We start from the raw sequence: 42,172 nt of genomic DNA, 5'->3' as shown, positions 1-42,172 counted from the left end.
CAGGAGCTGCCGAAGGCTGCGATCTTTTGATCTTCAGGAGCAGGCGACTTTGCGCGGCGGCAGAACAAAACGCTCGCGAAACGCCAGGTAATGCTTGAGCACCTGCACTGGCGCCTCGGTCTGCGGATAGTGGCCGATATCCGGCAACATCACGGTGTCTGCGTCCGGAATCAATTCCCGATAGCGCTCGACCATGTGAGCACCGGAAATCGGATCAACTTCACCGTCAATCAACCGCAGCGGAATTTCGCCACGCTGCATGGCCGCCACCCAGCGATCACGCTGGACCCGGCGCTCAGGAATGTAGTTGATCAACTTGTGCATGATGCGTGGCCCACGATTGGTATCGACCAGGCTCCAGAAATCATCCAGTTCGCTTTCTGTAGGCCGAGTGTTCGGCCCAAATATCTGCCGAAAACTTTTCACCAGTGCATCGCGGGTAAACGCGCGACCGATCATCCACCCCAGTGGGCTCAGCAACAGTTTTTGCATCAGCACCGGGCGATGAGTTTCTGGAAACAGTCCACCGTTAAGAAACACACAACTGGCGATTTCAATGCGGTCTTCGTAATGCCGGGCCAGTAGTTCCTGCGCGACGCTGTCGCCGTAATCGTGCGCCAACACATGCACCGGCTGCTCGATCTGCAGATGCGCGAGCAACGCCTGCTGCAAATCCGCCTGCTCCAGCAAGCTGTAGGTGTGGTTGATCGGCTTGGCTGAATCGCCGAAACCGAGCATGTCGCAGGCGATCACCCGATAACGCTGGGCCAAGGGCTGCCACAGGTAATGCCAATCCCAACTGGCGGTCGGGAAGCCGTGGATCAGCAGCAACGGCTCACCCTGCCCCGCCGCCCAATAACGGATCGGCTGACCACGAAAGACAAACGTCTGGCTGCGTTTACGCCAGACACACAGAGGAATCTCGGCAAGAGGCATTAGAGTTTATATCCGGAGTCTTGTTTATCGAGTTTGCGCAGCAACGCTGGCCAGGCCAGCGCGCCACCCATGCCTTGAGCACTTTTGGTGACGCCGGCGATCATCGCTTTGGCGCCCGCCAGAATCTGCGGTTCGATGGCGATGAGTTCAGCGCCACCGGTTTGCGCCATGACCTGAATGTCGCAAGCGCGCTGGAAGGTGAACATCATCAGAAAGGTGTCGGCGATGGTGCCGCCACAAGTCAGCAGCCCGTGGTTGTGCAGCATCAGGAAATTGTTGTCGCCCAAGTCGGCCTGCAAGCGCGCCTTCTCTTCGTGGTTCAGCGCGACACCTTCATAGCCGTGATAGGCCAGGCTCGACAGCACAAACAGCGACTGCTGGCTGATCGGCAACACGCCTTGCTTTTGCGCCGACACCGCGACGCCGGATGCGGTGTGGGTATGCAGCACGCAAACCACATCGTGCCGCACTTCGTGCACCGCGCTGTGGATGGTGTAGCCAGCGGGATTGATCTCGTAAGGGCTGTCCATGAGCTTGTTGCCGGCCTGATCGACTTTAACCAGGCTCGACGCGGTGATCTCATGGAACATCAAGCCGAACGGGTTGATGAGAAAGTCTTCGGTGCCCGGCACCTTGGCGGAAATGTGGGTGAAGATCAGATCGTCCCAGCCATGCAACGCGACCAGACGATAACAAGCGGCGAGATCGACACGGGTCTGCCACTCGGCGGCGCTGACCTGATCTTTGACATTAAGGGACGATTGGACGGGGGCTACGCTCACTGTATGCACCTCTGCGTTCTTATTGTTCTGCACGTGACAGCAGTCTAGTCAGGTGCAGGCAATCGCGTAGTTGCATTGGCAGCCAGCTTGATGACTGACCGGGTCAGCCGTGCAATCAACCTGGATCCATGTCAAAGCTTCGGCGCCAGCAAAGGTGCAGCAAGCGCCGCCAACGAGCAGGCTTGTCCGATCAGCCCTTGAGCGCGTCGATCAACTGCGCCAGCCAAGGCTCGGCGTCGGTCTCCGGGGTAACGCTTTCGCTGGCATCAATGCGCAGCATGTCCTGCACTTCAATCACACCCAGTTCACCGAACAACTCACGCATCTGCTCGCCGCCGCCGCAGAACGTGTCGCCATAACTGGCATCGCCCAACGCAATCACCGCGCCGGGCAAACCGCGCCAGGCTGCCGGCAACTGATCGCGAATGGTCGAATACAACGGTTGCAGGTTATCCGGCAACTCGCCCATGCCGGTGGTCGAGGTCACGGCGAGCAATGCTTCAGGACCGAACCCTTGAAGATCCGCCAGGCTGGCGCGCGAGTTGTAGAAGGTTTCAAAGCCAGCGGCTTTCAACAGGTTCTGGGCGTGGCGGGCGACTTCTTCGGCGGTGCCGTAGACCGAACCGGAGAGGATGGCGACTTTCATCAATCTGATCCTGAAACTGAAAAAATGAGCGGCGATAGTAGCAGCCTGAGCTGCAAAGTCGCGATTGGATCTCATCTGCCGATCATGGCCAGTAGACAGCGCCGATGGTTCTTCTAGAATGCCTGCCGTCGACCACTCTGCCCGGATTCACAGATGATCAATGCCAGTCTCCTGCAAATGGTGATCAACGCGTCTAACGATGGCATCGTCGTAGCGGAAAAGGAGGGCGAGCAGGACACCATCCTGATTTACGTCAACCCGGCTTTCGAGCGTCTGACCGGTTACAGCAGTGAAGAGATTCTGTATCAGGACTGCCGCTTTCTGCAGGCCGGAGACCGCGACCAGCCAGCACTGGCGAAAATTCGTGAGGTGCTGCGCAGTAATGGGTCGTGTCGGGAAACCCTGCGCAACTATCGCAAGGACGGCACGCCGTTCTGGAATGAACTGTCGCTTTCAACGGTAAAGAATGCTGATGACGGGCTGACGTATATCGTCGGTGTGCAGAAAGACGTGACAGTTCAGGTCAAGGCTCAGCAGCGTGTAGTGCAACTCGAAGCTGAGGTCGCGGCGCTGCGTGCAGAGCTGGCGGAACTGAAAGCGACGAACGGTTCAAACAAAACAGCGAACTAATTGTCATTAACTACAATCACCAATGACTTTGTAACTATTCCTTTCGAGTTAGCCATGCAGCGTGACGCCCTACTCACTCAGGATGAGCTGGATTTCATCCAGACCATGCAGCACAACCCGCAATTGAACGTGCGGGATGCGACGTCGAGTCTGCTGGTCAATGGCGGTTCGCAAATCCGCGATTTGCTCACGCGCCTCGCCGCTCACGAGCAGGTGACCATCCAGGCCAACTTCGAAAACCAGCAAATGACCTTTCCGCTGCACTTGGTCGAAGATGAGTTTCATGCGCTGCACTTGCGCCTCGGCGTTCCAAGCATTTACGAAGACGGCCCGATGGTGCGCCCATGGCGGCTGGTGCTCGAAGAACCGGTAGCGCTGGAAAATGCCAAAGGCCAGCCAGGCATGATGTGGGTGCACGAGGTGTCGCACAAAGGTGTGTTGCTGGAAATGCGCAACAAGACCAAACCTCCCAAGCATTTCGCCTTGTGGTTCAGCCCTTCGGGGTACGAGCGGATTTCATTGCGCGGCAATTTCGAGCGGGAAACCGATAGCGGTTTCTACGCCTACGAACTGAGCCAGACCGACGCAGATGAAACCGAGCGCCTGCGTCAGTTCATCCTGCAACAGCATCGCTTGACTCACCCTGCGCTGCACACCTGATTCAGCTATCCAGCTTCCCCGCCAGAAATTGCACCATGCGCTGACGCATGGTCGAACCTTCGTTGCCCAGACAAGCGACGGATGATCCCGCCAGGCTGTCCCGGGCCAGATCTGACGCATCGCCCGCCAGCATCAACTGACAATCCAGACTCATCGCCAGCCGGTTCAGGCGCCGAGGCAGTTCGGCACTCGGTGCATGGTTGGAAAACAGTACCAGTGCGTCCGGTCGGGTCTTTTCGCAAACCAGGGTCAGCTCATCGAATGGCTGCCCGGTGGTCAACACGCGAACCCCCGAGTCATTGCCGCTGAGGAACAGCGCTGCCACCAGCAATTCCAATTCCCGACATTGCCCCGACAGCGCACTGACGATCACCCGACGCGGTTGGGCGCCGCGCAGCATGATGATTCGCTGCAGGACTCGCGCCCTGAGAAAACCATCGAAGAACAGCCACTCGCTGGTTTGTCCGAACGCTTCCTGGCATTGCAGCAACTGCAGCCAGAGCGGCATGAGGATGTCCTGGAACACCACCGGCAGCGAGTAAGAAGAAAAGATCTGCGAACAGACGCGATCCAGCGCCTGGTCATCGAACGAACTTACGGCCTGCTGGATCTGTGTCTGCCATTGCAGGTAATCACTCTGCACCCGATCGTCAGGAATGAAATTGGCCAGTACTTTCAGCGGTTCGGTCTTGGCCAGGATCTTGCCGACCTTGCTCACGGCCACGCCACGATCAATCCAGTCGAGAATGCTGCGCACGCGCTCGATATCGTTCATCGAGTACAGACGATGCCCACTTTCGGTGCGGGTCGGTTCGATCAAACCGTAGCGGCGCTCCCAAGCGCGCAGGGTCACTGGGTTGATGCCGGTCAACCGTGCGACTTCGCGGATGGGGAACAAGTCCTCGCGCTCAAGTGAGGCTACGGCCTGCGAAACAGGTGGAAGGTCAGTCAGGACAGGCATTGCGCGTTCAACTTCCTTGTCAGGATTATTGGATCCATTCTAACCCTGATGGCCCTTTCATGTTCAAGAGGGATCTTGCGACGAAAACCTCTGGTTAATTCACGAAAATCAGGAATAATCCTTGCTTGTTGAAAAGCGCAGGCCTCTACCCCGGCCCTGCGTCAGGCGAAATTCCTACCCGGAATGACGCATTCGTAATGCGGAGATACACAATGTCTACTTCCCCCGTCACGCTGATGGTCGCTCGTCGTGTTGCTGAAGGTCGCTATCAGGATCTGATCGCCTGGTTGCGCGAAGGCGAACAACTGGCCACCGACTTTCCCGGTTATCTCGGCTCAGGCGTACTTGCTCCGCCGCCCGGCGATAACGAATTCCAGATTATTTTCCGCTTCGTCGATGAACAGACTTTGCATGCGTGGGAACACTCGGTGTCGCGCACGGCTTGGCTGGATCGTGGCAGCGACCTGTTTGCCCATCCGAAGGAACATCGGGTCAGTGGCATCGAAGGCTGGTTCGGCGCGGCCGGTCAGCGCCCACCACGCTGGAAGCAGGCGGTCGCGATCTGGCTGGCGTTCTTTCCGGTTTCACTGTTGTTCAACTTTGTCCTCGGCCCGCTGCTCGCGGAGATGAGTTTGTTGCCGCGTGTGTTGATCAGCACCGCGTGCCTGACGCCGTTGATGGTGTATTTCTTTATTCCGTTGTCGACGCGGTTGCTGGCCAATTGGCTGAACAGCGTGCCGGCACGACGTGTGCCTGCCAAAACATCTTCGCAGAACGTTTAGACGATCGCAGCCTCGTTGCCCTCGACAGCTCCTGCCCAAATCTCTGTGGGAGCTGCCGCAGGCTGCGATCTTTTCCGGCGTGTCGCTGTTATAGTTTTTGCTCCACCCGCGATGCGAGCCGTTCATGTCCAATTCCGCAGCCCCGATCCTCATCACCGGCGCCGGCCAGCGTGTCGGCCTGCATTGCGCGCAGCGTTTGCTGGAAAACCGTCAGCGCGTCATCTTCACTTACCGCAGCGAACGTCCCGGCGTACAGACACTGCGTGATCGCGGCGCGATTGGCCTGTTCGCCGACTTCTCCAGCGAGGCCGGGATTCTCGCCTTCATCACTGAACTGAAAACCCATACCGACAGCCTGCGCGCCATCGTGCACAACGCCTCTGAGTGGCTGGCAGAGACGCCGGAACATGAAGCCGATGAGTTCACCCGCCTGTTCAGTATTCATATGCTCGCGCCCTATCTGATCAACCTGCATTGCGCCGATTTGCTGCAACGCTCGACGCCCGCCGACATCATCCACATCAGCGACGACGTCACGCGCAAGGGCAGCAGCAAGCACATCGGTTATTGCGCGACCAAGGCCGGGCTCGACAGCCTGACGCTGTCCTTCGCCGCCCGCTACGCGCCAGCAATCAAGGTCAACGGCATTGCGCCGGCCCTGCTATTGTTCAATCCCGACGACGACGCCGCGTACCGCGCCAAGGCCCTGGCCAAATCCGCGCTGGGCATCGAACCCGGCAGCGAGGTGATCTATCAGAGCCTGCGCTATCTGCTCGACAACCCATATGTCACCGGTACGACCCTGACCGTCAACGGCGGAAGGCACGTCAAATAACACCCGCCTGCGAGGCTGCCCATGACCCGCTCTCTGCCTGAAAACTACCGCGACATCCTCGTCCGCCTCGGTGAAGACCCCGACCGCGAAGGACTGCGCGACACCCCGGTACGTGCGGCCAAAGCCATGCAATACCTGTGTCACGGTTACGACCAGAGCGTTGAGCAGATCGTCAACGGCGCGCTGTTTGCTTCGGACAGCGATGAGATGATCATCGTCGCCGACATCGAGCTGTATTCTTTGTGCGAACATCACCTGCTGCCCTTCATCGGCAAGGCCCATGTGGCTTATATTCCGACGGGCAAGGTGCTGGGGTTATCGAAGATCGCGCGGCTGGTGGACATGTTCGCCCGACGCCTGCAGATCCAGGAAAACCTCACCCGGCAAATCGCCGACGCGGTGCAACAGGTCACCGATGCCGCCGGTGTCGCCGTGGTCATCGAAGCCAGACACATGTGCATGATGATGCGCGGCGTGGAAAAACAGAATTCGACGATGAACACCTCGGTCATGCTCGGCGCCTTCCGCGAGTCGAGCAACACCCGCCAGGAGTTCCTGCAATTGATTGGACGGAGCAAGTAAATGCCACAACTTCAACCGGGAATGGCGCGCATCCGGGTCAAGGATCTGCGCTTGCGCACCTTTATCGGGATCAACGAGGACGAAATCCTCAACAAGCAGGATGTGCTGATCAACCTGACCATTCTGTACGCGGCGCAGGACGCGGTGCGTGACAACGACATCGATCACGCGCTGAACTACCGCACCATCACCAAGGCAATCATCGCCCACGTCGAGGGCAACCGTTTCGCGCTGCTCGAACGTTTGACGCAGGAATTGCTTGATCTGGTGATGAGCAACGGTTCGGTGCTGTACGCCGAAGTCGAAGTCGACAAGCCCCATGCGCTGCGGTTTGCCGAGTCGGTATCGATCACGCTCGCGGCAAGCCGCTGAGCTTCAAGCTTCGAGCTGCAAGCGTTAAGCTACCGCCACCCACAATCCAAACTTGCAGCTTGAAGCTCGCCGCTTGAAGCTGTCTCGAAGAGACCTCCATGAACGAGCAACAACGCCTCGAACTCGAAGCCGCCGCCTTCCGCCGGCTGGTCGCCCACCTGGACAGCCGCAAGGATGTGCAGAACATCGACCTGATGAACCTCGCCGGGTTCTGCCGCAACTGCCTGTCGAAGTGGTACAAGGCCGAAGCGGACGAGCGCCAGATCGAGGTCAGCCTCGACGACGCCCGCGAAGTGGTTTACGGCATGCCGTACGCCGAGTGGAAAGCCCAATTTCAGCAAGAAGCCAGCGCCGATCAACAAGCGGCGTTCGCCAAAGGAAAAACCCATGAGTGATCTGAACACCCTGCGCGCCAGCCTGAAGAGCGGCGAACACGCTTTCGCCGACACCCTGGCCTTCATCGCCGCCGGCTACGATTATCAGCCGCAGGCCTTCAACAACGGTGGCGTGGAAAACGCCGCCGGGCAGAACGAAGGCTCGTGCAAGACGCTGGGTCTGGCGCTGCTGGAAGGTCTGAGCGATGAAGAAGCGCTGCTGGCGTTCGGCGAGCATTACCGCTCGGTAGTGGCCACGCCTGAGGGCAATGATCACGGCAACATCCGCGGGTTGATCAAGCACGGTCTGGCCGGCGTGAAATTCACCGCCCAGCCGCTGACCCGCCGCTGATTAAAGATCAAAAGATCGCAGCCTTCGGCAGCTCCTACACCCTGATCATTCCCACGCTCTGCGTGGGAACGATCATCACGTAGCTGAAACTGCGGGCACAAAAAAACCGGCCAATCTGGCCGGTTTTTTTTATGCCTGCGATCTTAGAACGAAGCGTTCTGCAGACCGTCCAGGTAACGTTCGGTGTCGAGTGCCGCCATGCAGCCGGCGCCGGCCGAGGTGATGGCCTGACGGTAAACGTGGTCAGCCACGTCACCGGCGGCGAAGATGCCTTCGACGCTGGTTGCAGTCGCATTGCCTTCACGGCCGCCGTGCACCACCAGATAACCATCTTTCAGGGTCAGCTGGCCTTCGAACAGCGAGGTATTCGGGGTGTGGCCGATGGCGATGAACACGCCGTCGACGGTGATTTCGTCAAAGCTGCCGTCGTTGTTCTTCAGACGCGCGCCGGTCACGCCCATGTTGTCGCCGAGGACTTCGTCGAGAGTGGCGTTCAACTTGAGGATGATCTTGCCTTCAGCCACGCGAGCGTTGAGCTTGTCGATCAGGATTTTCTCGGCGCGGAAGGTTTCGCGACGGTGGATCAGGGTCACAGTGCTGGCGATGTTGGCCAGGTACAGCGCCTCTTCCACAGCAGTGTTGCCGCCGCCGACCACAGCCACTGGCTTGTTGCGGTAGAAGAAACCGTCGCAGGTGGCGCAGGCCGAAACGCCTTTACCCATGAACGCTTCTTCCGACGGCAGGCCCAGGTAACGCGCGCTGGCGCCGGTGGCGATGATCAGGGCGTCGCAGGTGTAGGTCGCGCTGTCGCCGGTCAGGGTGTACGGCTTGGCAGCAAAGTCGACGGCGTTGATGTGATCGAAAACGATCTCGGTTTCAAAACGCTCGGCGTGCTCGCGCATGCGCTCCATCAGGGCTGGACCGGTCAGGCCATGGACGTCGCCAGGCCAGTTGTCGACTTCGGTCGTAGTGGTCAGTTGACCGCCAGCCTGCATGCCGGTGATCAGCAGTGGCTTGAGGTTGGCGCGGGCCGCGTATACCGCAGCGCTGTAACCGGCAGGGCCGGAACCGAGAATAATCACTCGCGAATGACGGACTTCAGACATGACCTGCTCCTGTTGACCGAGCCGAAAAAAAGGCCCGGATCGCCGGACTGCCGGCGGGAATAAAAAAGGACTGTGGATAACCTTGGGGAAGGCGTGAGCTCGACAGTCCTGTAAAAAGTTGGGTGCAGCGTATCGAGGGGGGCAAGATTAAGGAAATACGGTTTAACAATCCAGCTCATAGGTGGTCTCTATGCCCACACACTGATGAGATGGACGTCTTTGTTACAGTGAATGTCGATCGCTCTACCGCGCTTTCACAGCCGTGGCAAAGTCGGTAAGGTCGGCGCGTTTTCCCTTGCTCGGAGCACCTTATGCCCGCCCCTGTTCTGTCCGGACCGCAATACCTGCGCGAAGGCCTCAAACTGGTCTTGAGCCCAGGCTTGCGCCTGTTCGTGTTGTTGCCACTGCTGATCAACCTCGTGCTGTTCGTCGGATTGATCTATCTGGCCGGCCACCAGTTCAGCCTCTGGGTCGACACGTTGATGCCATCGCTACCGGAATGGCTGAGTTTCCTCAGTTACATCCTCTGGCCGCTGTTCGTGGTGCTGGTGGCGCTGATGGTGTTTTTCACCTTTACCATGCTGGCCAACGTGATCGCCGCACCGTTCAACGGGTTCCTCGCGGAAAAAGTCGAAGTGGTGGTGCGTGGCACCGACGATTTCCCGGCCTTCAGTTGGGGCGAACTGATCGCGATGATCCCGCGCACCCTCGCCCGCGAGATGCGCAAACTCGGCTATTTCCTGCCCCGTGCCATCGGCCTGTTCATCCTCTCGTTCATCCCGGTGGTGAACATCATCGCCGCGCCGCTGTGGCTGCTGTTCGGTGTGTGGATGATGGCGATCCAGTACATCGACTACCCGGCGGACAACCACAAACTGGGCTGGAACGAGATGCTCGCCTGGCTGCGGCAGAAACGCTGGCAGAGCATGAGTTTCGGCGGGATTGTCTATCTGGTGCTACTGATTCCGGTGGTCAACATCCTGATGATGCCGGCCGCCGTGGCTGGCGCGACGTTGTTCTGGGTACGCGAGCGCGGTGCCGAGAATCTCGTGACGCAGCGCTAAGGCGGCGTCACAAATCCATCATCCGAACGTCATAACGACGACATGGCCTCAGTCGACACTGAGGCCATGACGACAGCTCTACACATCGCCCTCATCAGCGAAACCTTCCCTCCTGAAATCAACGGCGTGGCCAATACCCTTGGCCGCTTGTGCGATGGCCTGCGCGCACGCGGGCACCGTGTCGATCTGGTGCGCCCGCGTCAGGCCAGTGATCCGCAGCGCAGTGAAGATGACGCGCTGCTGCTTTGCCGAGGCTGGCCGCTGCCGGGGTATCCGGGGCTGCAATGGGGTCAGTCGTCGATGCACAAACTGCTGCGTCGCTGGAAGCGTCAGCGCCCGGACGTGTTGTACATCGCCACCGAAGGGCCGCTGGGGTTGTCGGCGCTGCGTGCGGCACGGCGTTTGGGCATTGCCGTGGTCAGCGGTTTTCACACCAACTTTCAGCAATACACCAGTCAGTATGGCCTCGGCTTGCTGACGCGAATGCTCACGCATTATTTGCGCTGGTTCCACAATCGCTCGGCCACGACGCTGGTGCCCAGTATCAGTCAACGCCTGGAACTGGAGCGGCGGCATTTCGAGCGTTTGGCATTGTTATCGCGCGGTGTCGACAGCCAGTTGTTTCATCCGAGCAAACGCCTGAATGCCCTGCGTGAAAAATGGGGTCTGGGCGAGCGCGATATCGCCGTGATTCACGTAGGACGCCTCGCCCCGGAGAAAAATCTGCGCTTGCTCAAGCGTACTTTCGACACCCTGCGCAGCAGTTATCCACAACGCAATCTGAAACTGATCGTGGTTGGCGACGGGCCGCAACGGCTAGCGCTGGAAAAGGAACTGCCCGAGGCGATTTTCTGCGGGGCTCAGCGCGGTGAAGCGTTGGCGGCGCACTATGCATCCGGGGATCTGTTTGTGTTTCCGAGCCTGACTGAGACTTTCGGCAATGTGGTGCTCGAGGCGCTGGCTTCAGGATTAGGCGTGGTGGCTTACGATCAGGCTGCGGCGGCGCAGCATATTCGCCATGGCTACAACGGCGTGCTGGCGATGCCGGGTGATGAGCAGGCGTTTTGTGAGGCGGCGGCGTGGTTGCTGGAGGAAGATGAGACGTTGCGCTGTGTGCGGCTGAATGCGCGGCAGCATGCGAGTCGTCAGGGATGGGCGGCGATTATCGAGCAGTTTGAGGGGCACTTGCGCGGGGCTTGTCTGGGGGAGTTGGTGGTGCCTGGGGCTCAGACACTGCCCTGAATCTTTACTGAGTTTGAAGCCGCCATCGCTGGCAAGCCAGCTCCCACAGGTTCACTGGTGTCCACAACAACTGTGATCACCTCAAACCCTGTGGGAGCTGGCTTGCCAGCGATAGCGTCAGTGAGAGCGCTGGTTAAACCAGCGACATCAACGCCTCACGGCTGAATGGCAAGATGTCCTGCTCACGCCCTTCGCGGACTTTCAGCGCCCAATCCGGATCGACCAGCAGCGCACGGCCGACTGCCACCAGATCGAATTCCTCATTGTTCAGACGCTCTAGCAGGTTCTCCAGACTGGCCGGTTGCGCGACCTTGTCGGTATTGACCATGAACTGCAGGAACTCGCCATCGAGGCCGACGCTGCCGACGGTGATGGTCGGTTTGCCGGTCAGCTTGCGGGTCCAGCCCGCCAGGTTCAGGTCAGAGCCGTCGAACTCAGGCTCCCAGAAACGTCGCGTCGAGCAATGGAAAATGTCCACGCCAGCGTCGGACAACGGCTTGAGGAAATCGCCCAGCGCTTCCGGGGTTTGCACCAGACGCGCGGTGTAATCCTGCTGCTTCCACTGCGAGAAACGGAAGATGATCGGGAAACCTTCGCCGACCGCAGCGCGTACGGCTTGAATCAACTCGATGGCAAAGCGCGAACGGTTGGCGAGGCTGCCGCCGTATTCGTCGGTGCGCTGGTTGCTGCCTTCCCAGAAGAACTGGTCGACCAGATAACCGTGGGCACCATGGATTTCCACACCGTCCATGCCGATGCTTTTTGCATCCTTGGCCGCTTGGGCGAAGGCAGCAATCACGTCCTGGATGTCTTGCTGGGTCATGCCGTGCACCACGACCTGACCGTCCTTGAGTTTTTCCGACGGACCGTAACCCGGCACGCTGGCGTCCGGCTCGGTGCCAATGCGGCGCACACTGCCGACGTGCCACAGTTGCGGAACGATCTTGCCGCCTTCAGCGTGAACCGCGTCGACGACTTTTTTCCAGCCGGCCAATGGCGCTTCACCGAAGAACTGCGGCACGTTCGGGTAGCCATTGGAGGCAATGTGACCGACGGTGGTGCCTTCAGTGATGATCAGGCCAACACCGGCCGCCGCGCGACGACGGTAGTACTCGATGACTTTCGAATTAGGCACGCCGCCCGGAGAGAACGAGCGTGTCATTGGCGCCATGACCACACGGGTCGGCAGTTCGAGGGCACCGAGTTGGAACGGTTTGAACAAGGCTTGAACGGGCATCGAAGGGCTCCACGAAAACGTTATCGACAGGGCATAAAACCATATGACGGCGATAATATGCGTCATGACGCCAACACGAAAGCATTATTGATCTGAATGATTAAGGGTCAAAAGGCAGGCAAAAAAAATCGCAGCCCGATGGCTGCGATTTTTGCGGTTCAGCCCAGGGCTTTTTCGATCGCCTGAACAACCGTTGGATCATCCGGCGCCGTGCGTGGCGAGAATCGCGCCAGCACCCGACCGTCCTTGCCGAGCAGGAATTTCTCGAAATTCCAGGTGATGTCACCGGGAAACTCCGCGCCCTCGCCCGCCAGCAAGCGGTACAACTGATGACGATCGTGGCCGTTGACTTCGAGCTTGCTCGACAACGGAAACGTCACGCCATAGTTGAGGCTGCAGAAGTCCTGAATTTCCTGTTCAGTGCCTGGTTCCTGGCCGGCAAACTGGTTGCACGGCAGGCCCAAGACACTGAAGCCCTTGCCTTTGAACTGCTGATAGAGGTTTTCCAGCGCCGCGTACTGAGGGGTCAAGCCGCATTTGGAGGCGACGTTGACCACCAGCACGACTTGGCCCTTGAACGGTGCCAGCGGTAGCTCCTGACCATCCAGGGCTGTCAACTTAAGGTCGTGAAAAGCACTCATGACGTACTCCAGGATTCCCGTGTTCTTCTCGAAACAGCCACTTGGCGAGGCTACCAAGGACAGCCGCGGACTAAAAAGGCGCCCGCAGGCGCCTCTCCAGTTCTCGAAAGCTTAGCGCAGAAAATCAGTGGTGATGGCCACCTTCGCCATGGACGTGGCCATGAGCGATTTCTTCTTCGCTGGCGTCACGGATAGCAACGATCTTCACTTTGAAGTTCAGGCGCTGACCGGCCAGTGGGTGGTTACCGTCGACGGTTACGTCGTCGCCGTCGAGGTCACGGATGGTGACAATTTGCATCTGGCCGTCCGGCGCCGAAGCGTGGAACTGCATGCCGACTTCCAGCTCGTCAACGCCTTCGAACATGCTGCGGCTCAGGGTGCTGACCAGTTCAGCAGCGTATTCGCCGTAAGCGTCTTCCGGTTCAACGGAAACTTCCAGCTCATCACCAACGGCTTTGCCTTCCAGAGCTTTTTCCAGGCCCGGGATGATGTTGCCTGCGCCTTGCAGGTAGACCAGCGGAGCGCCGCCGGCGGAGCTGTCGATGACCTCACCAGCGTCGTTGGTCAGGGTATAGTCGATGGAGACAGCCTTATTGGCGGCGATCAGCATGGGGCGAGACCTTTTGCAGAAGAATATAGAAAGGCCAAGTTTAGCGAAGCAATCGCGCGAAAGCGAACACAACCCGGACAAACGGGTTTCGACGATCACAGGCTTCCATCAAGACGAAGACGGCCATTGGGTGGCCGAGCTTTCCTGTGGCCACACCCAGCACCTGCGCCATCAGCCGCCCTGGCAATCCCGCGCTTGGGTGCTCGACCCGGCGCAACGTATTGAAAAAATAGGCCAACCCTTTGCCTGCGGTTGGTGCGCACAAGGCTCGGTTAGCGCTAACCTTGGCGACTGAATTTCGGCAGATCGTCAGAGATAGATGATCGCCATTGCCATGCAACTTTAGAGAATTCGCATGCAAACTTTTTTTATCGCCCCCACCGATTTTGGTGTGGGTCTGACCTCCATCAGCCTTGGGCTGGTGCGTACGCTTGAGCGAGCGGGTCTGAAAGTCGGTTTCTTCAAACCGATTGCCCAGCCCCACCCAGGCGACACCGGCCCGGAGCGTTCCACCGAACTGGTGGCACGCACCCACGGCCTGAAACCGCCGCAACCGTTGGGCCTGGCCCACGTCGAGCGGATGCTCGGCGACGGTCAGCTTGATGAGCTGCTCGAAGAAATCATCACCCTCTATCAACAAGCCGCCATCGGCAAAGACGTGCTGGTCGTCGAAGGCATGGTGCCGACTCGCAGTGCCAGTTACGCCGCGCGGGTCAATCTGCACTTGGCCAAGAGCCTCGATGCCGAGGTGATTCTGGTCTCGGCACCGGAAAACGAAGTACTCGCCGAACTCTCCGGCCGCGTCGAACTGCAGGCGCAAATGTTTGGCGGTCCGAAAGATCCGAAAGTCCTCGGCGTGATTCTTAACAAGGTCAAAACCGAGGAAAGCATGGACGCCTTCGCCGCGCGTCTTAAAGAACATTCGCCATTGCTGCGCAGCGGGGATTTCCGCTTGCTTGGCTGCATTCCATATCAACCGGAACTCAACGCTCCGCGCACCCGCGACGTCGCCGACCTGATGGGCGCGCAAGTGCTCAACGCCGGTGATTACGAAACCCGCCGGATGACCAAAATCATCATTTGTGCGCGGACCATGCGCAACACTGTCGAGCTGCTCAAGCCCGGCGTGCTGGTGGTGACGCCGGGGGATCGCGACGACATCATCCTCGCCGTCAGCCTCGCGGCAATCAACGGCGTGCCGCTGGCCGGGCTGTTGCTGACCAGCGACACCCTGCCCGATCCGCGCATCATGGACCTGTGCCGTGGCGCTCTTCAGGCCGGTCTGCCGGTGCTGTCGGTGAGCACCGGCTCCTACGACACCGCCAACCTGCTCAACGGTTTGAACAAGGAAATCCCCATCGATGACCGCGAGCGTGCGGAGATCATCACCGATTTCGTCGCCAGCCATCTCGACGCCAAGTGGCTGCACCAGCGCTGCGGCACGCCACGGGAAATGCGCCTGTCGCCGGCGGTGTTCCGCTATCAGTTGATCCAGCGCGCGCAAGCGGCGAACAAGCGCATCGTCCTGCCTGAAGGCAGCGAGCCGTTCACCGTGCAAGCGGCGGCGATCTGTCAGGAACGCGGGATTGCTCGTTGCGTGTTGCTGGCAAAACCAGAAGACGTCGAAGCCGTGGCCCGCGCGCAAGGCATTGTGTTGCCGCCGGGGCTGGAGATTCTCGATCCGGATCTGATCCGCGAACGCTACGTCGAGCCGATGGTAGCCCTGCGCAAAACCAAAAGCCTGAATGCGCCGATGGCCGAGCAACAGTTGGAAGACACTGTGGTGATCGGCACCATGATGCTCGCACTGGATGAGGTCGACGGCTTGGTTTCCGGCGTGATCAACACCACCGCCAACACCATCCGCCCGGCTCTGCAACTGATCAAGACCGCACCGGGCTGCACGCTGGTGTCGTCGGTGTTTTTCATGCTGTTCCCGGAAGAGGTGCTGGTGTACGGCGACTGCGTGATGAACCCGCACCCAAGCGCCACCGAACTGGCCGAGATTGCGTTGCAAAGCGCCGACTCGGCCGCGGCGTTCGGCATCACACCGCGCGTGGCGATGATCAGTTACTCCAGCGGCGAATCGGCGACCGGCGAAGAAGTCGAGAAAGTCCGCGAAGCCACCCTGCTCGCCCACGAACAACAGCACTCGCTGCTGATCGACGGCCCGTTGCAATACGATGCTGCCGCCAACGCAGAAGTCGCCCGGCAACTGGCGCCGAACAGTCAGGTTGCCGGTCGCGCTACGGTGTTCGTCTTCCCCGATCTGAACACCGGCAACACCACGCACAAAGCCGTGCAACGCAGCGCCGATTGCGTCAGCCTCGGGCCGATGCTGCAAGGCCTGCGCAAACCGGTGAATGATTTGCCACGCGGCGCACAAGTCGACGACATCGTCTACACCATCGCCCTCACCGCGATTCAAGCCGCCAACCGACCTATGGATGTGTAAATGCTGGATTTTCTACCTGCACCCGTGCGCGGCGTGATCGCCTCGCTGCTGTTGGCGCTCAACACGATTCTGCTGTGCTCGTTTCTGTTCTGCGTGGCGCTGGTCAAGGCTTTGCCGTTCGCCTTTACTCAGCGCATCGCTGGTTGGCTGATGAGCCACACCCATGAAGCGTGGATCAGCAACAACAAAGGCTGGATGAACCTGGTGCGCCGCACCCGCTGGCACGTCAGTGGCCTGCAAGGTCTGGACTACAAGCACTCGTACCTGATCACCAGCAACCACCAGAGCTGGGTCGATATTCTGGTGCTGCAATACGTGCTCAACCGCCGGATTCAGCCGCTGAAATTCTTCCTCAAGCAGGAGCTGATCTGGGTGCCAGTGATTGGTCTGGCCTGGTGGGCGCTGGGCTTTCCGTTCATGAAGCGCTACTCCAAAGCGTACCTCGCCAAGCACCCGGAGAAGAAAGGCAAAGACCTCGAAACCACCCGCAAAACCTGCGCGAAGTTTCGCCATAACCCGGTGGGGATTTTCAACTTCGTCGAGGGCACGCGCTTCACCGAAGCCAAGCATGCGCAGCAGCAATCGCCGTTCAAATACCTGCTCAAACCGAAGGCTGGCGGGATTGCCTTTGTGCTGGATGCGATGGGCGAGCAACTGGAGTCGATCGTCAACGTGACGATTCACTACCCGGCCGGGCGTCCGGGGTTCTGGGATTTGCTCTGCGGCAATGTGCGCGACGTGGTGGTGCACTTTGAAGAGCTGAAAATTCCGCAGCAATTCATCGGCAAGAACTACGATCAGGACGGCGAGTATCGTTTGCAGTTTCAGGGCTGGATCAATCAGCTGTGGCTGGACAAGGATGCACTGCTCGAACAGATGCACCGCGAATATCCAGCAAAGTCTTGAGGCGTCTGTTCTGCCCTCATCGCTGGCAAGCCAGCTCCCACAGGGTTTTCTGCCTTACACAATATCTGTGTGCGCTGAAAATCACTGTGGGAGCTGGCTTGCCAGCGATAGCAATCTTGAAGCAACAAAAAACCCGCAGACAATCACTCGTCTGCGGGTTTCTTTTTTCAGGCTAAACGCTTAGATCGCACCACGCTCACGCAGCAGATCCAGCACTTGCTTGACGCTGTCTTCCAGACTCAGCGTCTGCGTGTCAATCACCAGATCGGCATTCAGCGGCACGTCGTACGGGAAGGATTCGCCCGGGATGTTGTCGCCAGCGGCGGCATACAGACCTTGCGGATCACGCTCGGCGCACACGGCCGGCGAGGCCTGCACGTAGACCGTCAGCAGACGATCCTTGCCGATCAGATCCTTGGCTTGCTCGCGACCTTCAGCACTCGGCGCGACGAACGCGGCCAGGGTCAGCAGACCGGCTTCGTTGAACTGACGCGCGACGTGCGCGGCACGACGCCAGTTCTCGGTACGACCGGCGCGATCCTGTGGCAGACCTTTGTTGAGGTCGTGACGCAGGTTCTGGCCATCCAGCACAAACACCGCACGGCCCATGTCGAACAGCTTGCGCTCGACCGCATAAGCCAGCGTGCTCTTGCCCGCGCCCGACAGGCCGCTGAACAGCACGGTGGCCGGTTGCTGGCCGAAACGCTGAGCGCGTTCTTCGGTGGCAACGTGGGCCAGTTTGCCGTGGTGCGTGGCGGTGCCGTGAGTCACTGGTTGCGCGACGATCATGCCGGCGCCGACAGTGCCGTTGGTCAAACGGTCGATGATGATGAACGCGCCGGTGGTGCGGTTGCTTTCGTAACCGTCGAGGGCGATCGGCGCGTCGAGCGCGATCTTCACCTTGCCGATTTCGTTGAGCTGCAACGCGCTCGCCGGGCCTTCTTCCAACGTGTTGACGTCGACCTTGTTGACGATGCTGGCGATGGAACCCGGCACGTAACTGGTGGCGCGTTTGATGTCGTATTTCTTGCCCGGCAGCATCGGCTCTTCAGCCATCCACACCAGCATCGCTTCGAAGCTGTCGGTGACCGGCGGCACGTTGTCGGCATGCACCAACAGGTCGCCACGGGAGATGTCGATTTCGTCTTCCATGGTCAGCGTGACGGCCTGACCTGGACCGGCGTGTTCCAGTTCACCTTCGAAGGTGACGATGGATTTCACGCGGCTGCTCTTGCCCGACGGCAGCACCACGACTTCGTCACCCTTGTGCACGATGCCGCTGGCCAGCGTGCCGGCGAAACCACGGAAGTTCAGGTTCGGACGGTTGACGTACTGCACCGGGAAACGCAGATCGGTGAAGTTGCGATCGCCCGCGACTTCCACGGTCTCGAGAATTTCCATCAGCGACTGGCCTTTGTACCAAGGCGAGCGCTCGGACTTGTTCACCACGTTGTCGCCTTTGAGGGCAGACATCGGCACGAAATGCATGCTGGTCGGCTTCATCTTCAAGCCTTCGGCGAACTTCAGGTAGTCTGCCTTGATCGACTCGAACACGCCTTCATCGAAGCCTTTCAAATCCATCTTGTTGATGGCGACGACGATGTGTTTGATCCCCAGCAACGAGGCGATGAAGCTGTGGCGACGGGTCTGGGTCTGCACGCCGTAACGGGCGTCGACCAGAATGATCGCCAGGTCACAGGTGGACGCACCGGTGGCCATGTTGCGGGTGTACTGCTCATGGCCGGGGGTGTCGGCGATGATGAATTTGCGTTTGGCGGTGGAGAAATAGCGGTAGGCGACATCGATGGTGATGCCCTGCTCGCGCTCGGCCTGCAGACCGTCGACCAGCAATGCCAGGTCGATGTCGTCACCGGTGGTGCCGACTTTCTTCGAGTCGCGGGTGATCGCTTCGAGGTGATCTTCGTAGATCATTTTCGAGTCGTGCAGCAGGCGCCCGATCAGGGTGCTCTTGCCGTCATCGACGTTACCGCAAGTCAAAAAGCGCAGCAGCTCTTTACGTTCGTGCTGGCCCAGGTAGGCGAGGATGTCCTCGCTGATCAAATCAGATACGTGCGACATGACAACCCCTTAGAAATAGCCTTGACGTTTTTTGTCTTCCATTGAGCCTGCGCCATCGTGGTCGATGACTCGGCCCTGGCGCTCGGAAGTTCGCGTCAGGAGCATTTCTTGAATGATGTCCGTGAGGCTTTCGGCCTCGGACTCCACGGCGCCCGTCAACGGGTAGCAGCCAAGGGTACGGAAACGCACTTTCTTTTTGACGATGCGCGCTTTGTCTTCGTCGGACAGGTGCTCGAGGATGCGCTCGTCGTCGATCATGATCAGCGTGCCGTTCTTCTCGATCACTTCGCGTTCTGCGGCGAAGTACAGCGGCACAATCGGGATGCCTTCGAGGTAGATGTACTGCCAGATGTCCAGCTCGGTCCAGTTCGACAACGGGAACACACGAATGGATTCGCCCTTGTTGACCTTGCCGTTGTAGACGTTCCACAGCTCCGGACGCTGGTTTTTCGGGTCCCAGCGGTGCTTGCTGTCGCGGAACGAGTACACGCGCTCTTTGGCGCGGGATTTCTCTTCATCGCGACGGGCACCGCCGAACGCTGCGTCGAAACCATGCTTGTCGAGTGCCTGTTTCAGGCCCTCGGTTTTCATGATGTCGGTGTGCTTGGCGCTGCCGTGGGTGAACGGGTTGATGTTCTGCGCCACGCCGTCGGGGTTGATGTGGGTGATCAGGTCCAGGCCCAGCTCTTCGACCATCTTGTCGCGGAACTTGTACATTTCCTGGAATTTCCAGCGGGTGTCGACGTGCATCACCGGAAACGGCAGTTTGCCCGGGAAGAACGCCTTGCGTGCCAGGTGCAGCATCACGGCGGAGTCTTTACCGATGGAGTACAGCATCACCGGGTTATCGAACTCGGCGGCCACCTCGCGGATGATGTGGATGCTTTCCGCCTCCAGCTGTTTCAGATGCGTCAGTTTGTCGACCATGGCTACTCACGAAAGCTTTCTTATGAACGGCCAGCGGGCCGTGTTCGAGCGGGGAATCCTAGCACAGCGACCTCTTCTAATCAGGACGCCAACTAGATCGAAAGGGTATATGAATATGCCCGCTCGTTTGGGCGATTCCCGCTGTAGGAGCTGCCGAAGGCTGCGATCCTTTGATCTGGACTTTTAAAAAACAAGATCAAAAGATCGCAGCCTTCGGCAGCTCCTACACAGGGGAGTGGTGTGAGTCAGATCGGGTTCGGGATGTCGATGAAGATGTGTTCGACGGCGAAGCGTTTCGCCAAATAGTCGCCCAGCGCCTGCACGCCGTAACGCTCGGTGGCGTGGTGGCCGGCGGCGATGAAGCTGATGTCGTTCTCGCGGGCGCTGTGGAAGGTCTGCTCCGACGCTTCACCGCTCAGATACAGATCGACGCCTGCGGCGACGGCCTGATCGATATAGCCTTGGCCACCGCCAGTGCACCAGCCGACCCGACGAATCATCGGATTGCCTTCAATCAGCAACGGTTCGCGGCCCACGACGTCCTGCACCTTGCGGGCGAAGTCGCGTGCTGTCATCGGTTCTTTCAAGGATCCAACCAGGCCGACGATTTTCAGGTTGTCCGGATCCAGCGGGCCTTCGACAGTGATGTCCAGTTGGCGAGCAAGCTGCACGTTATTGCCGACATCCGGGTGCAGATCCAGCGGTAAGTGATAGGCGAGCAGACTGATGTCGTGCTTGAGCAACGTCTTCAATCGGCGCTGTTTCATGCCGGTGACGCACGGGTCTTCGCCCTTCCAGAAATAACCGTGATGCACCAGCACCAGATCCGCCTCGGCCTCGACCGCTGCATCGAGCAACGCCTGGCTGGCGGTGACACCGCTGACAATGCGCATCACCTGCGGCCGGCCTTCGACCTGCAAGCCGTTGGGGCAATAATCGGCAATTTTCGCACTGCCAAGGTAACGGTCGGCTTCTTCGACGAGGGTGCTGAGGGCAACGGCCATGAAAGACTCCTAAATATCCCGTTCCGAGGCACGCGCGGCCTCGTATAATGCGCGACATTATGGGCGGTCTGACCCCGCCTGCAACTTTTCCAGGACGTGCTTAATGTTCAAGGCGCTGCGTTTTATGGGCTGGCCGTTGTTGGCCGGCGTGCTTATCGCTCTGTTGATTATTCAGCGTTACCCGCAGTGGGTGGGGCTGCCGAGCCTCGACGTCAACCTGCAACAGGCCCCGCAAACCACCAGTGTGCAGCAGGGGCCGGTGTCCTATGCGGACGCGGTGACCATTGCCGCGCCGTCGGTGGTCAATCTGTACACCACCAAAGTCATCAACAAGCCGAACCATCCGTTGTTTGAAGACCCGCAATTCCGGCGCTTCTTCGGTGATAACTCGCCGAAGCAGAAACGCATGGAATCGAGCCTCGGTTCCGGCGTGATCATGAGCCCGGAAGGCTACATTCTGACCAACAACCACGTGACCAGCGGCGCGGATCAGATTGTCGTGGCCCTGAAGGACGGTCGCGAAACTCTCGCCCGCGTCATCGGCAGCGACCCGGAAACTGACCTTGCAGTGTTGAAGATCGACCTGAAAACCCTGCCGTCCATCACGGTCGGTCGCTCCGACAATATCCGCATCGGCGACGTCGCGCTGGCCATCGGCAACCCGTTCGGTGTCGGCCAGACCGTGACCATGGGCATCATCAGCGCCACCGGACGTAACCAGTTGGGCCTGAACAACTACGAAGACTTCATCCAGACTGACGCGGCGATCAACCCGGGCAACTCCGGCGGCGCGCTGGTCGATGCCAACGGCAACCTCACCGGCATCAACACGGCAATCTTCTCCAAATCCGGCGGTTCGCAGGGCATCGGTTTTGCCATTCCGGTGAAACTGGCGATGGAGGTAATGAAGTCGATCATCGAGCACGGTCAGGTGATTCGCGGCTGGCTGGGCATTGAAGTGCAGCCGCTGACGCAAGAGCTGGCCGAGTCGTTTGGCCTGTCCGGACGTCCGGGGATTGTCGTGGCGGGAATCTTCCGCGACGGGCCAGCGCAGAAGGCCGGTCTGCAATTGGGTGACGTGATTCTGAGCATAGATGGCGAGCCGGCCGGCGATGGTCGTCGTTCGATGAACCAGGTCGCGCGGATCAAACCGACCGACAAGGTGACCATTCAGGTGATGCGCAACGGCAAAGAGCTGAAGCTCACGGCTGAAATCGGCCTGCGTCCACCACCGGCGCCAGTGAAAGAAAAAGAAGAATAAAGCTTTGTTCGCGCTAAATGCGCGAATAACAGACATTCTCAACAGGCATGTTATATTGTTTCAATTATAGCAATTGGAACAACATAACATGTCGTCTCGAACAAAGGCCTCGCTGCTGGGCTTGAGCCTCGGTTTGCTGGTCGATCCAGCCTTCGCCGAAGAACCAAAACCCCTTGAACTCGACGCCATCAGCGTCATCTCCGACTACGAATCGCCGACCGGCCCGGTCCAGGGCTATCGTGCTACGCGCTCGTCCAGCGCGACTAAAACCGACACGGCGATCCGCGATATCCCGCAGGCAATCAGCGTGGTGCCCGCCAGCGTCCTCAAGGATCTGGGCAGCAGCAGCGTCGAACGCGCGCTGGATTTTGCCGGCGGTGTATCGAAGCAGAACAACTTCGGCGGCCTGACCCTCTACGAGTACAGCGTGCGCGGCTTCACCACCTCCGAGTTCTACAAAGACGGATTCAGCGCCAATCGCGGTTACCCGAGCACACCGGACGCGGCCAATATCGAGCGTATCGAAGTGCTCAAAGGCCCGGCCGCCAGCCTGTATGGCCGAGGCGATCCTGGCGGCACGGTAAACATCGTGACCAAGAAGCCGCAGCCCGAAGCCTTCACCACTCTGCAAACCAGCGCCGGCAGTTGGTACCGCTATCGCACCGCGCTGGACGTCAACACACCACTCGATGAACAAGGTGATGTGCTCTCGCGGATCAACCTCGCGGTCGAAGACAACAACAGCTTTCGCGATCACGTCGACAGCAAACGTGTGTTCGTTGCGCCCTCGATCAGTTGGCAGTTGAACCCGGACACGTCGCTGTTGGTGGAAAGCGAGATCGTTCGTCACAGCTCCACGTTTGATCGCGGCATCGTTGCGCCGAACAACAAATGGAGCGGCGTGTCGCGCTCGACCTTCCTCGGCGAACCCAACGACGGCAACATCGACAACCACAACAATCTGCTTCAGGCCACGCTGGAACATCACCTCAACGACAGCTGGAAATTACGCCTGGCCAGCCACTACAAGGAAGGCAAACTCTGGGGGTTCGCTTCGGAGGCCCGTCCGCTGAATGCCGACGGCCGAACCGTCAACCGCCGCTATCGCGAGCGCGATACCAACTGGCACGACAGCATTACCCAACTGGAACTGCGCGGCTTGTTCGACCTCGGCGCGTGGCAGCACGAACTGCTGATCGGCACCGAGTATGAAAACTTCCGCAAGGACGAGCGCGTCACCACCCTCGCCGGCGGCCCTTACGCCATCGACCTCTACAACCCGATTTACGGCCAGCCGAAACCCAACGGCGCACGCTCCGGCACCGACACCTTCGAACATGTCGAAAGCCATGCGTTGAACCTGCAGGATCAGATCGTCTTCACCGACAAACTGCGCGGGATGATCGGCGCGCGCTTCGAGCATTTCGATCAGCGCATCGACGATCACAGCCGTAACGCCAAGAGCAGCCAGCGCCATGACGCCCTCACCCAGCGTGCTGGTTTGCTCTATCAGCTGACACCAAACACCGGCTTGTTCGCCAACGTCTCGACCTCGTTCAAACCGAACAACGGCCTCGATGCCTCAGGCAAATCTTTCGATCCGGAAGAAGGCGTGGGTTACGAAGTCGGCATGAAGAACGAGCTGTTCGACGAGCGCCTGAGCAGCACCCTCGCCTTCTTCCACATCGACAAGGAAAACGTCCTCGCCCTCGACCCGGGAACCGACACCAGCCGTGCGATGGGCAAGGCGCGCAGTCGCGGTTTCGATTGGCAAGTCACCGGGCAAGTCACCGACGCCTTGCGCGTGATCGGTGCGTTCGCCTACATCGACGCCGAAGTGACCCATGGCGACGCGGTGATTCCCACCGGCAGCCGCATCCTCGGCGTGGCCAAGCGCAGCGGCAGCCTGCTCGGGGTTTATGAATTTCAGGATGGTCATCTGCGCGGCTCGGATGTCGGCGCCGCGTTCACTTATGTCGGCGACCGCTCGGGTGAATCCGGCAGCGACTTCGAATTGCCGGCCTATCACACCGTCGACCTGCTGGCCCATTACAAGGCCAGCGACAACGTCACGGTCGGCGTGAACCTGAACAACCTCTTCGACGAAAAGTATTACGAGCGCTCCTACAGCAACTACTGGGTCAACCCCGGCGAGCCGCGCAACTTCACCGTCAGCCTGACACTCAACTTGTAAAAGGACGTCACCATGCAATACGGCAAAACCTTTGTGCTCTTCGCCGCGCTGTTCGCAGGCGAAGTCTCGGCCCATGGTCTCTGGACCGAACAACGGCGCGGCAACATCGAAGTGGTCTATGGCCACGGCGCCGAAGACAATGCTTTCAAGGCGCAGAAAATCAGCGGCGCCTGGGCTTATGACGCGGGCGGCAAGATGATTCCGGTCAGTGTTGAGCGTCTGGCGGATCACGCCCGTTTGAAACCGTTGAAAACGCCGGCGGTGCTGGCCGTGGCACTGAACAACGGCATGTGGTCGCAAACCGCCGACAAGAAGTGGATCAACGAAGGTCGCAGCAAAGTGCCGGGGGCTGTCGAGGCCACCGAGACGTTCAAATACAGCCTGGCGATTTATCAGCCGGGGGCGAAGTTGCCGAAACTCGATCAGATCAAATTGCTGATCCTGCCGGAGGTTGATCCACTGACAGTCGAGCCAGGCAAATCATTGCCGGTGCGGGTGTTGCTTGATGGCAAACCGGCGGCGGGGGTGAAGTTGATTGGCGACTATCGCAGTGCGCCGAACACCTTGAGTACCGAGACCGACAAGGACGGTCGTGCGCAGGTGCTGGTGAGAAATGAGGGTTTGAATGTGATTGCGGCGCAAGTCGAGGTACCGGTGAAGAACAGTGCGGATGTGAATAGTCGTGGGTTGTTCAGCTCGCTGACATTCCTTGGCGAGCCGCATCACGAATGACCAGATTCAATCCTTGCGGGGGAACGGATTCTCTCGCAAGGATTCGGATGAACGACAATTTATATCCGCCGACTAGTTATATCCAACGCTGACTCTCACTCAACATCGCAAGCAAAAATAGTTCTAAACAACCTGTCAGCTTTGACAGTGCAGATCCGAATAAAAAATCTTAGCTTTACGACTCACTTGGAAAAGTCGGGAGCAGCAAATGGATACCGAACCGATCAATGTCGAATCTCTAACCCAAGAAGGAGCAAACTTAGCTGCAGGCTTCATTACATTTCAACTCGACGATGGTGTAGAAGTCACGATCACTGAGAGGCTCGATTTTAATCCGTTCCCACCAGGAGGCGGATTGATGCTTGGACGATGGGGAGCAAACTCCATTGAGCTGTCATACCCAGGATCCCCCATCAACGTTGCGCAAAAAGCAATCTATAAAAAGGACTTTACTGACCCCTATCTACCATGGGCATTTGTAATGGATGGATTGAAATATTTCGCAACCAAAGGTGTAGTGAACTTCAAGTTGCAGAATGGGGTCGATGCCGTCAAAGGCAGTTACGAATTTGAAACCGAAGACGACCATAAAGTGAAGGGGACATTTGATCTCAAGACTGGTTAACGTAAAAGAAAAAAACACGATGAAAATCCTGCTCCTGCGGGCATTTAGCAAGAGCAGGATTGAATTATCGCTAAAACAATCGCATTGATTTACAACGCCTCCAACCCACAAACCAACGCCACTTCAAAGCCCTCGGCCTGCAACTGCGCGGTCACCCACTCACGGCTCTCGATGACCTGCTCGTTTTTGCAGGTGCTCTCCAAGGCTTACCTAAATGAAATAAAGCCTATGAGAAATAGTTATTAGAACTGTCAGATATGACAGTTAAAACCAATACCAGACCCTATTAACCTTCTCCTACGCCAATTTCAAACCAGCAAGGAGTAAGGAATGGATATCAAATTTGCTGACAAAGATCTAACAACCCAAAAAGCAAGGGGTTTTATAAACGTGAAGCTGAATGGTGTGCCTCAGACCACCGATCAAGTCACACTGTATAGCTTTGGAGATGGCAAAGGCGGGATTATTGCAGGTCTAGGGGCAACTCCAGCAGGTTTAACTTACATGATCTCACTTGGATACCCGGCGAGAGACAAGATCAAGCCAATCGTGCATTTTCCTGAAGACTATTCAGACCCTTACTCCCCTTGGACTTTCAACTGGAATTCAGGCGCACATTATTATGCAGTTAAAGGAACATTGGAGTTGACAAATGAAAACCTGCCAAACTCGGCTACAGGGAAGTTCTCATTCACCACAGAGGGTGGAAGCGAAGTCACCGGCGACTTCTATTTAGTTGCGTTCTGACATTTATTTCAGAGTATAAAATCAAGATTAGAACCTGCTCTTCTCGATACCAAGAGCAGGTTCTTTCTTATAAAAGACCAAGCCGGTTTCTTACAACGCCCCCAACCCATCAATCAACGCCTGATTCTGCTCCGGCGTGCCAATCGAAATCCGCAGGAACTGCGCAATCCGCTCTTGCTTGAAGTGCCGCACGATCACCCCCTGCTCACGCAACTTCGCAGCAAGCCCCGCCGCATCATGTTGCGGATGCCGCGCGAAGATGAAGTTCGCCGCAGAGGGCAGCACTTCAAAGCCCTTGGCCTGCAACTGCGCGATCACCCACTCACGGCTCTCGATCACCAAACGGCACGTTTTGTCGAAGTACTCGCGATCTTCGAATGCCGCCGCCGCGCCGACAATCGCCAGACGATCCAGTGGATAGGAGTTGAAGCTGTTCTTGATCCGCTCCAGCGCCTCGATCAAATCCGGATGCCCGACCGCCAGCCCCACTCGCAGCCCGGCCAGCGAGCGTGATTTGGACAAGGTCTGGGTCACCAGCAGGTTCGGATAACGATCCACCAGACTGATCGCGGTTTCGCCGCCGAAGTCGATGTAAGCCTCATCCACCACGACCACGGAATCCGGACTGGCCTTGAGGATTTGCTCGACCGCTTCCAGCGCCAGCAGGCAACCGGTCGGTGCGTTCGGGTTAGGGAAAATGATCCCGCCGTTCGGCTTGGCGTAGTCGGCCGGGTCGATCTGGAACTGCGCATCCAGCGGCACCGCGTCGAACTTGATGCCGTAAAGACCGCAGTAAACCGGATAGAAGCTGTAGCTGATGTCCGGGAACAGCAACGGCTGATCGTGTTGCAACAAACCGTGGAAAATGTGCGCGAGCACTTCGTCCGAACCGTTGCCAAGGAACACCTGATTGCTCTGCACGCCATAGTAGTTGGCGACGGCAGTTTTCAGCAGATCGCTGTTCGGGTCCGGGTACAGGCGCAGGTTGTCGTTGAGTTCGACCTGCATCGCCGCCAAGGCTTTTGGCGACGGGCCGTAGGGGTTTTCGTTGGTGTTGAGCTTGACCAGTTTGGTCAGCTTCGGTTGTTCGCCCGGCACGTACGGCACCAGATCCTTGACGAACGGGCTCCAGAATTTGCTCATCGCTCAGTTCCCCTGCCCTTGTAGAAAGTCTTCGTCTTTGATGCGGTATTCGGCGCTGCGCGCGTGAGCGCTCAGCGACTCGCCACGGGCCAGAACCGATGCGGTTTTACCCAACTCGGAAGCACCGGCCTCAGAGCAGAAGATGATCGACGAACGCTTCTGGAAGTCGTACACACCCAGCGGCGACGAAAACCGCGCAGTGCCAGAAGTCGGCAACACGTGGTTCGGGCCTGCGCAGTAATCGCCCAGCGCTTCGGAGGTGTGACGGCCCATGAAGATCGCGCCGGCGTGGCGGATCTGCGGCAGCCAGGCCTGGGGGTCAGCGACCGATAGTTCCAAGTGTTCTGGGGCGATGCGGTTGGCGACTTCGATGGCTTGCGCCATGTCTTTCACGTGAATCAGCGCACCACGGCCATTGATCGAAGTTTCGATGATGGTCGCGCGATCCATGGTCGGCAGCAGTTTGTCGATGCTGGCGGCAACCTTGTCGAGGAATTCGGCGTCCGGGCTGACCAGAATCGCCTGGGCGTCTTCGTCGTGCTCGGCTTGCGAGAACAGGTCCATGGCGATCCAGTCCGGATCGGTCTGACCGTCGCACACCACGAGAATTTCCGAAGGACCGGCGATCATGTCGATGCCGACTTGACCGAATACGTGGCGTTTGGCCGTGGCGACATAGATGTTGCCCGGGCCGACGACTTTGTCGACTTGCGGGACGCTTTCGGTGCCGTAAGCCAGAGCCGCAACCGCTTGTGCGCCACCGATGGTGAACACCCGGTCAACGCCAGCGATGCACGCCGCCGCCAGCACCAGTTCGTTGATTTCACCGCGCGGGGTCGGCACGACCATGACCACTTCGGTCACACCGGCGACCTTGGCCGGAATCGCGTTCATCAATACCGACGACGGGTACGAGGCCTTGCCGCCCGGCACATACAGACCGGCGCGATCCAGCGGCGTGACCTTCTGGCCCAGCACGGTGCCGTCGGCCTCGGTGTAGCTCCAGGAATCCTGTTTCTGCTTTTCGTGGTAGCTGCGCACGCGGGCCGCGGCTTTTTCCAGTGCTTCGCGCTGTGCCACGGTAATGCGCGTCAGCGCCAGTTCGAGACGCTCGCGCGGCAGGATCAGGTCGGCCATCGACGCCACTTCGAGGCCGTCGAATTTCTGGGTGAACTCGACCAGCGCCGCGTCACCGCGCTCGCGCACAGCCTTGATGATGTCCAGCACCCGCTGATTGACCGAGTCGTCAGACACACTTTCCCAGCTCAGCAGATGATCCAGATGATGCGCGAAATCCGGGTCAGCAGCGTTGAGTCGGCGAATTGCAGTCGTTGCGGTCATAGCGAGAGCCTCATAGGAATGGCAAAAACTCAGGCGCCCTAACTTAGCAGTCGTTTCCGCTTGGGCACCTGAGATTCTGGCTATGAGGCGGATAGACGGGCGCGACTTAACGTCGCGCAGGTGAATCAGCCGCGGTGTCGCGATTCCACTGCGTTGCGCAGGGTATCGATCAACGCCTGGATTCGGGCGTGTTGCATTTTCATCGAAGCCTTGTTGACCACCAGGCGCGAGCTGATCGTGGCGATCAATTCCTGAGGTTCCAGGCCGTTGGCGCGCAGGGTGTTGCCGGTGTCGACCACGTCGATGATCTTGTCAGCGAGACCGATCAGCGGTGCCAGTTCCATCGAACCGTACAGTTTGATGATGTCGACCTGACGGCCCTGCTCCGCGTAGTAACGCTTGGCAACGTTGACGAACTTGGTCGCCACGCGCAGACGGCCCTTGGGCTCCGGCGCGCCGATCTTGCCGGCGGTCATCAGTTTGCACTGGGCAATCTGCAGATCCAATGGCTCGTACAAGCCTTGGCCGGTGTATTCCATCAGCACGTCTTTACCGGCCACGCCCAAATCGGCCGCGCCATGCTCGACATAGGTCGGCACATCGGTGGCACGTACGATCAGCAGACGAACATCGTCCTGAGTCGTGGGGATGATCAGCTTGCGGCTCTTGTCCGGATTCTCGGTCGGCACGATGCCCGCTTCGGCGAGAAGCGGCAGGGTGTCGTCAAGGATGCGGCCCTTGGACAGTGCGATGGTCAACATGGGAAACGTCAGTCCTTATCAAGGTACTCATGTCCGGTCGCAATCGGCGCCGGACACACATCGAGCCGGAAACCGGCTCGACTCTTAAACTCAGTGGACACGTCCCTGTGTCCCAATGCAGCAATCAGCCCGGAACGCGACGGATCTTGGCGCCCAGCATCTGCAGTTTTTCTTCGATGCACTCGTAACCACGGTCTATGTGGTAGATGCGATCGATCAGCGTGTCGCCTTCGGCAACCAGCGCCGAGATCACCAGGCTGGCCGAAGCACGCAGGTCGGTGGCCATCACTGGCGCGCCCTTGAGGACTTCAGTACCGGTGACGATGGCCGTGTTGCCTTCGACCTGGATCTTGGCGCCCATGCGGTGCAGTTCGTATACGTGCATGAAGCGGTTTTCGAAGATCGTCTCGATCACCGCACCCGTGCCTTCGGCAATGGCGTTGAGCGAGATGAACTGCGCCTGCATGTCAGTCGGGAACGCAGGGTACGGCGCGGTGCGCACGTTGACTGCTTTCGGACGCTTGCCGTGCATGTTCAGCTCGATCCAGTCTTCACCGGTGGTGATTTCTGCGCCTGCTTCACGAAGTTTTTCCAGAACGGCTTCGAGGATGGTCGGATCGGTGTCCTTGACCTTGACGCGGCCACCGGTGACGGCAGCAGCCACCAGGTAGGTGCCGGTTTCGATACGGTCAGGCATGACCTTATAGAAAGCCGAACCCAGACGCTCTACGCCATCGATGGTGATGGTGTCGGTGCCAGCGCCGGAAACCTTGGCGCCCATGGCGTTGAGGAAGTTGGCCAGGTCGACCACTTCAGGCTCGCGAGCGGCGTTCTGCAGCACGCTACGGCCTTTGGCCAGCGCAGCAGCCATCATGATGTTCTCGGTACCGGTCACACTGACGGTATCGAAGAAAAAGTGTGCACCGCGCAGGCCGCCTTCAGGCGCCTTGGCCTTGATGTAGCCGCCTTCGACGTCGATGACCGCGCCCATGGCTTCAAGACCACGGATGTGCAGGTCAACCGGACGCGAACCGATGGCGCAACCGCCAGGCAGTGCAACTTCGGCTTCACCGAAACGGGCAACCATCGGGCCCAGTACCAGAATCGACGCACGCATGGTTTTCACCAGTTCGTACGGGGCGATCAGGGTCTTGATGGTGCGCGGATCGATTTCGACGCTAAGCTTCTCGTCGATCACCGGCTCGATGCCCATGCGACCGAACAGCTCGATCATGGTGGTGATGTCGTGCAGGTGCGGCAGGTTGCCAACGGTCACGGGGCCATCGCACAGCAGGGTGGCGGCCAGGATCGGCAGGGCGGAGTTTTTTGCGCCGGAAATGCGGATCTCGCCATCAAGACGAGCGCCACCGGTAATAATCAATTTATCCATAAGAATCTCGACGCCCTTAGGCTCAGGTGCGCTCGGCCCAGGCCGCGCTGCTGAAAAATTTCATAGTGACCGCGTGGATGCTGCCATCGGTGATCCACGGGTTCAAATGGGCATAGACCTGCTGCTGACGCTTCACCGGGCTCAACGCCGCCAGTTCATCGCTAATCACGTTCAGCTGGAAATTGCAGCCTTCGCCCTCAACTTCTACCAACGTTCCGGGCAGCTTTCCTTCAAGGAAGCTCTTCACTTCTACGGCCTGCATGCTCAACCTCAATCGGCGCCCTGTGCGCACGGGTCGGACATCATACAAAAAAGCCCCGCGCCTGCGAACCCCGCATGGCAGGACTCTGACGGGGGGCTTCTTTATAGATGTGGGTTCAGGGGTGCGCCAACAGTTCGGTCAGCTCACTGACCTGAGCGATTTCGCGCATATCTTCGGGCATCGCACGAATGCTCACAGCCTTGCCGGCCGCTTTGGCATCGCGCATGAAGCACAGCAGCAACGACAAGCCGACGCTGCTGGACTTCTTCACCGCCGAGCAATCGATGACCAGCGTTGCCGCCTTGCTCGACTTGATCAATGCCTGGCCTTCCTTGCGCAAGTCCGGGCCGGTGCGGTAATCCAGCACTCCGCTGAGCAGAAGCTCGTCGACATCACTCATACGAACTGCGGCCTCACTCATTGTGCTGGTTTCTCGGCAGCTTTCTCGGTGGTTTCCTTGGCCTTGGCCACTTCACCCGCCCAGTTGTCGATGGTCTTGTCCAGATCATTGCCATTGCGCTGCATCGCGTCGGCGAACTGATCACGGAACAGTTTGCCAATGTTGATACCGTTGATGATCACGTTGCGCAGTTTCCACTCGCCGTTGATCTTCTCCAGCGTGTACTGCACAGGATAGATCGCGCCGCTACTGCCTTTGACGGTCATGTTGACGCTGGTGCGGTCGCCCGACTCATCCTTGGCAGGATCAACGGTGATGCCCTGGTTGTTGTACTCAAGCAGGGCGTTGCCGTAGAACTGAAACAGGCCGCGCTTGAAGTTTTCCTGGAACCGCTGCATCTGCGCCGGCGTAGCCTTGCGCGAATACTTGACGGTCATGATGCTCTTGGAGATGCCCTCGGCATCCACAACCGGTCCTACGATGCTGTTGAGCGCCGCGTAGAAATCAGTCGGATCCTGCTTGTACTTTTCTTTGTTGGCTGCCAGATCGGCCAGCATCCGGTTCGTGGTGTCCTGAACCAGATCGTGCGCGGATTGCCCAGGAGCAGCGTTAGCCATCATCGGCAGTGTCGCGAGCAACACCAACAGGCCACGTCGCAAGATAGAGATCATTCAAAAGCTCCTCATTTGGCGTCTTTGCTAACGGTATTGAGCAGGAATTTACCAATCAGGTCTTCCAGTACCAGAGACGACTGCGTGTCGTGAATGGTTCCACCATCCTTCAACGGTTTGTCTTCCCCGCCGACGCTGATACCGATGTACTTCTCACCCAACAGGCCAGCGGTCAGGATAGACGCTGTGGAGTCGGTCGGCAGGTTGTCGACCTTTTTATCCACTTGCAGGGTTACCCGACCGGTGAAGCTGTCGCGATCCAGATCGATAGCCGTGACCTTGCCGATGGTCACACCGGCCATGGTCACTTTGGCTCTGACCGTCAAACCGGCGATATTGTCGAAATACGCATAAAGTTTATAGGTGTCGGTGGTCGAAGTCGGAGACAGGCCACTAACCCGCAAAGCAAGCAGCAGCAAAGCCAGGATCCCTGCCAGCAGGAACAGGCCGACACCGATTTCCAGGGTGCGGTTTTGCATCAGAAATCTCCAAACATCAAAGCGGTCAGAATAAAGTCCAGGCCGAGCACTGCCAGCGAAGCAAATACCACGGTCTTGGTAGTGGCGCGACTGATGCCCTCGGAAGTGGGCTCACAGTCATAGCCTTGGAATACGGCGATCCAGGTGACGACAAAGGCGAAAACGATACTTTTGATGACGCCGTTGAGCACGTCACTGGTGAAGTTCACGCTGTTCTGCATGTTCGCCCAGTAGGAACCTTCATACACGCCCAGCCAGTCGACAGCCACCCACGAACCGCCCCAGATACCCACCACGCTGAAAATCATCGCCAGCACCGGCAGGGAAATGAAGCCGGCCCACAGGCGCGGGGCAATGATGTACTTGAGCGGGTCGACACCGATCATTTCCAGACTGGAAAGCTGCTCGGTGGACTTCATGTTGCCGATTTCCGCAGTCAGCGCCGAACCGGCACGTCCGGCGAACAACAGCGCCGTCACGACCGGGCCGAGTTCACGCAGCAAGGTCAAGGCAACCATCTGCCCCACGGCTTGCTCCGAACCGTAGCTCGACAGAATGCTGAAGCCCTGCAGCGCGAGGACCATGCCGATGAAAATGCCGGAAACGACAATGATCACCAACGACATCACGCCGACCGAATGCAGCTGTTTGACCAACAGACCAAAACCGCCGCTGATACCGCCGCGCCCCAGCAAGGCATGAAACAGGAACAGCGTGGCACGACCAAACACCGCAATGGCATCGATCGCCGCTTCGCCGAACCGGCGAACGCGTTCTATCAATGAAATTCTGCGCATCAGCGCTTCCCCAGAAGATCTGCGCGGTAATCCGTCGCTGGAAAATGGTACGGCACCGGGCCATCGGGATTACCGGTCATGAATTGACGAATACGCGGCTCATCCGAATTCATCAATTCGTCCGGCGTGCCCTGCCCCAATACCTGACCATCACCCACTACATAGATGTAGTCGGCGATGCTTGCGGTTTCGGCCAGATCGTGGGAGACCACGATACTGGTGATCCCGAGCGCATCATTGAGCAGACGTATCAGGCGCACCAACACGCCCATGGCGATCGGATCCTGACCGACGAACGGTTCGTCGTACATGAGAATCTGCGGGTCGAGCGCAATGGCCCGTGCCAGCGCGACACGACGTTTCATGCCGCCGGACAGCTCATCGGGCATCAGCTCGATAGCACCGCGCAAACCGACCGCCTGCAATTTGAGCAGGACGATGTCGCGGATCATTTCTTCCGGCAACTCGGTATGAACGCGCAGGGGAAAAGCAACGTTCTCGAAGACATCGAGATCGGTAAACAGCGCGCCGCTCTGAAACAGCACGCCCATGTGCTTGCGCGCATCGAACAAATCACTGCGCGACAACTGCGGCAGGTTCTGACCGTTGACCCAGACTTCGCCGCTGGTGGGACGCAATTGTGCGCCCATCAACCGCAGCAGCGTGGTCTTGCCACACCCGGAAGGCCCCATGATGCCGGTGACCTTGCCGCGCGGGATGCGAATATCGACGTTATTGAAAATGCTGCGCGCACCGCGCTTGAAGGAGACTCCCTTCAGCTCGACCGCGTAGGCGTTATCGGCACTCATCTAAACTCCTTGCGATGCAGCCTCTCACTCGGACGCCTGGCTTTCTTCTGAAAGCACCTACATCCCGGGCAGGCCGAACTGGCGGCGAACTATATCACTGCTAAGGCCGAGCGCCCAAGCATGAACCCTGCCGTAATCAGCGACGCGACAGGGCCGCAGCCACTTTTAAGGGGTTTTGGTAACGAGTAATGACAAAGCACGACGAACTTGCGTGAGGCTTTGCAACATAACCGCTATAATCGCCGCCTTTTCATCGGGCTATACGATTTCAGACATGAGCCAAACCAGCGACCTGATTCAATCGGCACAACGCACCATCCGCCTCGAAGTGGAAGCCGTACAAGGCTTATTGCCCCATATCGACGCCGATTTCGTACGCGCTTGCGAGTTGATTCTGGCCAGCAAAGGCCGCGTGGTCGTGGTCGGGATGGGCAAGTCCGGGCATATCGGCAACAAGATTGCCGCGACCCTGGCCAGCACCGGCACCCCTGCTTTTTTTGTCCACCCGGCTGAGGCCAGCCACGGTGACATGGGCATGATTACCCGCGATGACGTGATCCTGGCCTTGTCGAACTCCGGTTCGACCAACGAAATCGTGACCCTGCTGCCGTTGATCAAACGCTTGGGCATCCAGTTGATCAGCGTCACCGGCAACCCACAATCGCCACTGGCCAAGGCTGCCGAGGTCAACCTCAACGTTCACGTCGAGCATGAAGCCTGCCCGCTGAATCTGGCGCCGACGTCCTCGACTACCGCAGCCCTGGTCATGGGCGACGCCTTGGCGGTTGCCCTGCTCGAAGCGCGCGGTTTTACGGCAGAAGATTTCGCTTTCTCGCATCCGGGCGGCGCATTGGGTCGTCGACTGCTGCTGAAAGTGGAAAACGTTATGCACGCCGGCGCGGAATTGCCGCAGGTGCAGCGCGGCACGCTGCTCAAGGACGCACTCATGGAAATGACCCGCAAGGGTCTGGGCATGACCGTGATTCTCGAAGCCGATGGCAAACTGGCCGGGATCTTCACCGACGGTGATTTGCGCCGCACGCTGGATCGCAGCATCGACATCCGCAGCGCCACCATCGATCAGGTGATGACCGCACACGGCAAGACTGCACGGCCCGAGATGCTCGCCGCCGAAGCCCTGAAAATCATGGAAGATCATCGAATCAACGCGTTGGTAGTCGTCGATGAGGAGGATCGCCCGATCGGCGCCTTCAACCTCTCCGATCTACTGCGCGCAGGAGTCATGTAATGAGCAACGATCTGCTGCAACGCGGCAAAGCGATCAAACTGGCGGTTTTCGACGTCGATGGCGTCCTGACCGATGGCCGTTTGTACTTCCTCGAAGACGGTAGCGAATTCAAGACCTTCAACACCCTCGACGGCCAAGGCATCAAAATGTTGATGAATGCCGGCGTACAAACAGCCATTATCAGCGGTCGCAAGACCCCGGTGGTCGAACGCCGCGCCAAAAACCTCGGCATCCCGCACCTGTTTCAGGGGCGTGAAGACAAATTGGTGGTGCTCGACGGCTTGCTCGCACAACTGGGCCTAAGCTATGAAGAAGTCGCCTACCTGGGTGACGACCTGCCTGACCTGCCGGTGATCCGCCGCGTCGGCCTGGGCATGGCGGTTGCCAACGCTGCCGACTTCGTCCGCGAACACGCCCACGGCGTTACCCGCGCCCGTGGCGGCGAAGGTGCCGCCCGCGAATTCTGCGAATTGATCCTGCGCGCCCAAGGCAGCCTCGATGCCGCCAACGCTGCGTACCTGTGAGCCAAACCATGTTTAGCAAAAAATTTCGTAACTTTCTGTTGTTCGGCTGCATCGCGGCGATTTTCGCCGCCGTCGGCTACTGGAACATCAGTCCGGAGCGCTTCCTCGACAAGCCTCCGACCGCATCGGTAGATAACCCTATCGACTGGTATGCAACCAACACTCATACCCTGCAATACCTGCCGGACGGCAAGGTGCAGTATGAAATGACGTCGGACAAGGCTGAACACGTCAAGGCCACCGATATCACCCTGGTCACCAAACCCGACCTGAACATGTACCGCGGCACGGATTTTCCGTGGCACGTGACCAGTGAGCGCGGCGAAGTGAACTCCGGCGGCACCCAGGTTGAATTGATCGATTCGGTACGCATCAAACGTACCGATGAAAAGAACCGCGATCTGCTGGTCACCTCCACTCGCATGACAGTGTTCCCGCAGGAGCAATATGCGCAGACCGAGCAACCCGTTAGAATCGACGGCGCCGGCGGTGTATCGACTGGCGTTGGAATGAAAGCGTACCTGAAGGAAAGCAGGATACACCTGCTATCGAACGTAAGAGGACAGTATGAGGCTCGTTAAAACCCTCCCTATTTTGCTCAGTCTGGGCGCAGCACTGGGAAGCGTGAGCGCCTGGGCTCTGCCGAACGATCAGCAGCAACCTATCCGCATTCAGGCCGACGACGCCCAACTGGACGACAAGAACGGCATCGCCACCTATAAAGGTGATGTGATCATCACCCAGGGTTCGATGATCGTTAAAGGCAACACGGTGACCATCACCCGCACACCGGCCGGCGATATCGACGTGGTGACTTCGGTGGGCAACCTTGCTTACTTTGAGCAATTGCAAACTCAAGGTGACACCAAGCCCGTGCAGGGCTGGGGCGTGACGATCCAGTACCACGCCGCACAAAACCGCGTCGTACTGATCGACAAGGCCAAGGTGGTCGACAAGGACAACAACACGACTCAGGGCGAGAAAATCGTCTATGACACCGTGAAGAAACTGGCCAGCGCCGGTCGCGCTACCGGCAGCAAAGTCACCGAGGCGCGTCCGCGCATCGACATGGTGATCCAGCCGAAGAAGAAAACCGACGAGAAACCCCAGTAATGGCAACTCTGAAAGCTCAGCACCTGGCCAAGGCCTACAAAAGCCGCCAGGTCGTGCGTGACGTCAGCCTGTCGATCGACAGCGGCCAGATCGTCGGCCTGCTCGGCCCCAACGGCGCCGGCAAGACCACGTGCTTCTACATGATCGTTGGCCTGGTGCAGGCCGATCAGGGCCGCGTACTGATCGATGACCTGGACGTCAGCCATCAGCCAATGCACGGTCGTGCCAAAGCTGGTATCGGCTATCTGCCGCAAGAAGCGTCGATCTTCCGCAAACTCTCAGTGGCCGACAACATCATGGCGATCCTCGAGACCCGCCAGGAACTCGACAAGGCTGGCCGCCGCAAGGAGCTGGAAAGCCTGCTGCAGGAATTCCACATCAGCCACATCCGCGACAACCTCGGCATGAGCTTGTCCGGTGGTGAACGCCGCCGGGTGGAAATCGCCCGTGCGCTGGCGACTGCACCGAAATTCATCCTGCTCGACGAACCGTTCGCCGGTGTCGACCCGATTTCGGTCGGCGACATCAAGCAGATCATCCATCACCTCAAAGCCAAAGGCATCGGTGTACTGATCACCGACCACAACGTGCGTGAGACGCTGGATATCTGCGAAACCGCTTACATCGTCAACGACGGTCAATTGATCGCCGAAGGTGACGCGGAAACCATCCTGGCCAACGATCTGGTCAAGGAAGTCTATCTGGGTCACGAGTTCCGCCTGTAAGCGCGACAGCATCCTGGTGATTAGCGAGGGTGCTGTATCGATGAAGCAGCTTTTTATACGCTTTAATTGTTACAGCGCTCTAGGCAAACACTTCAGTTTCAGGCATATAATTTGCTTAAGTTTGGCGCTTCGGCGCCCTGTAGTGGATGGCGCATAGCGCCGGCGAATAAGGTGTTAAGCCCCTGCCATGAAACCATCGCTAGTCTTGAGAATGGGCCAGCAGCTGACGATGACACCGCAGCTGCAACAGGCCATCCGCCTGCTCCAATTGTCGACCCTGGATCTGCAACAGGAAATCCAGGAGGCTCTGGAGTCCAATCCGATGCTCGAACGCCAGGAAGAAGGCGACGACTTCGACAATTCCGATCCGATGGCCGACAACGTCGAGCAAAAGCCCAACACCGAGATCCAGGAACCCTCCTATCAGGAAACGGCCCCGACGGTAGATAACCTCGAGGACGGCGAATGGAACGAACGCATTCCCAACGAGCTTCCGGTCGACACAGCCTGGGAAGACGTCTATCAGACCAGTGCCAGCAGCCTGCCGAGCAGCGATGATGACGAGTGGGATTTCACCACCCGCACCTCCGCCGGCGAAAGCCTGCAAAGCCACCTGCTGTGGCAACTGAACCTCGCACCGATGTCCGACACCGATCGCCTGATCGCTGTAACCCTGATCGATTGCATCAACAATCAGGGCTACCTCGACGAAACCCTCGAAGAAATTCTTGAAGCGTTCGACCCGGAACTGGACATCGAGCTGGACGAAATCGAAGCCGTCCTGCACCGCATCCAACAGTTTGAACCGGCCGGTATCGGCGCACGCAACCTCGGCGAATGCCTGCTGCTGCAATTGCGCCAGCTGTCGGCCAAGACCCCGTGGCTGGCGGAAGCCAAACGCCTGGTCAGTGACTACATCGACCTGCTTGGCAGCCGCGACTACAGCCAGTTGATGCGTCGCATGAAGCTCAAGGAAGATGAACTGCGCCAGGTCATCGAACTGGTACAGACCCTCAATCCACGACCAGGCTCACAGATCGAATCGACCGAAGCCGAATACGTGGTTCCGGACGTTATCGTGCGCAAGGACAACGAGCGCTGGTTGGTCGAGCTGAACCAGGAGTCGGTGCCCCGCTTGCGGGTCAACGCGCAGTACGCCGGTTTTGTGCGTCGTGCCGACACCAGCGCCGACAACACTTTCATGCGCAATCAGTTGCAGGAAGCGCGCTGGTTCATCAAGAGCCTGCAAAGCCGCAACGAAACCCTGATGAAAGTTGCCACCCAGATCGTCGAGCATCAGCGCGGGTTTCTGGAGTACGGCGACGAAGCGATGAAGCCGCTGGTTCTGCATGACATCGCTGAAGCGGTGGGCATGCATGAGTCGACGATTTCCCGGGTGACCACGCAGAAATTCATGCATACCCCGCGTGGTATATATGAGCTGAAATACTTTTTCTCCAGCCACGTCAGCACCTCCGAAGGCGGCGAATGCTCGTCCACGGCGATCCGCGCGATCATCAAAAAACTCGTTGCAGCGGAAAATCAGAAAAAGCCGTTGAGTGACAGCAAGATCGCTGGTTTACTGGAGGCACAAGGCATTCAGGTGGCTCGCCGCACCGTCGCCAAGTACCGCGAATCCCTCGGGATCGCGCCTTCGAGCGAACGCAAGCGGTTGATGTAAGCCACGTTACAGCGTTCCAGTGGCAGGCTATCCAGCCTGCCGCTTTATGCACTGGCAACGAAGGAGAAGCTGTATGCAAGTCAACATCAGTGGACACCAACTGGAAGTGACCCAACCTCTGCGTTCCTACATCGAGGAAAAACTCCAACGACTGGAGCGCCATTTCGACAAGATCACCAACGTGCAAGTCACGATGTGCGTCGAAAAGCTGAAGCAGAAAATCGAAGCCACCTTGCATATTCCCGGCAGCGAAGTGGTCGCCAACGCAGAAGATACCGACATGTATGCTGCGATCGACTCACTGACCGACAAGCTGGATCGCCAACTCAAAAAGCATAAGGAAAAGACCCAGAGCCTCCTACAGGGCGCGACCGGTCGATAACCCCCCATTCCATGATCCGACTTGAAAGTATCCTGACCCCCGGCCGTTCCCTCGTGAACGTGCCGGGCGGCAGTAAAAAGAAAGCCCTCGAACAAATTGCCAACCTGATCGCCCGGGAAGTCCCGGATCTGGAGATGCAAGATGTCTTCGAGGCTCTGATTGCCCGTGAAAAACTGGGTTCCACCGGTTTTGGCAACGGCATCGCCATTCCTCACTGCCGCCTCAAGGGTTGCCAATCGCCCATCAGTGCGCTGATGCACCTTGAAGCACCTATCGATTTCGACGCCATCGACGGCGCTCCCGTAGATCTGCTGTTTGTATTGCTGGTTCCGGAAGCTGCGACCGATGCGCACCTGGAGTTGCTGCGCCAGATCGCCAGCATGCTGGATCGCAAGGATGTGCGCGATAAATTGCGCAGCGCTTCGAGCAACGAAGCCTTGTATCAGGTTGTTGTGGACGAGCAAAACGGGCAGTAATCATGCGTTTGATCATCGTCAGTGGCCGTTCTGGCTCGGGTAAAAGTACGGCACTGAATGTCCTTGAGGACAACGGTTACTACTGCATCGACAACTTGCCCGCCGGCTTGCTGCCGGAACTGGCCGAGCGTGCATTGATTCACACTGAACTGGCGCAGCCGCTGGTGGCGGTGTCGATTGATGCGCGCAACCTGCCGAGCCATCTGTCCCGTTTCCCCGAACTGCTTGAAGACGCTCGCAGCAAGCATATCCAGTGCGATGTGCTGTACCTGGATGCCGACGAGGAAACCCTGCTCAAGCGTTTTTCCGAGACCCGTCGTCGCCACCCGCTGAGCAATGCCAATCGTTCGCTGGCCGAGGCGATCCATGATGAAACCGCCCTGCTCGGCCCGATTGCCGACCTCGCCGACCTGAAGATCAACACCACCAATCTGAACCTGTATCAACTGCGCGATACAATCAAGTTGCGCCTGCTGAATCAGCCAGAGCCGGGTACAGCGTTTCTGGTCGAATCATTCGGCTTCAAGCGCGGCATGCCGGTCGATGCCGATCTGGTGTTCGATGTGCGCTGCCTGCCCAATCCGTACTGGAAGCCTGAGTTGCGCGAGCAATCCGGTCTTGACGCGCCGGTCGCCGAGTATCTGGCAGCGCAACCTGAAGTCGAAGAGATGTTCCAGGACATCTTCACCTACTTGCACAAGTGGTTGCCGCGCTTCGCCGCCAGCAATCGTGCCTACGTGACCATTGCCATTGGCTGCACCGGCGGGCATCACCGCTCCGTCTACCTGACCGAACGCCTGGGTCAGGCCCTGCAGAAAACCCTGAAGAACGTCCAGGTTCGCCACCGCGACCTCACTTAAAGGATTCACACCGCGATGCCTGCTCTGGAAATCGAAATCATCAACAAACTGGGCCTGCATGCCCGCGCGTCGGCCAAGTTCGTGGGCGTGGCCGGGCAGTATCCGGATTGCAAGATCAGAGTGGGCCGCACACCCGAAACCACGGTCGATGGCAAAAGCATCATGGCGATGATGATGCTCGCCGCAGGCAAGGGCACCAAAATTTATCTGAGCACTGAAGGGCATCAGGAACAGGAAGCGCTGGATGCGCTGGTGGCATTGATCAACAACTACTTCGATGAAGGTGGCTGAGAGCCAAAGTCAAAAGATCGCAGCCTTCGGCAGCTCCTACAGTGAACGCATTCCAATGTAGGAGCTGCCGAAGGCT

At 58.5% G+C, this 42,172-nt stretch carries 49 protein-coding genes; 28 read left to right on the top strand and 21 right to left on the bottom strand.

Annotation, left to right across the window (positions count from 1 at the left end):
- Positions 1-33: 33 nt before the first annotated feature.
- The 3 genes from EJA71_RS27305 to EJA71_RS27295 all read right to left on the bottom strand — a co-directional run bounded on the left by EJA71_RS27305 (position 34) and on the right by EJA71_RS27295 (position 2,364).
- Positions 34-936 carry an alpha/beta fold hydrolase gene (locus EJA71_RS27305; protein WP_158961169.1) on the bottom strand — a complete coding sequence of 301 codons (903 nt, stop codon included), beginning with the start codon at positions 934-936 and terminating at the stop codon, positions 34-36.
- Positions 936-1,718, bottom strand: a complete 783-nt coding sequence (locus EJA71_RS27300) for a class II aldolase/adducin family protein (RefSeq protein WP_158961167.1) — start codon at positions 1,716-1,718, stop codon at positions 936-938. Before EJA71_RS27300 ends, EJA71_RS27305 begins: the two co-directional genes overlap by 1 nt.
- A gap of 190 nt (positions 1,719-1,908) precedes the next feature.
- Positions 1,909-2,364: a flavodoxin gene (locus EJA71_RS27295; RefSeq protein ID WP_158961165.1), complete on the bottom strand. Its 456-nt coding sequence runs from the start codon at positions 2,362-2,364 to the stop codon at positions 1,909-1,911.
- A 153-nt stretch (positions 2,365-2,517) separates the two neighbouring features.
- Between EJA71_RS27295 and EJA71_RS27290 the strand changes: the two genes are divergently transcribed.
- Positions 2,518-2,994 (top strand): PAS domain-containing protein, encoded by a 477-nt coding sequence (locus EJA71_RS27290; RefSeq protein ID WP_158961163.1) that lies wholly within the window; start codon positions 2,518-2,520, stop codon positions 2,992-2,994.
- 54 nt (positions 2,995-3,048) lie between these two features.
- On the top strand, positions 3,049-3,654 hold the full coding sequence (locus EJA71_RS27285) for a hypothetical protein (protein WP_158961161.1): 606 nt from the start codon (positions 3,049-3,051) through the stop codon (positions 3,652-3,654).
- Between the two features lies 1 nt (position 3,655).
- Here EJA71_RS27285 and EJA71_RS27280 read toward each other — a convergent pair whose 3' ends face one another.
- Entirely contained in the window at positions 3,656-4,615 is a 960-nt protein-coding gene (locus EJA71_RS27280) for a MerR family transcriptional regulator (RefSeq protein ID WP_158961159.1), read from the bottom strand.
- 212 nt (positions 4,616-4,827) lie between these two features.
- Here EJA71_RS27280 and EJA71_RS27275 point away from each other — a divergent pair, with 212 nt between their 5' ends.
- From EJA71_RS27275 to EJA71_RS27250, 6 genes are all read left to right on the top strand, one after another.
- Positions 4,828-5,397, top strand: coding sequence for an antibiotic biosynthesis monooxygenase (locus EJA71_RS27275; protein WP_158961157.1), 570 nt, complete (start codon positions 4,828-4,830; stop codon positions 5,395-5,397).
- 124 nt (positions 5,398-5,521) lie between these two features.
- Positions 5,522-6,232, top strand: coding sequence for a dihydromonapterin reductase (gene folM / locus EJA71_RS27270; RefSeq protein WP_158961155.1), 711 nt, complete (start codon positions 5,522-5,524; stop codon positions 6,230-6,232).
- Between the two features lie 21 nt (positions 6,233-6,253).
- A complete protein-coding gene (folE, locus tag EJA71_RS27265) occupies positions 6,254-6,814 on the top strand; it encodes a GTP cyclohydrolase I FolE (protein ID WP_158961153.1) in 561 nt (186 codons plus the stop codon).
- Positions 6,815-7,186, top strand: a complete 372-nt coding sequence (gene folX, locus EJA71_RS27260; protein ID WP_158961151.1) for a dihydroneopterin triphosphate 2'-epimerase — start codon at positions 6,815-6,817, stop codon at positions 7,184-7,186. It begins immediately after the preceding gene.
- A gap of 98 nt (positions 7,187-7,284) precedes the next feature.
- A complete protein-coding gene (locus tag EJA71_RS27255; RefSeq protein WP_158833161.1) occupies positions 7,285-7,581 on the top strand; it encodes a DUF1244 domain-containing protein in 297 nt (98 codons plus the stop codon).
- Positions 7,574-7,912 carry a HopJ type III effector protein gene (locus tag EJA71_RS27250; RefSeq protein ID WP_158961149.1) on the top strand — a complete coding sequence of 113 codons (339 nt, stop codon included), beginning with the start codon at positions 7,574-7,576 and terminating at the stop codon, positions 7,910-7,912. Before EJA71_RS27255 ends, EJA71_RS27250 begins: the two co-directional genes overlap by 8 nt.
- A 143-nt stretch (positions 7,913-8,055) precedes the next feature.
- On the opposite strand, the gene trxB is transcribed toward EJA71_RS27250, so the two are convergent.
- The gene (trxB, locus tag EJA71_RS27245; protein ID WP_108226178.1) at positions 8,056-9,018 is read right to left on the bottom strand and encodes a thioredoxin-disulfide reductase; all 963 of its coding nucleotides are present in this window, start codon (positions 9,016-9,018) and stop codon (positions 8,056-8,058) included.
- A gap of 311 nt (positions 9,019-9,329) precedes the next feature.
- Here trxB and cysZ point away from each other — a divergent pair, with 311 nt between their 5' ends.
- Together cysZ and EJA71_RS27235 are read left to right on the top strand one after the other, a co-directional pair.
- A complete protein-coding gene (cysZ, locus tag EJA71_RS27240; RefSeq protein WP_158961147.1) occupies positions 9,330-10,082 on the top strand; it encodes a sulfate transporter CysZ in 753 nt (250 codons plus the stop codon).
- Between the two features lie 42 nt (positions 10,083-10,124).
- Entirely contained in the window at positions 10,125-11,324 is a 1,200-nt protein-coding gene (locus tag EJA71_RS27235) for a glycosyltransferase family 1 protein (RefSeq protein WP_158961145.1), read from the top strand.
- Positions 11,325-11,457: 133 nt separating this feature from the next.
- On the opposite strand, the gene EJA71_RS27230 is transcribed toward EJA71_RS27235, so the two are convergent.
- From EJA71_RS27230 to EJA71_RS27220, 3 genes are all read right to left on the bottom strand, one after another.
- Complete coding sequence (locus EJA71_RS27230; protein WP_158961143.1) at positions 11,458-12,561, bottom strand: NADH:flavin oxidoreductase; 1,104 nt, start codon at positions 12,559-12,561, stop codon at positions 11,458-11,460.
- 158 nt (positions 12,562-12,719) lie between these two features.
- Positions 12,720-13,202, bottom strand: coding sequence for a glutathione peroxidase (locus tag EJA71_RS27225; protein ID WP_158961141.1), 483 nt, complete (start codon positions 13,200-13,202; stop codon positions 12,720-12,722).
- A gap of 124 nt (positions 13,203-13,326) precedes the next feature.
- Positions 13,327-13,812, bottom strand: coding sequence for a peptidylprolyl isomerase (locus EJA71_RS27220; RefSeq protein ID WP_158961139.1), 486 nt, complete (start codon positions 13,810-13,812; stop codon positions 13,327-13,329).
- Here EJA71_RS27220 and EJA71_RS27215 point away from each other — a divergent pair.
- Genes EJA71_RS27215 through EJA71_RS27205 form a run of 3 tightly spaced genes read left to right on the top strand, consistent with a single transcriptional unit; the run spans position 13,781 to position 17,173 of the window.
- Complete coding sequence (locus EJA71_RS27215; protein ID WP_158961137.1) at positions 13,781-14,107, top strand: DUF3565 domain-containing protein; 327 nt, start codon at positions 13,781-13,783, stop codon at positions 14,105-14,107. The two genes, EJA71_RS27220 and EJA71_RS27215, sit on opposite strands and share 32 nt — an antisense overlap.
- A gap of 60 nt (positions 14,108-14,167) precedes the next feature.
- Complete coding sequence (gene pta / locus EJA71_RS27210) at positions 14,168-16,267, top strand: phosphate acetyltransferase (RefSeq protein ID WP_158961135.1); 2,100 nt, start codon at positions 14,168-14,170, stop codon at positions 16,265-16,267.
- The gene (locus EJA71_RS27205; RefSeq protein WP_158961133.1) at positions 16,268-17,173 is read left to right on the top strand and encodes an acyltransferase; all 906 of its coding nucleotides are present in this window, start codon (positions 16,268-16,270) and stop codon (positions 17,171-17,173) included.
- 180 nt (positions 17,174-17,353) lie between these two features.
- On the opposite strand, the gene cysN is transcribed toward EJA71_RS27205, so the two are convergent.
- The 3 genes from cysN to EJA71_RS27190 form a co-directional block, all read right to left on the bottom strand.
- The gene (gene cysN, locus EJA71_RS27200) at positions 17,354-19,252 is read right to left on the bottom strand and encodes a sulfate adenylyltransferase subunit CysN (protein ID WP_158961131.1); all 1,899 of its coding nucleotides are present in this window, start codon (positions 19,250-19,252) and stop codon (positions 17,354-17,356) included.
- A 9-nt stretch (positions 19,253-19,261) separates the two neighbouring features.
- On the bottom strand, positions 19,262-20,179 hold the full coding sequence (gene cysD, locus EJA71_RS27195; protein ID WP_007912374.1) for a sulfate adenylyltransferase subunit CysD: 918 nt from the start codon (positions 20,177-20,179) through the stop codon (positions 19,262-19,264).
- Positions 20,180-20,424: 245 nt separating this feature from the next.
- On the bottom strand, positions 20,425-21,183 hold the full coding sequence (locus EJA71_RS27190) for a Nif3-like dinuclear metal center hexameric protein (RefSeq protein ID WP_158961129.1): 759 nt from the start codon (positions 21,181-21,183) through the stop codon (positions 20,425-20,427).
- Between the two features lie 103 nt (positions 21,184-21,286).
- Here EJA71_RS27190 and algW point away from each other — a divergent pair, with 103 nt between their 5' ends.
- The 5 genes from algW (at position 21,287) to EJA71_RS27165 (ending at position 26,742) form a co-directional block, all read left to right on the top strand.
- Positions 21,287-22,444, top strand: coding sequence for a Do family serine endopeptidase AlgW (algW, locus tag EJA71_RS27185; RefSeq protein ID WP_158961127.1), 1,158 nt, complete (start codon positions 21,287-21,289; stop codon positions 22,442-22,444).
- An 88-nt stretch (positions 22,445-22,532) separates the two neighbouring features.
- Complete coding sequence (locus tag EJA71_RS27180) at positions 22,533-24,638, top strand: TonB-dependent siderophore receptor (protein ID WP_158961125.1); 2,106 nt, start codon at positions 22,533-22,535, stop codon at positions 24,636-24,638.
- 12 nt (positions 24,639-24,650) lie between these two features.
- Positions 24,651-25,370 (top strand): DUF4198 domain-containing protein, encoded by a 720-nt coding sequence (locus tag EJA71_RS27175; protein ID WP_158961123.1) that lies wholly within the window; start codon positions 24,651-24,653, stop codon positions 25,368-25,370.
- A gap of 208 nt (positions 25,371-25,578) precedes the next feature.
- A complete protein-coding gene (locus EJA71_RS27170; RefSeq protein WP_158961121.1) occupies positions 25,579-25,995 on the top strand; it encodes a hypothetical protein in 417 nt (138 codons plus the stop codon).
- Between the two features lie 330 nt (positions 25,996-26,325).
- Positions 26,326-26,742, top strand: a complete 417-nt coding sequence (locus EJA71_RS27165; protein WP_158961119.1) for a hypothetical protein — start codon at positions 26,326-26,328, stop codon at positions 26,740-26,742.
- Between the two features lie 90 nt (positions 26,743-26,832).
- Here the strand turns inward: EJA71_RS27165 and hisC are convergent, their stop codons facing one another.
- The 10 genes from hisC to EJA71_RS27115 form a co-directional block, all read right to left on the bottom strand.
- Entirely contained in the window at positions 26,833-27,885 is a 1,053-nt protein-coding gene (gene hisC / locus EJA71_RS27160; protein ID WP_158961117.1) for a histidinol-phosphate transaminase, read from the bottom strand.
- A 3-nt stretch (positions 27,886-27,888) separates the two neighbouring features.
- On the bottom strand, positions 27,889-29,226 hold the full coding sequence (gene hisD / locus EJA71_RS27155; protein WP_158961115.1) for a histidinol dehydrogenase: 1,338 nt from the start codon (positions 29,224-29,226) through the stop codon (positions 27,889-27,891).
- A gap of 125 nt (positions 29,227-29,351) precedes the next feature.
- Positions 29,352-29,987, bottom strand: coding sequence for an ATP phosphoribosyltransferase (gene hisG, locus EJA71_RS27150; protein WP_007912384.1), 636 nt, complete (start codon positions 29,985-29,987; stop codon positions 29,352-29,354).
- 124 nt (positions 29,988-30,111) lie between these two features.
- The gene (gene murA, locus EJA71_RS27145; RefSeq protein WP_158961113.1) at positions 30,112-31,377 is read right to left on the bottom strand and encodes a UDP-N-acetylglucosamine 1-carboxyvinyltransferase; all 1,266 of its coding nucleotides are present in this window, start codon (positions 31,375-31,377) and stop codon (positions 30,112-30,114) included.
- A gap of 22 nt (positions 31,378-31,399) precedes the next feature.
- Positions 31,400-31,639, bottom strand: coding sequence for a BolA family protein (locus EJA71_RS27140; protein ID WP_008085051.1), 240 nt, complete (start codon positions 31,637-31,639; stop codon positions 31,400-31,402).
- 115 nt (positions 31,640-31,754) lie between these two features.
- Positions 31,755-32,060: a lipid asymmetry maintenance protein MlaB gene (locus tag EJA71_RS27135; RefSeq protein WP_158961111.1), complete on the bottom strand. Its 306-nt coding sequence runs from the start codon at positions 32,058-32,060 to the stop codon at positions 31,755-31,757.
- Entirely contained in the window at positions 32,057-32,710 is a 654-nt protein-coding gene (locus EJA71_RS27130; protein WP_158961109.1) for a phospholipid-binding protein MlaC, read from the bottom strand. The genes EJA71_RS27135 and EJA71_RS27130 overlap by 4 nt, the downstream gene beginning before the upstream one ends.
- Before the next feature lie 11 nt (positions 32,711-32,721).
- Positions 32,722-33,189: an outer membrane lipid asymmetry maintenance protein MlaD gene (gene mlaD / locus EJA71_RS27125; protein ID WP_007912400.1), complete on the bottom strand. Its 468-nt coding sequence runs from the start codon at positions 33,187-33,189 to the stop codon at positions 32,722-32,724.
- Entirely contained in the window at positions 33,189-33,986 is a 798-nt protein-coding gene (gene mlaE, locus EJA71_RS27120) for a lipid asymmetry maintenance ABC transporter permease subunit MlaE (RefSeq protein WP_103303113.1), read from the bottom strand. Before mlaE ends, mlaD begins: the two co-directional genes overlap by 1 nt.
- Positions 33,986-34,795: an ATP-binding cassette domain-containing protein gene (locus EJA71_RS27115; RefSeq protein WP_158961107.1), complete on the bottom strand. Its 810-nt coding sequence runs from the start codon at positions 34,793-34,795 to the stop codon at positions 33,986-33,988. Before EJA71_RS27115 ends, mlaE begins: the two co-directional genes overlap by 1 nt.
- Before the next feature lie 274 nt (positions 34,796-35,069).
- Between EJA71_RS27115 and EJA71_RS27110 the strand changes: the two genes are divergently transcribed.
- From EJA71_RS27110 to EJA71_RS27065, 10 genes are all read left to right on the top strand, one after another.
- Positions 35,070-36,044: a KpsF/GutQ family sugar-phosphate isomerase gene (locus EJA71_RS27110; protein ID WP_158961106.1), complete on the top strand. Its 975-nt coding sequence runs from the start codon at positions 35,070-35,072 to the stop codon at positions 36,042-36,044.
- Positions 36,044-36,568 (top strand): HAD family hydrolase, encoded by a 525-nt coding sequence (locus tag EJA71_RS27105; RefSeq protein WP_158961104.1) that lies wholly within the window; start codon positions 36,044-36,046, stop codon positions 36,566-36,568. The genes EJA71_RS27110 and EJA71_RS27105 overlap by 1 nt, the downstream gene beginning before the upstream one ends.
- Before the next feature lie 8 nt (positions 36,569-36,576).
- Positions 36,577-37,149: an LPS export ABC transporter periplasmic protein LptC gene (gene lptC, locus EJA71_RS27100; protein WP_158961102.1), complete on the top strand. Its 573-nt coding sequence runs from the start codon at positions 36,577-36,579 to the stop codon at positions 37,147-37,149.
- Positions 37,136-37,681 (top strand): lipopolysaccharide transport periplasmic protein LptA, encoded by a 546-nt coding sequence (gene lptA, locus EJA71_RS27095; RefSeq protein ID WP_158961100.1) that lies wholly within the window; start codon positions 37,136-37,138, stop codon positions 37,679-37,681. Before lptC ends, lptA begins: the two co-directional genes overlap by 14 nt.
- On the top strand, positions 37,681-38,406 hold the full coding sequence (lptB, locus tag EJA71_RS27090) for an LPS export ABC transporter ATP-binding protein (RefSeq protein ID WP_008085069.1): 726 nt from the start codon (positions 37,681-37,683) through the stop codon (positions 38,404-38,406). Before lptA ends, lptB begins: the two co-directional genes overlap by 1 nt.
- Positions 38,407-38,593: 187 nt before the next feature.
- On the top strand, positions 38,594-40,087 hold the full coding sequence (locus tag EJA71_RS27085; protein WP_158961098.1) for an RNA polymerase factor sigma-54: 1,494 nt from the start codon (positions 38,594-38,596) through the stop codon (positions 40,085-40,087).
- A gap of 73 nt (positions 40,088-40,160) precedes the next feature.
- Positions 40,161-40,469: a ribosome hibernation-promoting factor, HPF/YfiA family gene (gene hpf, locus EJA71_RS27080; protein WP_007912419.1), complete on the top strand. Its 309-nt coding sequence runs from the start codon at positions 40,161-40,163 to the stop codon at positions 40,467-40,469.
- An 11-nt stretch (positions 40,470-40,480) separates the two neighbouring features.
- Positions 40,481-40,945 (top strand): PTS IIA-like nitrogen regulatory protein PtsN, encoded by a 465-nt coding sequence (ptsN, locus tag EJA71_RS27075; RefSeq protein ID WP_158961096.1) that lies wholly within the window; start codon positions 40,481-40,483, stop codon positions 40,943-40,945.
- Between the two features lie 2 nt (positions 40,946-40,947).
- Positions 40,948-41,805 (top strand): RNase adapter RapZ, encoded by an 858-nt coding sequence (gene rapZ / locus EJA71_RS27070; RefSeq protein WP_158961094.1) that lies wholly within the window; start codon positions 40,948-40,950, stop codon positions 41,803-41,805.
- A 15-nt stretch (positions 41,806-41,820) separates the two neighbouring features.
- Positions 41,821-42,096, top strand: a complete 276-nt coding sequence (locus EJA71_RS27065; RefSeq protein WP_158961092.1) for an HPr family phosphocarrier protein — start codon at positions 41,821-41,823, stop codon at positions 42,094-42,096.
- Positions 42,097-42,172: the final 76 nt, after the last annotated feature.

The sequence above is a fragment of the Pseudomonas sp. PB106 genome (genome assembly GCF_009764645.1).
GTDB lineage: Bacteria > Pseudomonadota > Gammaproteobacteria > Pseudomonadales > Pseudomonadaceae > Aquipseudomonas.
The sequence above is the reverse complement of the archived record's forward strand: the minus strand, read 5'-3'. Positions and strand labels throughout refer to the sequence as shown.

What these genes read in the sequence shown, in the direction of transcription:
- EJA71_RS27305 (WP_158961169.1), bottom strand. Translation starts at nt 936, where the DNA reads ATGCCTCTTGCCGAGATTCCTCTGTGTGTCTGGCGTAAACGCAGCCAG.
- EJA71_RS27295 (WP_158961165.1), bottom strand. Translation starts at nt 2,364, where the DNA reads ATGAAAGTCGCCATCCTCTCCGGTTCGGTCTACGGCACCGCCGAAGAA.
- EJA71_RS27290 (WP_158961163.1), top strand. Translation starts at nt 2,518, where the DNA reads ATGATCAATGCCAGTCTCCTGCAAATGGTGATCAACGCGTCTAACGAT.
- EJA71_RS27285 (WP_158961161.1), top strand. Translation starts at nt 3,049, where the DNA reads ATGCAGCGTGACGCCCTACTCACTCAGGATGAGCTGGATTTCATCCAG.
- EJA71_RS27280 (WP_158961159.1), bottom strand. Translation starts at nt 4,615, where the DNA reads ATGCCTGTCCTGACTGACCTTCCACCTGTTTCGCAGGCCGTAGCCTCA.
- EJA71_RS27275 (WP_158961157.1), top strand. Translation starts at nt 4,828, where the DNA reads ATGTCTACTTCCCCCGTCACGCTGATGGTCGCTCGTCGTGTTGCTGAA.
- folM (WP_158961155.1), top strand. Translation starts at nt 5,522, where the DNA reads ATGTCCAATTCCGCAGCCCCGATCCTCATCACCGGCGCCGGCCAGCGT.
- folE (WP_158961153.1), top strand. Translation starts at nt 6,254, where the DNA reads ATGACCCGCTCTCTGCCTGAAAACTACCGCGACATCCTCGTCCGCCTC.
- folX (WP_158961151.1), top strand. Translation starts at nt 6,815, where the DNA reads ATGCCACAACTTCAACCGGGAATGGCGCGCATCCGGGTCAAGGATCTG.
- EJA71_RS27255 (WP_158833161.1), top strand. Translation starts at nt 7,285, where the DNA reads ATGAACGAGCAACAACGCCTCGAACTCGAAGCCGCCGCCTTCCGCCGG.
- EJA71_RS27250 (WP_158961149.1), top strand. Translation starts at nt 7,574, where the DNA reads ATGAGTGATCTGAACACCCTGCGCGCCAGCCTGAAGAGCGGCGAACAC.
- trxB (WP_108226178.1), bottom strand. Translation starts at nt 9,018, where the DNA reads ATGTCTGAAGTCCGTCATTCGCGAGTGATTATTCTCGGTTCCGGCCCT.
- cysZ (WP_158961147.1), top strand. Translation starts at nt 9,330, where the DNA reads ATGCCCGCCCCTGTTCTGTCCGGACCGCAATACCTGCGCGAAGGCCTC.
- EJA71_RS27235 (WP_158961145.1), top strand. Translation starts at nt 10,125, where the DNA reads ATGGCCTCAGTCGACACTGAGGCCATGACGACAGCTCTACACATCGCC.
- EJA71_RS27230 (WP_158961143.1), bottom strand. Translation starts at nt 12,561, where the DNA reads ATGCCCGTTCAAGCCTTGTTCAAACCGTTCCAACTCGGTGCCCTCGAA.
- EJA71_RS27225 (WP_158961141.1), bottom strand. Translation starts at nt 13,202, where the DNA reads ATGAGTGCTTTTCACGACCTTAAGTTGACAGCCCTGGATGGTCAGGAG.
- EJA71_RS27215 (WP_158961137.1), top strand. Translation starts at nt 13,781, where the DNA reads ATGGAGACAGCCTTATTGGCGGCGATCAGCATGGGGCGAGACCTTTTG.
- EJA71_RS27220 (WP_158961139.1), bottom strand. Translation starts at nt 13,812, where the DNA reads ATGCTGATCGCCGCCAATAAGGCTGTCTCCATCGACTATACCCTGACC.
- pta (WP_158961135.1), top strand. Translation starts at nt 14,168, where the DNA reads ATGCAAACTTTTTTTATCGCCCCCACCGATTTTGGTGTGGGTCTGACC.
- EJA71_RS27205 (WP_158961133.1), top strand. Translation starts at nt 16,268, where the DNA reads ATGCTGGATTTTCTACCTGCACCCGTGCGCGGCGTGATCGCCTCGCTG.
- cysN (WP_158961131.1), bottom strand. Translation starts at nt 19,252, where the DNA reads ATGTCGCACGTATCTGATTTGATCAGCGAGGACATCCTCGCCTACCTG.
- cysD (WP_007912374.1), bottom strand. Translation starts at nt 20,179, where the DNA reads ATGGTCGACAAACTGACGCATCTGAAACAGCTGGAGGCGGAAAGCATC.
- EJA71_RS27190 (WP_158961129.1), bottom strand. Translation starts at nt 21,183, where the DNA reads ATGGCCGTTGCCCTCAGCACCCTCGTCGAAGAAGCCGACCGTTACCTT.
- algW (WP_158961127.1), top strand. Translation starts at nt 21,287, where the DNA reads ATGTTCAAGGCGCTGCGTTTTATGGGCTGGCCGTTGTTGGCCGGCGTG.
- EJA71_RS27180 (WP_158961125.1), top strand. Translation starts at nt 22,533, where the DNA reads ATGTCGTCTCGAACAAAGGCCTCGCTGCTGGGCTTGAGCCTCGGTTTG.
- EJA71_RS27175 (WP_158961123.1), top strand. Translation starts at nt 24,651, where the DNA reads ATGCAATACGGCAAAACCTTTGTGCTCTTCGCCGCGCTGTTCGCAGGC.
- EJA71_RS27170 (WP_158961121.1), top strand. Translation starts at nt 25,579, where the DNA reads ATGGATACCGAACCGATCAATGTCGAATCTCTAACCCAAGAAGGAGCA.
- EJA71_RS27165 (WP_158961119.1), top strand. Translation starts at nt 26,326, where the DNA reads ATGGATATCAAATTTGCTGACAAAGATCTAACAACCCAAAAAGCAAGG.
- hisC (WP_158961117.1), bottom strand. Translation starts at nt 27,885, where the DNA reads ATGAGCAAATTCTGGAGCCCGTTCGTCAAGGATCTGGTGCCGTACGTG.
- hisD (WP_158961115.1), bottom strand. Translation starts at nt 29,226, where the DNA reads ATGACCGCAACGACTGCAATTCGCCGACTCAACGCTGCTGACCCGGAT.
- hisG (WP_007912384.1), bottom strand. Translation starts at nt 29,987, where the DNA reads ATGTTGACCATCGCACTGTCCAAGGGCCGCATCCTTGACGACACCCTG.
- murA (WP_158961113.1), bottom strand. Translation starts at nt 31,377, where the DNA reads ATGGATAAATTGATTATTACCGGTGGCGCTCGTCTTGATGGCGAGATC.
- EJA71_RS27140 (WP_008085051.1), bottom strand. Translation starts at nt 31,639, where the DNA reads ATGCAGGCCGTAGAAGTGAAGAGCTTCCTTGAAGGAAAGCTGCCCGGA.
- EJA71_RS27135 (WP_158961111.1), bottom strand. Translation starts at nt 32,060, where the DNA reads ATGAGTGAGGCCGCAGTTCGTATGAGTGATGTCGACGAGCTTCTGCTC.
- EJA71_RS27130 (WP_158961109.1), bottom strand. Translation starts at nt 32,710, where the DNA reads ATGATCTCTATCTTGCGACGTGGCCTGTTGGTGTTGCTCGCGACACTG.
- mlaD (WP_007912400.1), bottom strand. Translation starts at nt 33,189, where the DNA reads ATGCAAAACCGCACCCTGGAAATCGGTGTCGGCCTGTTCCTGCTGGCA.
- mlaE (WP_103303113.1), bottom strand. Translation starts at nt 33,986, where the DNA reads ATGCGCAGAATTTCATTGATAGAACGCGTTCGCCGGTTCGGCGAAGCG.
- EJA71_RS27115 (WP_158961107.1), bottom strand. Translation starts at nt 34,795, where the DNA reads ATGAGTGCCGATAACGCCTACGCGGTCGAGCTGAAGGGAGTCTCCTTC.
- EJA71_RS27110 (WP_158961106.1), top strand. Translation starts at nt 35,070, where the DNA reads ATGAGCCAAACCAGCGACCTGATTCAATCGGCACAACGCACCATCCGC.
- EJA71_RS27105 (WP_158961104.1), top strand. Translation starts at nt 36,044, where the DNA reads ATGAGCAACGATCTGCTGCAACGCGGCAAAGCGATCAAACTGGCGGTT.
- lptC (WP_158961102.1), top strand. Translation starts at nt 36,577, where the DNA reads ATGTTTAGCAAAAAATTTCGTAACTTTCTGTTGTTCGGCTGCATCGCG.
- lptA (WP_158961100.1), top strand. Translation starts at nt 37,136, where the DNA reads ATGAGGCTCGTTAAAACCCTCCCTATTTTGCTCAGTCTGGGCGCAGCA.
- lptB (WP_008085069.1), top strand. Translation starts at nt 37,681, where the DNA reads ATGGCAACTCTGAAAGCTCAGCACCTGGCCAAGGCCTACAAAAGCCGC.
- EJA71_RS27085 (WP_158961098.1), top strand. Translation starts at nt 38,594, where the DNA reads ATGAAACCATCGCTAGTCTTGAGAATGGGCCAGCAGCTGACGATGACA.
- hpf (WP_007912419.1), top strand. Translation starts at nt 40,161, where the DNA reads ATGCAAGTCAACATCAGTGGACACCAACTGGAAGTGACCCAACCTCTG.
- ptsN (WP_158961096.1), top strand. Translation starts at nt 40,481, where the DNA reads ATGATCCGACTTGAAAGTATCCTGACCCCCGGCCGTTCCCTCGTGAAC.
- rapZ (WP_158961094.1), top strand. Translation starts at nt 40,948, where the DNA reads ATGCGTTTGATCATCGTCAGTGGCCGTTCTGGCTCGGGTAAAAGTACG.
- EJA71_RS27065 (WP_158961092.1), top strand. Translation starts at nt 41,821, where the DNA reads ATGCCTGCTCTGGAAATCGAAATCATCAACAAACTGGGCCTGCATGCC.